General features: G+C 67.2%; 42 protein-coding genes and 1 pseudogene (1 of these 43 running past the window's edge). 14 read left to right on the forward strand and 29 right to left on the reverse strand.

All coding sequences use genetic code 11. The features are described from left to right. On the reverse strand, positions 1 to 912 hold a 912-nt coding region (locus N5J73_RS10790; protein ID WP_279940927.1), incomplete at its 3' end, for a LysR family transcriptional regulator. Between the two features lie 106 nt (positions 913 to 1,018). On the opposite strand from N5J73_RS10790, the gene N5J73_RS10795 reads away from it, so the two are divergent. Next, positions 1,019 to 1,762, forward strand: a complete 744-nt coding sequence (locus N5J73_RS10795) for an SDR family oxidoreductase (RefSeq protein WP_049448052.1) — start codon at positions 1,019 to 1,021, stop codon at positions 1,760 to 1,762. A 133-nt stretch (positions 1,763 to 1,895) separates the two neighbouring features. Here the strand turns inward: N5J73_RS10795 and N5J73_RS10800 are convergent, their stop codons facing one another. The 3 genes from N5J73_RS10800 to N5J73_RS10810 are packed head-to-tail and all read right to left on the reverse strand — an operon-like array spanning position 1,896 to position 7,386. Next, positions 1,896 to 4,973, reverse strand: a complete 3,078-nt coding sequence (locus N5J73_RS10800) for a CusA/CzcA family heavy metal efflux RND transporter (protein WP_049448051.1) — start codon at positions 4,971 to 4,973, stop codon at positions 1,896 to 1,898. Continuing rightward, entirely contained in the window at positions 4,970 to 6,142 is a 1,173-nt protein-coding gene (locus N5J73_RS10805) for an efflux RND transporter periplasmic adaptor subunit (RefSeq protein ID WP_049448050.1), read from the reverse strand. Before N5J73_RS10805 ends, N5J73_RS10800 begins: the two co-directional genes overlap by 4 nt. After that, the gene (locus N5J73_RS10810) at positions 6,139 to 7,386 is read right to left on the reverse strand and encodes a TolC family protein (RefSeq protein WP_049448049.1); all 1,248 of its coding nucleotides are present in this window, start codon (positions 7,384 to 7,386) and stop codon (positions 6,139 to 6,141) included. The genes N5J73_RS10805 and N5J73_RS10810 overlap by 4 nt, the downstream gene beginning before the upstream one ends. 62 nt (positions 7,387 to 7,448) lie before the next feature. On the opposite strand from N5J73_RS10810, the gene N5J73_RS10815 reads away from it, so the two are divergent. Both N5J73_RS10815 and N5J73_RS10820 read left to right on the forward strand, forming a co-directional pair. After that, a complete protein-coding gene (locus N5J73_RS10815) occupies positions 7,449 to 8,123 on the forward strand; it encodes a response regulator (RefSeq protein WP_049448048.1) in 675 nt (224 codons plus the stop codon). Beyond that, a complete protein-coding gene (locus N5J73_RS10820) occupies positions 8,116 to 9,489 on the forward strand; it encodes a sensor histidine kinase (protein ID WP_049448047.1) in 1,374 nt (457 codons plus the stop codon). Before N5J73_RS10815 ends, N5J73_RS10820 begins: the two co-directional genes overlap by 8 nt. A 116-nt stretch (positions 9,490 to 9,605) precedes the next feature. Here N5J73_RS10820 and N5J73_RS10825 read toward each other — a convergent pair whose 3' ends face one another. The 3 genes from N5J73_RS10825 to N5J73_RS10835 form a co-directional block, all read right to left on the reverse strand. Beyond that, the gene (locus N5J73_RS10825) at positions 9,606 to 11,957 is read right to left on the reverse strand and encodes a GH92 family glycosyl hydrolase (RefSeq protein WP_049448046.1); all 2,352 of its coding nucleotides are present in this window, start codon (positions 11,955 to 11,957) and stop codon (positions 9,606 to 9,608) included. A 96-nt stretch (positions 11,958 to 12,053) separates the two neighbouring features. Continuing rightward, positions 12,054 to 12,377, reverse strand: coding sequence for a thioredoxin family protein (locus N5J73_RS10830; protein ID WP_049448045.1), 324 nt, complete (start codon positions 12,375 to 12,377; stop codon positions 12,054 to 12,056). A 5-nt stretch (positions 12,378 to 12,382) separates the two neighbouring features. Continuing rightward, positions 12,383 to 12,799, reverse strand: coding sequence for a host attachment family protein (locus N5J73_RS10835; protein ID WP_049448044.1), 417 nt, complete (start codon positions 12,797 to 12,799; stop codon positions 12,383 to 12,385). Positions 12,800 to 12,961: 162 nt separating this feature from the next. Here N5J73_RS10835 and N5J73_RS10840 point away from each other — a divergent pair, with 162 nt between their 5' ends. From N5J73_RS10840 to proP, 3 genes and pseudogenes are all read left to right on the forward strand, one after another. Then, positions 12,962 to 13,189 (forward strand): hypothetical protein, encoded by a 228-nt coding sequence (locus N5J73_RS10840; RefSeq protein ID WP_049448043.1) that lies wholly within the window; start codon positions 12,962 to 12,964, stop codon positions 13,187 to 13,189. An 85-nt stretch (positions 13,190 to 13,274) separates the two neighbouring features. Further along, a complete protein-coding gene (locus N5J73_RS10845) occupies positions 13,275 to 13,403 on the forward strand; it encodes a hypothetical protein (protein WP_262222168.1) in 129 nt (42 codons plus the stop codon). A 259-nt stretch (positions 13,404 to 13,662) separates the two neighbouring features. Next, a pseudogene (gene proP / locus N5J73_RS10850) lies at positions 13,663 to 15,149 on the forward strand (glycine betaine/L-proline transporter ProP). A gap of 93 nt (positions 15,150 to 15,242) precedes the next feature. On the opposite strand, the gene N5J73_RS10855 reads toward proP, so the two are convergent. The 10 genes from N5J73_RS10855 to N5J73_RS10900 form a co-directional block, all read right to left on the reverse strand. Further along, the gene (locus N5J73_RS10855) at positions 15,243 to 15,872 is read right to left on the reverse strand and encodes a hypothetical protein (RefSeq protein WP_049448041.1); all 630 of its coding nucleotides are present in this window, start codon (positions 15,870 to 15,872) and stop codon (positions 15,243 to 15,245) included. Positions 15,873 to 15,875: 3 nt separating this feature from the next. Next, positions 15,876 to 16,217: a type II toxin-antitoxin system prevent-host-death family antitoxin gene (locus N5J73_RS10860; RefSeq protein ID WP_049448040.1), complete on the reverse strand. Its 342-nt coding sequence runs from the start codon at positions 16,215 to 16,217 to the stop codon at positions 15,876 to 15,878. A gap of 71 nt (positions 16,218 to 16,288) precedes the next feature. Next, entirely contained in the window at positions 16,289 to 17,875 is a 1,587-nt protein-coding gene (locus N5J73_RS10865; RefSeq protein ID WP_021202297.1) for a PAS domain-containing protein, read from the reverse strand. A gap of 9 nt (positions 17,876 to 17,884) precedes the next feature. Further along, the gene (locus N5J73_RS10870) at positions 17,885 to 18,289 is read right to left on the reverse strand and encodes a response regulator (RefSeq protein WP_019337750.1); all 405 of its coding nucleotides are present in this window, start codon (positions 18,287 to 18,289) and stop codon (positions 17,885 to 17,887) included. A gap of 136 nt (positions 18,290 to 18,425) precedes the next feature. Next, on the reverse strand, positions 18,426 to 19,880 hold the full coding sequence (locus N5J73_RS10875) for a porin family protein (protein ID WP_049448039.1): 1,455 nt from the start codon (positions 19,878 to 19,880) through the stop codon (positions 18,426 to 18,428). 90 nt (positions 19,881 to 19,970) lie between these two features. Further along, complete coding sequence (locus N5J73_RS10880) at positions 19,971 to 20,735, reverse strand: Slam-dependent surface lipoprotein (RefSeq protein ID WP_046984627.1); 765 nt, start codon at positions 20,733 to 20,735, stop codon at positions 19,971 to 19,973. Between the two features lie 54 nt (positions 20,736 to 20,789). After that, the gene (locus N5J73_RS10885; RefSeq protein ID WP_049448038.1) at positions 20,790 to 23,912 is read right to left on the reverse strand and encodes a TonB-dependent receptor; all 3,123 of its coding nucleotides are present in this window, start codon (positions 23,910 to 23,912) and stop codon (positions 20,790 to 20,792) included. A 182-nt stretch (positions 23,913 to 24,094) separates the two neighbouring features. Then, positions 24,095 to 25,051 (reverse strand): FecR domain-containing protein, encoded by a 957-nt coding sequence (locus N5J73_RS10890; RefSeq protein WP_088480758.1) that lies wholly within the window; start codon positions 25,049 to 25,051, stop codon positions 24,095 to 24,097. An 85-nt stretch (positions 25,052 to 25,136) separates the two neighbouring features. Beyond that, the gene (locus tag N5J73_RS10895; protein WP_049448037.1) at positions 25,137 to 25,637 is read right to left on the reverse strand and encodes an RNA polymerase sigma factor; all 501 of its coding nucleotides are present in this window, start codon (positions 25,635 to 25,637) and stop codon (positions 25,137 to 25,139) included. A gap of 128 nt (positions 25,638 to 25,765) precedes the next feature. Continuing rightward, positions 25,766 to 26,692: a LysR family transcriptional regulator gene (locus N5J73_RS10900; protein WP_049448036.1), complete on the reverse strand. Its 927-nt coding sequence runs from the start codon at positions 26,690 to 26,692 to the stop codon at positions 25,766 to 25,768. Between the two features lie 151 nt (positions 26,693 to 26,843). Between N5J73_RS10900 and N5J73_RS10905 the strand changes: the two genes are divergently transcribed. The 4 genes from N5J73_RS10905 to N5J73_RS10920 all read left to right on the forward strand — a co-directional run bounded on the left by N5J73_RS10905 (position 26,844) and on the right by N5J73_RS10920 (position 29,673). Next, positions 26,844 to 27,710 carry a pirin family protein gene (locus N5J73_RS10905; protein ID WP_049448035.1) on the forward strand — a complete coding sequence of 289 codons (867 nt, stop codon included), beginning with the start codon at positions 26,844 to 26,846 and terminating at the stop codon, positions 27,708 to 27,710. A 72-nt stretch (positions 27,711 to 27,782) separates the two neighbouring features. Next, on the forward strand, positions 27,783 to 28,463 hold the full coding sequence (locus tag N5J73_RS10910; protein ID WP_049448034.1) for a hydrolase: 681 nt from the start codon (positions 27,783 to 27,785) through the stop codon (positions 28,461 to 28,463). Between the two features lie 53 nt (positions 28,464 to 28,516). After that, positions 28,517 to 29,158, forward strand: coding sequence for a hydrolase (locus N5J73_RS10915; protein ID WP_049448033.1), 642 nt, complete (start codon positions 28,517 to 28,519; stop codon positions 29,156 to 29,158). Between the two features lie 116 nt (positions 29,159 to 29,274). Beyond that, a complete protein-coding gene (locus N5J73_RS10920) occupies positions 29,275 to 29,673 on the forward strand; it encodes an OsmC family protein (RefSeq protein ID WP_049448031.1) in 399 nt (132 codons plus the stop codon). A 28-nt stretch (positions 29,674 to 29,701) separates the two neighbouring features. Here N5J73_RS10920 and N5J73_RS10925 read toward each other — a convergent pair whose 3' ends face one another. From N5J73_RS10925 to N5J73_RS10950, 6 genes are all read right to left on the reverse strand, one after another. After that, entirely contained in the window at positions 29,702 to 30,031 is a 330-nt protein-coding gene (locus tag N5J73_RS10925) for a hypothetical protein (RefSeq protein WP_049448029.1), read from the reverse strand. A 97-nt stretch (positions 30,032 to 30,128) separates the two neighbouring features. Beyond that, entirely contained in the window at positions 30,129 to 31,874 is a 1,746-nt protein-coding gene (locus N5J73_RS10930) for a putative porin (RefSeq protein WP_049448028.1), read from the reverse strand. A gap of 42 nt (positions 31,875 to 31,916) precedes the next feature. Continuing rightward, positions 31,917 to 32,582 carry a cell envelope integrity protein TolA gene (locus N5J73_RS10935; RefSeq protein ID WP_049448027.1) on the reverse strand — a complete coding sequence of 222 codons (666 nt, stop codon included), beginning with the start codon at positions 32,580 to 32,582 and terminating at the stop codon, positions 31,917 to 31,919. Between the two features lie 39 nt (positions 32,583 to 32,621). Further along, positions 32,622 to 33,035 carry a biopolymer transporter ExbD gene (locus tag N5J73_RS10940; RefSeq protein ID WP_049448026.1) on the reverse strand — a complete coding sequence of 138 codons (414 nt, stop codon included), beginning with the start codon at positions 33,033 to 33,035 and terminating at the stop codon, positions 32,622 to 32,624. A 10-nt stretch (positions 33,036 to 33,045) separates the two neighbouring features. Then, positions 33,046 to 34,830, reverse strand: coding sequence for a MotA/TolQ/ExbB proton channel family protein (locus tag N5J73_RS10945; RefSeq protein WP_049448025.1), 1,785 nt, complete (start codon positions 34,828 to 34,830; stop codon positions 33,046 to 33,048). Positions 34,831 to 34,868: 38 nt separating this feature from the next. Next, positions 34,869 to 36,485: a ShlB/FhaC/HecB family hemolysin secretion/activation protein gene (locus tag N5J73_RS10950; RefSeq protein ID WP_049448024.1), complete on the reverse strand. Its 1,617-nt coding sequence runs from the start codon at positions 36,483 to 36,485 to the stop codon at positions 34,869 to 34,871. A 201-nt stretch (positions 36,486 to 36,686) separates the two neighbouring features. On the opposite strand from N5J73_RS10950, the gene N5J73_RS10955 reads away from it, so the two are divergent. After that, positions 36,687 to 37,022 (forward strand): hypothetical protein, encoded by a 336-nt coding sequence (locus N5J73_RS10955; RefSeq protein WP_049448023.1) that lies wholly within the window; start codon positions 36,687 to 36,689, stop codon positions 37,020 to 37,022. A gap of 69 nt (positions 37,023 to 37,091) precedes the next feature. On the opposite strand, the gene N5J73_RS10960 is transcribed toward N5J73_RS10955, so the two are convergent. Further along, positions 37,092 to 37,544, reverse strand: a complete 453-nt coding sequence (locus tag N5J73_RS10960) for a general secretion pathway protein (RefSeq protein ID WP_049448095.1) — start codon at positions 37,542 to 37,544, stop codon at positions 37,092 to 37,094. 115 nt (positions 37,545 to 37,659) lie between these two features. Between N5J73_RS10960 and gspH the strand changes: the two genes are divergently transcribed. The 3 genes from gspH to N5J73_RS10975 are packed head-to-tail and all read left to right on the forward strand — an operon-like array spanning position 37,660 to position 39,076. Next, positions 37,660 to 38,106 (forward strand): type II secretion system minor pseudopilin GspH, encoded by a 447-nt coding sequence (gene gspH / locus N5J73_RS10965; RefSeq protein WP_164078509.1) that lies wholly within the window; start codon positions 37,660 to 37,662, stop codon positions 38,104 to 38,106. Beyond that, complete coding sequence (gspI, locus tag N5J73_RS10970; RefSeq protein WP_043396226.1) at positions 38,103 to 38,465, forward strand: type II secretion system minor pseudopilin GspI; 363 nt, start codon at positions 38,103 to 38,105, stop codon at positions 38,463 to 38,465. The genes gspH and gspI overlap by 4 nt, the downstream gene beginning before the upstream one ends. Then, positions 38,462 to 39,076 (forward strand): prepilin-type N-terminal cleavage/methylation domain-containing protein, encoded by a 615-nt coding sequence (locus N5J73_RS10975; RefSeq protein ID WP_049448020.1) that lies wholly within the window; start codon positions 38,462 to 38,464, stop codon positions 39,074 to 39,076. Before gspI ends, N5J73_RS10975 begins: the two co-directional genes overlap by 4 nt. A gap of 474 nt (positions 39,077 to 39,550) precedes the next feature. Here N5J73_RS10975 and N5J73_RS10980 read toward each other — a convergent pair whose 3' ends face one another. The 5 genes from N5J73_RS10980 to gspD all read right to left on the reverse strand — a co-directional run. After that, entirely contained in the window at positions 39,551 to 51,943 is a 12,393-nt protein-coding gene (locus N5J73_RS10980; protein WP_049448019.1) for a filamentous haemagglutinin family protein, read from the reverse strand. A 204-nt stretch (positions 51,944 to 52,147) separates the two neighbouring features. Further along, positions 52,148 to 53,338 (reverse strand): substrate-binding domain-containing protein, encoded by a 1,191-nt coding sequence (locus N5J73_RS10985; RefSeq protein ID WP_279940936.1) that lies wholly within the window; start codon positions 53,336 to 53,338, stop codon positions 52,148 to 52,150. Positions 53,339 to 53,606: 268 nt separating this feature from the next. Continuing rightward, positions 53,607 to 54,806: a type II secretion system inner membrane protein GspF gene (gene gspF / locus N5J73_RS10990; RefSeq protein WP_049448016.1), complete on the reverse strand. Its 1,200-nt coding sequence runs from the start codon at positions 54,804 to 54,806 to the stop codon at positions 53,607 to 53,609. Positions 54,807 to 54,813: 7 nt separating this feature from the next. Beyond that, positions 54,814 to 56,247 (reverse strand): type II secretion system ATPase GspE, encoded by a 1,434-nt coding sequence (gspE, locus tag N5J73_RS10995; protein ID WP_049448015.1) that lies wholly within the window; start codon positions 56,245 to 56,247, stop codon positions 54,814 to 54,816. Next, a protein-coding gene (gspD, locus tag N5J73_RS11000; protein ID WP_049448014.1) for a type II secretion system secretin GspD crosses the window boundary here: on the reverse strand, positions 56,244 to 57,671 show its 3' portion. It continues 954 nt past the right edge of the window; 1,428 of the gene's 2,382 nt are visible here — the last part of the coding sequence; its start codon lies beyond the right edge, outside the window — the gene reads right to left on this strand; the stop codon is at positions 56,244 to 56,246. The genes gspE and gspD overlap by 4 nt, the downstream gene beginning before the upstream one ends.

Raw genomic sequence — 57,671 nt, forward strand, 5'->3', positions numbered from 1 at the left:
TGCCGGCCGCTGGCCGGCAACCCCGGTCTCCTCGAACACCCAAGCCACCCAGTCGATGAACACCCGCAAGCGTGGCGACGGCGTGCGGTTGCGCGGGTAGACCAGGCTCAACGGGCTCGGCGTCGGCGGCATCTCGGGCAACAGCTCCACCAACTGCCCACGCGCGATGTACGGGTCCATCCGGTAACGCGGCGCCTGGATGATACCGAGGCCCGCCAGCGCGGCACCAAGGAACGCGTCCGCACCGGACACTCGCACCCGCGCCGGCAGCGGCACGTAGCGCACCTGCCCGCCCTGCTGGAACTCCAGCGGAATCAGCTGGCCGGTGGCGCTGGAGCGATAGCCAACCATTTCGTGGCCGTCCAGCAGGGACTCGATGCTGCCTGGCACGCCCTTGCCCTGCAGGTAACCCGGCGCGGCCACCGTCACCTCGCGCAGCATCGCCAACCGGCGCGCCGCCAGATCGCTGTCGGCCAGCGTCCCCACCCGCAACGCCGCATCCACGCCTTCGCGCAGCAGGTCGACATAGCGGTCGCCTTCGCTGATCTCCAGTTCGATTTCCGGGTAGCGCTGCAGGAACACCGGAAGGTGCGGGAACAGCAGGTGCCGGCCCAGCGTGCCATGCACTTCGATACGCAACGGGCCGCGTGGCGGCGCGTCACGGAACGCGGCCTCGGCATCGTCCATGTCGGCGATCAGGCGCAGGCAACGGCCATAGAAGGCCTCGCCTTCCAGCGTCGGCACCACCAGCCGCGTGGTCCGGTGCAGCAGGCGCACGCCCAGCCGCTGTTCGAGCGCCTTGATCGCGTCGGTCACCGTGGCCCGCGGCAGGCCCAGGTCCTCGGAGGCCCGGGTGAAGCTGCGGCGCTCGACGATACGGACGAAGGCGCGCATGGCCGTGAAGCGGTCCATTATTCGGTTGTCCGGATGATGTTGACGGATTATGCAGGATTATCCGAAAAGACAATGTCGCGAAGATGGCCCTGCGCCACTCCGGCGTGCCCTGCTGGAACCCACCATGACCCTCTCCCCCGCCCGCTCTGTCGCCCTGGTCACCGGCGGTTCCCGTGGCATCGGCGCGGCCATCTCCCGCCGCCTGGCCGCCGATGGCCACGCGGTCGCCATCAACTATGCGGGGCGCCGCGACGACGCCGAAGCCTTGGCGGCCGAACTCAACGCGGCCGGTGTGCAGGCCATCGCGCTGCAGGCCGATGTGGCCGATTCACAGGCGGTCAGCCAGCTGTTCGACGCCATCGAGGCCCGTTTCGGCGGCATCGACGTGGTGGTCAACAGCGCCGGCGTATTGCAGCTGGCGCCGCTGGCCGACAGCGACGACGCATTGTTCGGGCGGGTGATCGGCATCAACCTCAAGGGAGCCTTCAACGTGCTGCGCGAAAGCGCGCGACGGGTGCGCGACGGTGGCCGGCTGATCACCCTGTCCACCAGCGTGGTCGGTATCAAGCTGGAGCACTACAGCGTGTACGCGGCCAGCAAGGCAGCGGTGGAGACGATGGGCGCGATCCTCAGCAAGGAGCTGCGAGGGCGCAACATCACCGTGAATGCAGTGGCTCCCGGCCCGACCGCCACCGATCTGTTCCTGGACGGCAAATCACCCGAACTGATCGAGCGGCTGGCGAAGATGAACCCCCTGGAGCGGCTGGGTACGCCGGAGGACATCGCCGGTGCGGTTGCGTTCCTGGCAGGCACCGATGGCGGGTGGATCAATGGCCAGGTGCTGCGCGCCAACGGCGGGATGGTGTAGATCGCGCGGCCGGCTTCCACGCATGGCGTGGATCGCATCTGCGCATGTCGCGGGGGTAGAGCCGAGCCCATGCTCGGCTGCTCTCCGCGCAAAGGCCAGAAGCAGCCGAGCATGGCTCGGCTCTACATTATCGTCAGCCCGCGCGGGCCTCGCGGCGCCGGTGTACCCAGTAATACAGCGTGGGCAATACCAGCAGGGTCAGCAGCATCGCCGACAGCAGGCCACCGATCACCACCACCGCCAGCGGCTTCTGGGTCTCGGCACCGATCGCATGCGAGGTGGCCATCGGCAGCAGGCCGAACATCGCCAGCAGCGCGGTCATCAGCACCGTGCGCAGGCGCTGCAGCGAGCCCTGTACCACCGACTGCAGCAGGTCCATGCCCTGCTCTCGCAGCTGCGCGAAGCGACTGAGCATGATCACCCCGTTCAGCACCGCTTGCCCGAACAATGCAATGAAACCGATCGCCGCCGACACCGACAGCGGGATGCCGGTCAACCACAGGGCGAGGATGCCGCCGATCATCGCCAGCGGCACGTTGGCCAGGATCAGCGCGGCACTGCTGATGTCCTTGAAGGCATCGAACAGCAGTACGAAGATGATCAGCACCGACAGCGGGATCACCCAGCCCAGCCGCTTCATTGCACGTTGCTGGTTCTCGAACTCGCCGGACCATTCCAGCCGGTAGCCTTCCGGCAGCTGCACGCTGGCATCCACGCGCGTGCGCATGTCGGCCACCACGCTGCCCATGTCGCGGCCGGCGATGAAGATGCTCACCGCCTTCACCCGCTGCGCGTTCTCGCGCGAGATGTTGATCGCGCCGCTGGCCATGCGGAAATCAGCCACGTCGGACAATGTCACCGTGTGGCCGTCGCCGATGCCGACCGGCACCGTGCGCAGCCGTTGCAGGTCGCGGTCGGCGTCGTCCAGGCGCAGCGTGATCGGGAACTTGCGGTCGCCCTCCCACAGCTCGCCGACCTGGCGCCCGCCCAGCGCAGTCTCGATCACCTCGTCGATGTCGCGCACGTTCAGGCCATAGCGTGCGGCACGGTCACGGTCGATCTCGATCTGCAGCTGCGGCAACGACCCGTCGCGGTCGATGAAGGCGCTCTCCACGCCCTCCACGCCACGTACCTGGCCCAGAATCGCCTGTGCCTGCTGGTTCAATACGTCCAGATCCGAGCCACTGACCTTGATCACCACCTGGCCCTTGATCTGCGAGATGCTCTCCAGGATGTTGTCGCGCACCGGCTGCGAGATCGAGAACTCCGGCCCCGGAATGCGCTGCTCCAGCGTGCGCTGCAGGTCGCTCACCAGCTGCCGCTTGTCCACACCCTTCGGCCACTCCTTCTCCGGCTTCAACGCCACCAGCGCCTCGATCTGGTTGGCGCCCTTGGCATCGGAGCCGTCTTCCGGGCGCCCCAGCTTGGCCACCACGGTCGATACCTGCGGGAAAGTGCCGACCAGCTCACGGATGCGCCGCGACTGCTGTTGCGCCTCAGCCAGGCTGGTGCTGGGATCCAACGTGGCGGTCAACCAGATCGAGCCTTCGTCCAGCTCGGGCAGGAACTCCGACCCCAGGCGGGTGCCCAGTGCCAGCGTGCCGACCAGCAGCGCAACCGCGGTCAGCACTACCGCACGCGGGCGAGCCAGTGCGCGCTCCAGGATCGGCCGATACCAGCCGGTCAGGCGGTCCATCAGGGGATTGCCGTCGCGCATGCGGTCGCGCCGCAGCCACCAGTAGCAGAACAACGGCACCACGGTCAGCGCCAGGATCAGCGCGCCGATCAATGCCGAGGTCACCGAGTACGCCATCGGCGCGAACATGCGGCCTTCCTGGCGCTGCAGGGTGAAGATCGGGATATGCGCGGCGATGATGATCAGCATCGAGAAGAACGTCGGTCGACCCACTTCCGATGCAGCTGAAAGAATGGTCGAGAACCGTGTCTTCCGGTCGGCGGTGGACGGCAGCTTCGACAGTCGCGAGACGATGTGTTCGGTCACGATCACCGCGCCATCGATGATGATGCCGAAATCCATCGCGCCCAACGACAGCAGGTTGGCCGGTACGCCCCACAGATGCAGGCCAAGGAAGGTCGACAGCAGGGCCAGAGGCATCATCGCCGCCACGATCAGCGCGGCCCGGGCGTTGTACAGGAACAGCCACAGCACCAGGAACACGAGCACTGCGCCTTCCAGCAGGTTGCGGAAGACCGTCTTCAGCGTGGTCGTGACCAGCCACGAGCGGTCGTAGAACGGTTCGATGCTGACGCCGGCCGGCAACTGGTTGGCCTCGATCTCGGCGATGCGCGCATGCAGGGCGTCGAGCACGTCGGATGGGTTCTCGCCCTTGCGCATCAGCACCATGCCGAACACTGCATCGTCGTTGTCGTCCTGGCCGACCAGGCCCTGGCGGGGCAGGCCGGTGTCGGCAATGCCGGCCAGGTCGCGCACCAGAATCGGCGTGCCCCCGCGCTGCGCCACCACCACGTTGCCGATGTCGGCCGGCGAACGCATCAGACCTACGCCACGGATCAGGAACTGCTGCTGGCCGCGTTCGACATAACCGCCACCCGCATTCGAGCTGCCCTTCTCCAACGCCTCGGCGAACTCACCCAGGCTGATGCCGCGGTCGCGGAGCTTGTCCAGGTCCGGCTTGACCTGGAAGGTGCGCGCGAAGCCGCCGAAGCTGATCACATCGGCCACGCCCGGCACGGTGCGCAGGCTGCGCTCCATCGTCCATTCCTGCACGGTGCGCAGCTGGGTCGGCGTCATGTGCGGGCCTTTCAGCACATAACGGTAGATCTCACCTACCGCCGAACTCATCGCCTCCAGTTCCGGCGATACCCCTTCCGGCAGCTCCACGCCCTGCAGGCGTTCCAGCACCTGCTGCCGTGCGAAGTAGTCATCGGCCTTGTCGTCGAAGGTCAGGATGATCATCGACAGGCCGAACTGCGTATGCGAGAACACCCGCACCGAATGCGGGATGCCGGACAACGCCACTTCCAGTGGCATCGTCACCTCGCGCTCGACCTCTTCGGCGGCACGGCCCGGGTGCAGCGACACCACTGTAACCTGGGTGTCGGACACATCCGGGAAGGCTTCAACCGGCAGCACGCGGAACGCGGCAATGCCAGCGCCGATGAACAGCAACAGTGCGAGCATCACCATCAGCGGCTGGCGCAGGCAGTAGGCAATCAGGCGATCGATCATGGGGCGGCGTGCCCCGTGCCGATGCTGGCGGTGGCGGGCGCGCTGTCCGCCAGCTGCTGCAGCAGCAGGCCGCCCTCGACCACCACCCTGGCGCCTGCGGCCAGACCCTCACGCACCCACAGGCGGCCGTCGCCCAGTTCCTCGGCATGCACGGCGTGACGCACGAAGCGGCCCTTGCCCTCCTCCACGAACACCACCTGCTTGCCGTCGATCAACAACACGGCCGCATCCGGCAGCGAGACACCGCCCTCGCCCGGCAACGCCACCTGGGCGCGCACGTACTGCCCTGCCTTGAAGCCGCGTGCGCGGTTGTCCAGCTCGGCGCGCGCCTGCACCACGCGGCGTTCGCTGTCGACGAAATCATCCACGTGCTGCAGGGTCGCCTGCAGCGGCTGTCCATCGGCGCCGGGCATGGTCACCTGCATGCCCGCCTGCAAGCGTCCAGCCAGGCTCTCGGGAACATCCAGCAGCAGCCACAAGCGGTCCGGATCGCCAATCACCGCCAACGGCTGCTCGCTGTCGGGGCTGACTGCCATGCCCGGGCTCATCCGCCGCTCCACCAGCACGCCATCGATCGGCGCGCGCAGCGGCAGGCGCTGGTCGACGTGCTGGCCATTGCCATACGCCCTGGCGAAGGCGGTTGCACGCGCATGATCGGCCTGGCTGCCGGCGAAATTGGCCTCGGCCTCGTCCAGTTCGCGGCCCGACGCCACACCCGCCGCATGCAACTCGCGGGTGCGCTCCAGCTCCTTTCGCGCCTGCTGCAGCTCGGCACGGCCGCGCACGCCGTCGGCCTGGGCCTGGCCGAATTCGGGCGAGGTGATCCAGGCGATCACCTGGCCCGCCTTCACTTTCTGCCCCGGTTGTGCCTCGATGCGCGCCACCTGCCCCGCCAGCGGCGTGCGCAGCGCGCTGGAGCGCGTCTCGTCCCAGACCACCCGGCCCGGCAGCTGCAGGCTGGCGCTGGCGCCGGCGGTCACCGCCTCGCTGCGCAGCACGTCCAGCTGGCGGCTACCGGCCGGAAACTGGATCTGGCCAGCACTGACCTTCGGCGCGTCCCCGGTATACGACGCCGGTTCGCGGCCGCAGCCGCCCAGCAGGGCCAGCGCCAGCAAGGCCGGCAGCACGGCGTGTCGCGCCTGCGGGCGACAAGCGACGGTGAACTTCATCGAGACTCTCCTTCAGCAACGGATGTGGCCGCTTCCCAGCGCGCCAGGGCAATGGCATGTTCGGCTCGCGCTTCAATCAACGCAGCCTCGAACTCGCGCCAGCTGCGGCGCGCATCCAGCAGATCGGTCAGGCTGGCGGCGCCGCGCCGGTACGCCAGTTCGATGCCCCGCACCGCCTTGCGTGCGGCGTCGGACTGCAGTCCTTCGTAGTCACTTCGACGCTGCGCGGCGGACTGCGCGCTGGCTTGCAACCGGTCCAGTTCGGCACGCGCTTCACGCTGTAGCACCTGCAGCTCCAGCGCGGCATTGTCGCGGTCGGCCTCGGCACGCTGGATCGCGCCGCGTGCACGCGACGGCCCCCCCAGCGGAACGGTTAGCGACACGCCCCAGGTGACACCGCTGATGTCGGTGGGCTCGCGTTCTGCCTCCACGCCCAACTGGATGTCGCGGTGGCGCTCGCTGCGCGCCAATGCCACACCGGCGTCGGCGGCAGCCAGGCGCGAACGGGCCGCGCGCAGATCGGCACGCTGCTGCGGATCGAACGCGCGCGCATCGGCCCTGCCCGCGGGGTCTGGCCACGGATCATCGGCGCTGAGGTCATGACTGTCGTCGCGGCCGAGCAGCAGGCCCAGCGCATGCTGCGCATCGCGCAGATCCAGCGCCGCCTCGCGCGCCGCGTCGGCTACCGCCAGGTCGTCCACCGCCAGCCGCGCGCGGTCGACCGGCGCCATCGCCCCGGTGGCAACCTGCTTGTCCGCCGCCGCCATCTGTTCGGCCGAACTCAGGCGGTTGGCATCGGCAATCTGCGCCCGCTCCTGTGCACCCTTCAGGCCGAAATAGGTTTCATGCAGTGCTACCTGCTGGCGGCGCCGCGCATCGAGCATCTCCAGCCCGGCCACCTCCAGCAGCGCATCGGCCTGGCGGATACGCAACGCGCGCTTGCCACCGCGCTCCCAGGTCCAGCCCAGGCCCACGGTGCTGTCCACCCGCTTGTCCTGCCAGCGCCCAGGACCGATGCCGTGTTTGGGGCTGATCTTGCTGGTGCCGATCGACAGCTCGGTGGCCGGGCGCAGCGCCGCCGTCTGCGCATCACCCTGCACACCGCGCAGCGCCAGTGCCGCCGCACGCAGGTCCGGGTTGCGTGCTTCCATTGCGCGCTGCGCTTCCGCCAGCGACAACGCTGAAGCCACGGGTGCCCACAGGAGGGCGGCCAGCACGGCCGCAAGACGAGGGGAGAAATTCATGCACGTCACGGTAAGGTGACGCACTTGCGCCAAACTTGCCCCAACCTTGCACGAAGCTTGCAATGCGAATCCTGCTGATCGAAGACGACGCCGCTCTGGCCGATGGACTGATCCGCGCCCTGCAGGGTGCCGGACATCTGTGCGACCACCTTTCGCGCGGGCTGCACGCACCCGCTGCACTGGCCAGCGCACCGTATGACGTGATGGTGCTCGACCTTTCATTGCCCGACGTGGATGGCCTGGACCTGCTGTCCCGCCTGCGCAACGACGGCACCACCCTGCCGGTGCTGATCCTGACCGCACGCGATGGCGTGGAAGACCGCATCCTCGGTCTCGACCGCGGTGGCGACGACTACCTGGCCAAGCCATTCGCACTCGGCGAGCTGGAAGCGCGTCTGCGGGCGCTGTCCCGGCGTCGCAGTGATGCACCCGCGCAGAAACGCATGGGCCGGTTGTGCTTCGACAGCATCCGCAATGAAGTGCAGGTGGACGGGCAGCGCATCGAACTGACCGCGCGCGAGTTGTCGCTGGTCGATGCACTGATGCAGCATCCCGGCCGAACGGTTACCAAACAGCGTCTGTTCGACGCGCTGTACAGTTGGGACCACGAGGCCAACCTGTCGGTGATCGAAGTGCATGTCAGCCGCCTGCGCCGCAAACTGGAACAGGCGCGCGCCGGCGTCGGCATCCGCATGCTGCGTGGGCTTGGATACCGGTTGGAGGCCGTGGGTGACTGAGCGCGTGCACAGCCTGCGTGGCCTGCTGCTGCGGCGCCTGTGGCTGCCGCTGCTGGTACTGCTGCTGTGCAGCGCAGTGGGTTCATTCGCCTTGGCGCGCTTCTATGCCGGCCAGGTCTACGACCGCTGGCTGCTGGATTCGGCGATGTCGTTGTCCGAGCTGGTGACGGTGCAGGATGGTCGCGCCTCAATCGAAATCACCCCGGCAGTCTCGCGCATGTTCACCTGGGACACCGCCGACGAAGTGCATGGCGAAGTGGTCGACGCTGCAGGCGGGCGCCTGTATGGCGACCTGCCCGAAGCATTGCCGCGCCCGGCGATGCCCGCCAGCAGCGACGACGCGGTGTACTACGATGCGCGACTGCGTGGCCAGGCCGTGCGCATGGTCGAAGTGGTGGTCAGCGCCGGACCTGGCCATGACATCCGGCTGCGCGTGGCCGAGACACTGCGCAAGCGCCACCGGCTGGAGCGCAAGCTGCTGCTGACCAGCGTTCCGTTCCAGGCTGCGATCCTGACACTGGCGGCGTGGCTGGCCTGGTCCGGTACAGGCGCTGCCGCACGCCATGCCAACCTGGTCGCACGGCGCCTGGCCAGCCCCCGCCCAGACCCGCTGGCGCCGCTGGATCCTACACAGGAGGCGCCGCGCGAGCTGTGGCCGGCAGTGGAGGCATACAACGCACTACTGCAGCGGCTGGACGCCATGCAGGCCGCGCAACGCCGCTTTGTCAGCAATGCCGCGCACCAGCTGCGCACGCCCTTGGCAGCAATGCAGGTGGAGCTGGAGAGTTCATTGCGCCAGCACGATCCGCAGGCCCAGCAACTGGCGTTGTCCGGCACGCTGGCCGGGCTGGCGCGGCTGCAGCACCTGGTCAACCAGCTGCTGATGCTCAGCCGATCGGAAGATCCGCATGGCAGTGGACTGCCACTGCAACCGGTGGACCTGGCTGCGTTGGCACGCGACGTGGTGGAGCGCTACGCCGACCGTTCGTTGGCGGCGGGCGTGGACCTGGGCTACGAGGGGCCCGACGACGGCGTGTCGATACAGGGCGACCCGCAGCTGCTGCGCGAAGCGTTGGGCAATCTGCTGGACAACGCGCTGCGCTACGGTGCCTCGCGCGGGGTGATCACCCTCGGCGTTCGGCAGGAGGTCGAAGACGTATTGGTGTGGGTGGACGATAACGGCGCCGGCATTGCCGAAGCCGAGCGCTCGCGCGTCACGGAACGCTTCTACCGGGCCAGCAGCGAGGGCGATGGCTGCGGCCTGGGACTGGCGATCGTGGCCGAGATCGCGCAGCGGCATGGCGCGACCCTGATGATTGATACCGCCCCGATCGGCGGCGCGCGGGTGGGGTTGCGGTTTCGCTGACCTTTGTCGAATTGCCCTTGTAGAGCCGAGCCTATGCTCGGCTCAGGCACCGTGCCAAAAGCAGCCGAGCATGGGCTCGGCTCTACAGGTTCAAGGTCAGCCGTGAAACGTGCGCATCACCGGCTCATCGAGTACGGCGCCTGCGCGCCCTGCCCCGGCCAATCCTTGTTCGGCTCGGCCTGCATGGTGAAACGCAGCTCGCCACCTGCCAGGATCTCGTCATGGCGCAGGAAGGTGCGCTGCAGCGGCTTGCCGTTGAGGCTCACGCTGCCAACGTACGTGTGCTTGTCATCCAGGCCCTCGGCCACGATGGTGAACGTCTTGCCGTTCGGCAGGCGCATCGCGGTCTTCGGCAGGAACGGGCGGCCGAGGATGTACTCGCCCGAGCCCGGCGCTACCGGGTAGAAGCCCAGCGCGGTGAACACATACCACGCCGACATCTGGCCAACGTCATCATTGCCGGCCAGGCCATCAGGCCGATCGGCATACTGGGTGTCCATGATCTGCTTCAGGCGCGCCTGGGTGCGCCACGGCTGGCCGGCGTACGAGTACAGGTAGGCCACATGGTGACTGGGTTCGTTGCCATGTGCATACCAGCCGATCAGGCCGGTGATGTCTTCCATGTGCTCGAAGACGGACGGATCCACCTTGGCGTTGAACACCTCGTCCAGGCGCGCGAGCAGCTTGTCACTGCCACCATGTGCTGCCGCCAGGCCGGCGACGTCCTGCGGCACGTACCACGAATACTGCCAGGCGTTGCCCTCGGTGTAGTCGGTGCCATAGCCGCTGGCGCTGGGGTCGAACGGAGTGCGGAAGCTGCCATCGCGCTTGCGTGCGCGCATGAAGCCGGTGTCCTTGTCGAAGGCGTTGCGCCAGTTACCCGCGCGCTTGTCGAAGGTCGCCGCGATATCGCCCTTGCCCATCGCCTGCGCCATGCGTGCGATGGTCCAATCATCGAAGGCGTATTCCAGCGTCTTGCTGGCCGCTTCACCTTCCTCGTCGATCGGCACATAGCCCAGCTCGCGGTACTGCGCGATGCCGTCATAGGGGCCGTAGTTGGCGGTCTCGACCATCGCCTTCAATGCCTTGTCGGCGTCGAAACCGCGGATGCCCTTCACGTAGGCGTCGGCAATCACCGGCACGGCGTGGTAGCCGATCATGCACCAGTCTTCCAGGCCATGGAACGACCACACCGGCAGCATGCCGTAGGGACTATGCTCATGGTGCGCCAGCATCGAATTGACGAAGTCGCTGTTGCGCTTCTCCGGCTGCACCAGCGTCAGCAACGGATGCAGCGCGCGGTACGTGTCCCACAGCGAGAACGTGGAATAGTTCGTGAAGCCATCAGCCTTGTGCACGGCATTGTCCGAGCCGCGGTACTGGCCATCGGCATCCATGAACAGCGTCGGCCCCAGCATCGTGTGGTACAGCGCGGTATAGGCACTGCGCCGCGCGTGTTCCGGTGCATCGATATCGAGCACCGACAGCGCCTGCGTCCATTCCTGCTTCGCCTGCGCACGCACGCGATCGAAATCGAAGTCGGCCACTTCCGCATCGAGGTTGGCGATGGCGCCGGCCTCGCTGACGGGTGAGATTGCGACCTTGACCACCAGCGGTGCGTCCAGCTTGCCGAATGCGAAGGTACCCACCAGCTGCCGGCCTTCGATCTGTGCGCGCTGTGACGGATCCTTCTCGCCCGGGGGCGGGAAACCCTTGTAGACGACATCCTGCTCGGTGTTGTGCAGCTCATGCCCGGCCAGCGGGCGCGAGAAACGCATCGCGAAGTACAGCTGGCGGCCCAGCGCCCAACCGCGGGTCTCGCGGAAGCCGGTCACCGTGCCGTCGGCACGCACCCGTACCCGCGACCACAGCACCTTGCCCGGGTAGTCGTACATGCTGGTGCGCATGTCCAGCAGCACCTTGGCGTCGGCGCCCTTCGGGAAGGCGTAGCGATGCACGCCCACGCGCGTACTGGTGGTCAGCTCGGCGCGCACCTTGTAGTCGTCCAGGGTGACCGCGTAATAGCCCGGCTCGGCCTTCTCGTCAGCGTGGCGGAACCGTGAGGCATAACCGCTGCGCGGCTTCTCCGGATCGCCCCGCTCCAGGCCGGGATTGCCGGTGAACGGCATCAGCAGGATGTCGCCCAGATCGGAATGGCCGGTGCCGGAAAAATGCGTGTGCGAGAAGCCGACGATGCTGCTGTCGTCGTAGCGGTAGCCGGCCGCCCAACCGTAGGCTTTCTCGCGTGGCTGGATACGCGTATCCGGGCTCAGCTGGACCATGCCGAACGGCACCGTTGCACCCGGATAGGTGTGGCCTTCCCCACCGGTGCCGATGAACGGGTCGACCGAGGCATAGGCCCTGTCGGCGGCAGTTCTGGCAGGCGCGGCCGACGCCAGGCCGGAAGCGAGCATCGCCGTGGCGGCGACAGCGATCAGGAGACGACGGTCCAGCGTGGGCATCGGCATTTGGATCGATTCAGGTGATAGTCAGATCCTAGCACCGGGCCTGTCACGCCGCATGCTGCAGTGCGACTGCCCGGCTTCCCATGCCCGGTTCAATCTTCAATCGGGAAGCGCGCTCTGCAACGACGTCAGGTCCGCAGGATCCAGCGGCCTTACCACCCGCGCAACCTCTTCTCCATCGTGCAGCAGCACCACCGTCGGCCACAGCTTTACCTTGAATGCTCGCCCCAACGGCCTTCCCTTGCCATCCTCGATCTTCCAGTGCGGCAGATCGTTCGCTTCGACAAAGGCCTGCAATGCAGCCTGCGCGGCCTGGCAATGGCCGCACCAGGGTGCACCGAACTCGAGAAGCTGCCAGCCGACCTGCGCCTCCACATCCGAGCGGTCGGGCTCCGCCGACAAGTAATCGCGCATGAAAGGCATCCGCGCTACGCCGCCAGCGCCTTCTGGATGTCCGCCAGCGGTGCGTTGGTCAGGTCCTTGGCGATGTCGCCCAGCAGGCGGGCCTGGACCTCCTTGTGCAGCAGCGGCCGGATGCGCCCCAGCGTGGTCGGATCCGCAATCAACACCAGATGTGCATAGCGGTTCTTCAACGCGTCCTCGTTGAGCTGTTCTGCCACCTGCTTGGCGAACGTGGCCTCGTTGAGCTGCGAGACCGACATATCCTTCGGCACTGCACCCGCAGGCCCCTGCCCGGATACACCCTGCTCGCTGATGTCCTGCAGGCGCAGTTCGCCTTCCTGCTTCAAGGTCAACTGGTGGTTGCTGCCCACGTTGGTGAACACCCGTGCCGAACCACCGTCGGCTACCACGATCAGGGTTCCTTCGGGAATCGTCCGCGCCATTGCATCCTCCATCAATCCGAAAAGTGGGTGTGCGCTCCACCTTATGCACGCCGATGTCACCAGCGCGCGCACAGGATGTGATCCCGTCATCGCAATCTGCAATCAGCGCTAAATTTGTCCGGATGCCTGCCGCTATGGCCTCCATCATCGCGAGGAACCTCTGTGTACGCTGGCTCACTGTTCCACGTCTGCTTTGCCACCAGCCTGGCGATCGCCGGCTGCGCAGGCTGCATCCATCAGTTCCTGCTGGGCAGACCGCTGTTCGCATTGGCCATCATGTTCTCCGTACTGACGATGATCGGCGCTGCTCTGGTCTCGCGTCGGCTGGCGCTGCCCGGCGCACTGGCGATGGCCTGCACCGTATTCGGGTTGATGGCGAAATCGGCCTGAGGCATCTGAACGGGCAGCGTGGAACACAGCGTGCAGATCAGCCCGCTTCGCTGCACGCTCACGCCGATGCCGTTATGATGAATCAATGATCGACACTACCCACTACGTGACGGGCGAACCTGTTACGTGGGAAGCACTGCCGACCGGCGCTTCGCTTGCCACGAATGCTCCCGCCCTGCATTTCCATCGCATTGCGCTGGATCCCGGCGGATGACGCCCGCGGGCCTTCTGCCTGCCCCCCACGCTGATCTGATACCCGGCTGCTGACTGCGCGGCCGCGGTGATCCCGTTGCTGCGTTTCCGCCCCTGCGGCGGTGCATTACCGTGCGCGTGGCGCTCCGCCTGCACACATTCCCCGGCCCTCACGCCACCCATCGATGCCGCTGCGCCACTTGCGCCCGCATCGCCGTTTCCGATTTCCGGGACACACCACACCGCCCATTCCCCTATTCCATACCTACAAGGGAGCCCCCATGCAGGACACGCCCGAGGCACATGCCCATTTCGGCTGGTTCAAACGCCGCCGCCACCTGAAGGTCGATGAGATCACCGTCGTCGACAAGCCCATGCTGAAGCGCGCCGTAGGCGCCGCCGCACTCGGCAATGCCATGGAGTGGTTCGACTTCGGTGTATACGGCTATCTCGCCGTCACCATCGGCCAGGTGTTCTTCCCGTCCAGCAACCCTACGGCACAGGTAATCGCGGCCTTCGCCACCTTCACCGTGGCGTTCCTGGTGCGGCCGCTCGGCGGCCTTGTGTTCGGCCCACTCGGCGACCGCTATGGGCGCCAGAAAGTACTGGCGTTCACCATGATCCTGATGGCACTGGGTACGTTCTCGATCGGCCTGATTCCCTCCTACGAGCGCATAGGCATCTGGGCACCGGTGCTGTTGCTGCTGGCGCGCGTGGTGCAGGGCTTCTCCACCGGTGGCGAGTACGGCGGCGCGGCAACCTTCATCGCCGAGTATTCCACCGACCGCAACCGCGGCCTGATGGGCAGCTGGCTGGAGTTCGGCACGCTGGGCGGCTACATCGCCGGCGCGGGCACGGTCACCGCACTGCACATGCTGTTGAGCAACGCGCAGATGCTGGACTGGGGCTGGCGCATTCCGTTCCTGGTGGCCGGCCACTCGGCCTGCTCGGCCTGTACATGCGCATGAAACTGGAAGAGACGCCGGCGTTCCGCGCCTTTGCCGAGGAAGCCGAGAAGCGCGAGCATGATCGCCCCGGGCTGGGCGCACTGTTCCAGGTACACGGCCGCCAGCTGCTGGTGTGCATGGGCCTGGTGCTGGTGTTCAACGTCACCGATTACATGCTGCTGACCTACATGCCCAGCTACCTCAGCGTCACCATGGGCTACGCCGAAAGCAAGGGCCTGCTGCTGATCATCATCGTGATGCTGGTGATGATGCCGCTGAACATCGTCGGCGGGTTGTTCAGTGACAAACTGGGGCGCCGCCCGATGATCATCGGTGCCTGCATCGCGCTGCTGGTGCTGGCGGTGCCTTGCCTGCTGCTGGTCGGCAGCGGCAACGACTGGATGATCTTCCTGGGCCTGATGCTGCTGGGCCTGGCACTGGTGTGCTTCACCAGTTCGATGCCATCCACACTGCCAGCCCTGTTCTATACCCCGGTGCGCTACAGCGCACTGTCGATCGCCTTCAATGTGTCGGTGTCGCTGTTCGGTGGCACCACGCCGCTGCTGACCGCATGGCTGGTGGAACGTACCGGCGATCCGCTGGTGCCGGCCTACTACCTGATGGGCGCGGCGGTGATCGGCCTGGTGACCATGCTGTTCGTGAAGGAGACCGCGGGCCTGCCGCTGCGCGGTTCACCGCCGGCGGTCGGCAGCGACAGGGAAGCTGCCGCGCTGTTGAAGAGCGATGTACCCGTGACGGTGGACCCGATCTTGCCGCCGCTGCCGGACGTTGCGGAGCCCGAGCAGGTGAAGCCGGCCTGAGGCCGGGTGGAACCAGCGTTGTAGAGCCGAGCCCGGGCTCGGCGCCTTTCGGGGATCAGCCGAGCATGGGCTCGGCTCTACACCCCTGCGCCCTCAATCATGCGGGGTGTCCAACGCCATCGCACGCATTACGATGGGTTTGGCCCAGTCCGGCGTATGCAGCAGCTCGGCCACCGAGACCGGGTACTGCAGCTGGCCATGCGCCATCGCCAGCACCGGCAGCGGCTCGACGCAGCCGTCGGCGTCGGCGGGAGCGCTGTTGTCGTAGACATGCAGCTCGGCCAGGTGTGGCAGCAGGTCCAGCAGGTTCTCGCGCGCCGAATCGAAGCGGGCGTGGATCTTCTCCACTGGAATGTCATGGCCGCCGGCGGCCACACGCCCTGCAACGCGGGCAATATGCAGCTCCACCGTGGCCAGGCCGCAGAACCAGATCGCAACGTGATGGTGTTCGCAGGCCTCGCGCAGCAGGCGCGGGATGGTATTGCCGCCCAGCGTGGTCTCGAAGGCGAAATCCGTGCCATCGGCCATTGCCTGGCGCAGACGGCGAGTGCCTTCCTGCCAGGCCTCGGCATTCGCATCGGGCAGCGGCCAACCGGCCTCCACCAGGCGGCGGGTGAACGAATCGGGGTTGAACCAGCCCAGGCCTTCGGCTTCCAGCCAGGTTCCCAGCAACGAACTCTTGCCGGCGCCGTTGACGCCGGCCAGCACCAGGATCCGCCCCATCGGTCAGAGCGGACGGCCGAGGGTGACCTTGCGGCCGCGCCGAATCGGCTGGCCCAGCACTTTGCCCAGCCCCTCACCGCGCTGCAGGCCGGCCAGAGTCTGGTCGAATTCGCTGCGCAGGCGCAGCAGTTCTTCACTGCGCTCACCGGCATCGCTGCCGGCGGCCTTGGCCAACAGCTCCTGGTAGGTGCGGATATCCACGATCACCGCTTCGGGGTGGTTGTGGTTGGTGATGACCAGCGCCTGCTTCTCACGCACGGTACGCATCAGGCTCGGCCAGCCCCTCGTCTTCACAGACGAGGCCGGGGCCTTTTCGAGGCCAGGCAGATCCAGCGGCAGGGTCATGGCACGGCTCCAGGCAGAAGTGGATAATGGCCACTATACCCAATTTGGCCAAATTGGATATAAATGCCGTTTCACGCGCCGGAGCCGGTCTGTGGCGCATCGGTCTGCAGCAGGCTGTCACGCTCGCGCAGTGGGAAGCGGATCCAAGCATCCAGCCCCTGCGGATCGAAGTGCAGTTCACCACTGCCGGCCAGCTCATAGGGCACGCGCTGCTCGATCAGCGCACGGCCCAGGCCGCGCTGGCGCGGCAGCTCCCAGTCTTCCACGGCGGCATGGCGTTCACACCAGTGCAGGCCCAGCCATGGCTGTCCGTCCTGCACCTGCAGGTGCCAGGACACGTCGATCCGGCCATCCTCATGGGTCAGCGCACCATGCCGCAGGGCATTGGTCGCCAATTCGTGGATTGCCAGGGACAGCACTTCGGCCGCCTTCGGTGGCAGCAGCACATCCTCGCCCTGCAGGCGATAGGCGGCGGTGACCGGCGTCTGCGCTGCGATCTCCTCATCGAGCATGCCACGCAGGCAGACCCCGGCGTTGGCGCCACGGGTAAGCAGGCTCTGCGTGCGCGCCAGCGACATCAATCGTCCGCACAACCGTTCAGCGTAATCATCCACACTGCTGACCGACTCACGGGTCCGCCAGGCAATGGCATGGATGGTCGACATGATGTTGCGCACCCGGTGCTGCAGTTCGGCCAGCAGCACCGATTGGCGCTCGGTGGCACGCTTGAGATCGTCGATGTCCACAGCGATGGCGAATACGCCCGTCACCTCCCCGTCTGCATCGCGCAGCGGCGCGGCGGCCACACGGGTCCAGCGCGCGCGCCCGTCGTCATGCTTGAACTGGAACTCCAGCCCGGGCACTACCGTCTCACCACGCAAGGCCCTGGCTATGGCGAAATCCCTGGGTTCGATGCGCGAGCCGTCGGGGTGCCATCCCTGCCAGCGGTGGTGGTTGGGCAGATCCGTGGAGGGCACCTTGCCGGTGGGAAGGTAGGTGCGCATCTGGTCGTTGGAGAGCTGCAGGCACCCCTCGGCATCGACGATGCAGACGCCCACCGGCAGTACCTTGAAGGCCAATGCCAGGCGGCGGTCCGCCTCCCGCCGCTTCTGCTCTTCGCGTTCGCGGGCCGACTGGGCCACATGCGCCGCCGTCGTCTCGAACATGGTAACCAGCACGCCGCTGACGCGCCCCTCCTCGCCACGGATGGGGCTGTAGGTAATGGTGAACCACACATCCTCCAACCGCCCGCGGCGCGCGAGGGGATAGAGTTTGTCCTCGTAAGTGATGGTTTCGCCCTGCCAGACGCGCTGGTAGATCGGCCCGTTGATATGCCACACCTCGGGCCAGCATTCACGGGTCGGCTGGCCGAGTCCGCCGGGATGCTTGTCGGCCAGGATCTCGGCATAGCCATCGTTGTAGAGCTGCACCAGCTGCTCGCCCCACAGCACGATCATCGGGAAACCATGGGCCAGCATCAGGTCGACGGTGGCGCGCAGGTGTGGCGGCCACCGCTCATACGCTCCCAGCGGCGTGGATGACCAGTCATGGCGGGCGATGCGCGCAGCCATGCCATCGTGGCGCCCGTGCGGGTGCGCTGCAGGTGGCATGCCGCCACGAAGCTCGGTGGCGCGGATGCCTTCAGGACGGCGCGACATGCCGCGCAATCAGGCGATGCCCGCAGAGACCTGCGGCGCCGCCACCAGCCCGGCCAGCTGCTGCACCAGGGTTTCGATGTGATAAGGCTTGGTACAGCGCGGCGCGCTGGCGAAGCGGCTGGGCAGGTTGTCGTCGTAACCGGAGGTCAGCAGGAAGGGGGTACCCGCCTCGGCCAGCCGATCGGCCAGCGGATAGACCTGCTCACCGCCCAGGTTGATGTCCAGCAACGCCACATCGATGGGATGGGTATCGACCAGCTGCCCCAACGCCTGCAGGTCACCGGCAGGCCCCACCACCTGTGCGCCTTTCAGCTCCAGATAGTCGACCAGGAACATCGCGATGGCGAATTCATCCTCCGCCACCAGTACACGCAGCCCTTTCAGGCCCTCTGGTTTGTTGCCCGCTTCCAGCACGACCGGCGCTCCTCGATACACGCGGCCCACCTCTGCCGCAACGCCCGCAGGATGCGCGAACCGGGCTACAAGAGCGCGTGATGATGGATGAAGGTCGCGGCCACGGCGCGTTCACCGCGGCATTGCAACGCCGCGTTCAGAAGGCCCGTTCCCACTTCAGGCTGAGCAGGCTGCGGTCGTGGCTGTACAGCCAGCCGACGTTGCTGTCGATGCGCGCGTAGCGCAGGCTCAGGCTGGGTACCAGCCCGGCCACGGCCAAGCGCTCGCTGCGCACGATGGCGATCAGGTTCTGTTCGTCGTCCTGCCTGCGCGCCTCCAGCAACGGACTCCAGGTGTCGTAGTCGCGCTGGCGCAGCGACACAAATACGGTGGCCGTGGTGCCGATCCACTGCCGTGCCGCGCCCAGCCGCAGGCCGCGCTGGCGGTAGCCGTTGGCCGGGTCGGCTGCGCTGCTGTCGGTGAGATCCAGCCCGGCGAAAACCGTCCAGCGCGGGTTGAGCGCACGGAACCAGGTGGCATACAACGATGCCAGCTCGCCGTCGTAGTTGCTGGCCAGGCCCTGCTGTCGATACCGCTGGCGCTTCCAGTCGGCCTCCAGCTTGAGCAGGCTGCGTGCATCCAGGGCATACTGCCATTCCCCGTGCACGCCACTGCCGCCCTGCAGCGCATGGTTGCCCAGGCCCTGGTAGTCATAGCTGGGGGCAAGCAGCACGGTCTGCCGTGCACTACGCCAGCTGTAACCCGCCTGCACGTTTGCATTGAGCTCGTTGTACGCACTTTGCCCGCGCCATGTCTGACCGAAGGCGAGACCGCGCACGTACAGCCCATGATGCCCGCCGAGCACCCAGCGCCGTTCCAGGCTGGCGTCGTAGTCGAGGCCCGCCGCGCGCTGGGCGTCGGGCAGTTTCCGTTCGATGATGCAGGCGTCGCCCACGCCGAACAGGCAGGTGCGACTGGCCGAGCTGCGGTTGATGTTGTCACTCCATGCCGGGCCGGCGGACAGCGCGCCTTTCCAGCGCTGGCGCGCCTGCAGGGCACTCAGGTACCCGTCCACGCGAGCGCGGACGCCGGCCGTGGCCGGATCATCGGCATTGATGCCCGCAGCGATGGCCCTGAACAACACGACCGCATCGCGATCGCGCTGGTCTTCTGCGTAGACACGCGCCAGTTCAAGGCGCGCCGGCAGGAAATCCGGCTGCGCCACCAGCAGTGCTTCGTACTCCTTTGCCGCGCGGCGATGGTCGCCCGCCACCCGCGCCAGCGCCCCCTGCGCATAGTGGCGCAGCATTGGGTCATGGCCGGGCAGTTCGATGTACTCATCGAGGAACGCAGCGGCGGCCTGCCATTGCTGATGCTGCAGTGACAGGTAGAGAGCCTGGCCAAGATCATCGACGGTGCGCTCCACGCGCAGCGTCTGGCCGTCGATGGTGATGGTCGGCCGCTCCGACTCGGCCTGCTGCAGGCGCTGCTGGTCCTGCTGCTGGTGACGCAGGTCGGTGCCCTGCTCGAGCACGCGGCGAAGATCGTCCTGCTGGGCGCGCACATCGGCGGCCGCCAGCAGCAGAACGACAAGGAAGATGGAGTGGCGCATGGTCGATCCGTGGTGGTGCATGCAGCGGGCCGAAGCAGGGACTGGCGGATCGCGGCTTGCCCCTGCCCTGCCCCGTCAGGGGCGTGGCAATCAGTTCTTGCTGCCGCCGAAGGCGGTGTCGTACTGGCTGTTGCCGCTGAAGGTGGCGATACCGGCCAGGGCGGCCGCGTTGGCGCCGAAGAACTGCCCCTGGGTGGTGCCGGCAACGCTGCCGTTGGCGGTGGCCGAACCGGCGAACGATGCATTGGCGCTGTTGATGTTGGCGTTGACGTTGATCGCCAGGCCACCACCGGTCAGGCCGCCGAGCAGCTTGCCGCTGCCGAAGTCCGCACGGAAGGTGCCCGACAGCAGGTTGCTGCCGTTGAACTTGTTCAGGCCCGCAACGCTGTAGGTGGCCACACCGGCCGGAAGCGTGGTGCCGGCACGGTCACCGACGAAGTAGACCTGGCGGTTGTTGAAGCCACCAGCGGCGCCATCCTTGGACCACTCGCCAAACCACACATCGCCGCTGCCAACCTTGACGAAGTTGAAGTGGCCCATGCCGGCATGGCTGCCCGGTGCGCCGGTGATCGGCATGGCCAGCGTGCGCACAGCGGTACCATTGACGGTGGTGGTGCCCGAGTACAGGCTCAGGCCCTGGAAATCGACCGGCTTGGCGTTGGAGACGGTGCCGACGCCGATACCGGCCTTGCCTGCCTTGTGCGGGCCACCGTTGACCTGCGATTCGCCGACGGCGACGTACAGTTCGGCGTCGGTCACCGGGCTGGCCGCACCGACGATGTCAGCGGCATGCGCGGCGCCGGCCAGGGCAAAGGTGGCAGCAACGGCGAGAACCGAACGGGAGATCATCTTCATGGTATTGCTCCTTGGGTTGTGGGAACTACGGGTACAACGCTTGAAAGCGGGAGGTCAGAAGCGCGCGGTGAAGCCGAGCTTGAGGGTGCGGCCCGGCGCCGGCAGCGTGGAGCGCGTGGCCGGGTCGACGTAGTAGCGATTGCCGAGGTTGCTGCCCACCAGCTCGACGCTGGCGTGCTCGTTGAAGCGCCAGCGCGCGTATGCATCGACGGTGGTGATGTTGCCCCAGGTGAACGGCACGTTCTGCCACAGCAGGCTGCTGCCACCGGCCAGCAACCGGTCGCGATAGGCCTGTAGATCGGGGTTCTCGTGGCGCTGGTAGTGCACGATGCGGCTGCCCAGTTCCAACCGCTCATCGAACAGGCGCGTACCGAGCGACAGGTTCACCGACAACTTCGGAATCGCCTGGGTCAGCAGGTAGCCACTGACGAAACCGTCCTGCACGCAGTTCGGCACCAGGCCACGGTTGGCATCCAGCAGCACGGCCGTGCTTTCGTCGCACACCTCGTTTTCGAGGATGCGGCTGATGCCCAGATCGGTGAAGAAGCGCCGGTTGTCGAAGCGTGCCTGCAGCTCGATGCCGCGGATGGTCTGCTTGTCGATATTGTCGAACAGGAAGTAGGCGTCGCGCTCGATCACGTTGCGGGTCTTGTGCACGTAATAGGCCAGCTTGACGTCGGCATCGGCCGTGTTGCCGAACAGGCCCGACAGGTTGTGCACGTAGCCCAGCTCGTAGTTGTAGGCATGCTCGGGCTTGAGCGTGTACAGCGGGTTGAGGCTGCTGGAGAAAGCGATGGTGCTTTCGAACATGCTGGGGAAGCGCACTGCTTCGCTGTAGCGCAGGTAGACGCGCGCGGCCTTGGACAGGTTCACGGTGGCCGAGAAAGTAGGCAACCACGCGTGATCGCGGCGGCGGTCATTGCGCCCGTCCACCGGCCGCGACTGCATGGTGTTGCCGATATTGCAGACCAGGTCGCTGCCGGGGTAGATCGGCAGCACGCCGGGTATGACCGCCACCTGGCCGTTGAGACAGGGGTTGGTCGCACGGGCATAGTTGCCGTTGCCATCGGGCAACCACGGAAGCCGATGTTCCACCGCCTGCGGCGTCTCGTAGTACGCCAGCAGACCATGCAGTGCATCGTCAACCACCGAACCCATGCCGATGCTCTCCCAGAACTCGCGTTCGGCCTCCAGTGCATCGATCTGCGCTTGCAGGCTGGCCGGCCGCTCGGGCAGCTCATTCGTCCGGTAGGTCGCCTCCTTGCTGCCCACGCCCTTGGTCAGCAGCTCCGGATGCGCCTGCAGGAAATCATCGAAGGCCCAGTAGCGGCTGTAGCGCACGCCGGCGTTGAAAGCAAGGAAGTCGACCGGACGCCATTCCAGATTGAGGTAACCCTCGCCTTCCTGGCGACGGCCAGCGCGCGGGTACATGCGCCAGCCATCGGACGGGCCGAAATACGGGTCACGCGAACCCAGCTTCTCGTACTGCCAGTTGCCGCCCACGGTCAGGTCCAGCGTGGAATGCAGGGCGAAGCGGTTGCTCAGGGTCAGGCCGGTTCGGTCGTTGCTCGCATTCGCCAGCGCGGTGTTGCGCAGGATCGGGCTGGCCCCGGCATTCCAGTCCGGATTGCCGGGAGCGAAGTTCGGGAAGCCGCCTGCGGTGTAGGTATCGCTGTCCGTCTCAGTGCGCCACAGGTTGGCGTAGAGGTCCAGCCAGCGGCTGCCGGCCGGCTGGAAGCGGTACTCCAGGTTCCAGGCATCGGACGCAACCCGACTTAGCGGCCACTGGATTCGTCCGTAGTCCGGCGCGGACAGTATCCGCGACGGCATGATCTCGCCATAGTGCGACAGCGTGCGCCGCCAGGTGGCCTTCAGCTGCTGCTCGTCATTGATCTGCCAAGTTCCCTTGACCAGCCACGACTCCTGTTCGCTGGAGGTGTTGGGCACCTCATCGCCGGGCTTGAAATAGCGCGCCAGCGTGGTGATGTAGTCGATGCCCTGGTACTCGTACTGCTCGCGGCGGTCCTGGTCGTAGTAGGCGCTGCCCTTGGTCCCGGAGAAGTAGTTGCCGCGCTTGCGCCAGGCGTAGGCGGCCATCAGGTCGACGTTGTCGCCACGCACGCCCAGCGCCAGGCGCCAGGCCTGGTCCTCGCCATCGAAGGGGGTGTTGCCACTGCGCGACTTCACCGGCACCACCAGGGTGCGGTCGTCATAGGGCGAGTTCGGCGAGCCCTGCGGGAAGCCCGCTACGGTTCGGTAGTCCTCGCCGGTGTGCAGGCGAGGCAGGCGTGGCGCCACCGCATTGCTGCTGCCTTCGATCTTCAGCTCCCCGCCGAAGCGTTCGCCGGCAGCAACAATGTCGTCAACGTCGATTGTCTTGATCACCAGCGCGCCACCGATCCCGCTGTGCACATCGCGCACCAGCCCTGGCCCCTTGATGACCTGGATGCCACCAATCAGGTTGGGATCGATGTAGTTGCGGTTGCTGACGCCGTTGTAGCCGCGCCAGACCGTGAGCGCCTGTTCGCCACCGTCGATGCTGACCGGCACCCGCCCCGGTCCCTGGATGCCGCGGATGTTGATGTCCAGCGCACCGCTGTTGCGCGCATCGCCACTGAACACACCGACCAGATCCTTGACCACGTCGGCCGGGTTGGAGCCGCGGTAGCGCTCCACCCGGTCGCGCCCCGAATACGCCGTGGTCAGGTCCAGCGCGAACACATCATCGTAGCCGCGCCGATCACGCGCCTCGCCCCCTTCCGACTGCAGGCGACCGGCCACGTCCAGTGTTTCGGTTACCCGCACCCCTTCCCCTTCACCCGCCTCCGCTGCGGCCCGCAGGCTCCAGGTGCCGTCCATGCCGCGCTGTGCGCGCACGCCACTCCCACGCAACAGCTGCTGCAGCGCCTGCATCTGGCTGTACTCGCCTTTCACCGCACTGGAGCGGCGGCCCTCCACCAGGTCACTGCGGAACACCACCTGCACATCGGCCTGGCGGCCAAAGGCACGCACAGCGTCGGCCAGGGGCTGTTCCGGAATCGTGTACTGGCGCAACGGCGCAACGACCGCCGGTTGCGCCTGCACGCCCGGCGCCCAGGCCAGCGGCAGCAATGCAGTGGAGATGGCCAGGGCCAGGGCGGTGACGCGACGATGACAGGCGGATGCCGTGGACGGCATGGACAGGAACTCCTCAAGCGTGGCGGAACCACGGGCACATCCGGTGCCGGTGGCATGTCTGGCTTGAGGAAAAACGGTGTTTCGCTCTGGCTATACCTCTATAGACAGCGCGATGTGGCGATTGCCCACGGTTTTTTCATGTCTTTTTCATGCGACCGGTTCATCCGGGCATTGCGCGAGCCTCACCACACCACCAGCGCGCCGCCGGGCAAGCGCTGCACACGCAGCCCTGCCTGCGCGGCCACCGCATCGATGGCGGCCTCCGGTTGCTGCAGATGGAACAGACCACTGACCCGTACGTCCGCGCCCTGCCCGCCCAGTACCCAGACCGGTGCACGACGGTAGCGCGCGAGATCAGCGATGGCCTGCGCGGCCGGCTGATCGTCGATCACTACCTCGCCACGCCGCCACGGCGCCATCGTCTCGAGATCTTCCAGCTGCACCGGCCGCAGCCAGCGACCGTCACGGAACACCCGTGCCTGCCCGGCATGCAGGCGCTGCACGCTGCCATCGCCTGGGCGCACATCGACCACGCCCTCGCTGACCTGAGTCACGACCGTGGTGTCCCGCATCGACACGCTGAAGGCGGTGCCGATGTCACGGATCTGGCCACCGCCGGCCTCGACCTGGAACGGTCGCTGTTCATGCACAACCTGGAACCAGGCTTGGCCGCGCAGCAGGCGCAGGTGCCGCCGCTGGCCATCGAACTCAACCGCCAATGCGGTGCCCGCATCGAGTACGGCGGTGCTGCCGTCCTCCAGCTGCACCACGCGCGGTGCATCGCTGCTGCGCAGGTCACTGCGTGCCAGCAGCAGCGCGTGCGGTGCGGCCGCGACCACCAGTACCACGGCAGCGGCACTGGCCAACAGCCACGGCAGGCGGCGGCGCGGTGCGATCGGACGCAGCCCTTGGCGATCAGCCGTCAGCCCGGGCAGTGCGGCCAGCACCTCCGGCCCAGCGGCATCCAGCCCCTGCCAGAAGGCCCGCTGCTGGCGCCATGCCAGCGCATGGCGGGGATCGGCCTGCAGCCAGCGCTGCAGGGTTCGTTGCTGGCGTTCCGGCAGCGGGCCTGCACTGCCCCGGATCACCCAGCGCAACGCCTGCCTGGCCTGACGCGGCGAGGGTTCGGACGTGTTCATGGTTGTGGCCTGCCGCACCACGAACGGGTGCGCCTTCCTGTTGTGACAACGGCGGGCGCGATCTGCCCACGGCAATCGCAGCTCATCAATGCACTCCCTGCTGATGCTGCTGGATCAACAGCGCCGCGCGCAGCACATGCTTGCCGACCAGGCTCTTGGAAATACCCAGCCGGGCGGCGATCTCGCGCTCGCTCAGGCCCAGGTAGCGGTTGAGCACGAAGCACTCACGCACCTGGGCCGGCAGCGCGAGGATGGTCTGAGTGATCTCGCGCAGCTGCGCCTGGTCCAGCGCCTGCGCCTCGCCATCGCGGCTGGCCTCGGCCATGTCGAGGGCGTACTCGGCCATCGCACGCCGCTCGCGGGCGTCGGACTGGCTGCGGTTGAGCGCGTGGTGGTAGGCCATCCGGTACAGATAGCCGCGCGGCTCGAGGATGGGCGGGTCGCCGGGCACGCTGCTGGCCTTCAGGTACAGGTTCTGCAGGGTGTCCTCGGTACTGGCCGGGTCGAGATAGCGCGCAATGAAGCGAGACAACACACGGCGCTCGCGGATCAGCAGCTCGACCAGCGCCAGGGCATTGGGAGACATAGGTGCCAAGGCCGGACCGGGGAATGATGGGCGTGATGGCGACGGTCCGGACGTGGATTGTGGGCTGCGCGGCCGCAGGCGGCAAGCAGAAGCCCCGACAGCATCCACGCATGGTGTGGATGGAAGACCTAGGGTTCCTCCAGCGCCTCGAAGCGCTCGGCGAGGTAATCGATCAGCGCACGCACCGCGGGCAGCAAGCCACGTCGCGACGGGAACACCGCGTGCACGATGCCATGCTTTGGCACCCACTCCGGCAGTACCGGCACCAGCGCACCGCTGGCCAGTTCGTCGCTGATCATCATCCGCGGCAGCATCAGCAGACCCACCCCGGCCACCGCGGCGGTTCGCAGCGCGATCATGTCATCGCTGACCAGCCGCGGGCGATGGTGCACGCTGGCCAGCACATCGTCCGGCCCGGTGTATTCCCAGACATGCTGCTGGCTGGGCAATGCCAGATCGACGGTCGGCATCATCGCCAGATCGGCCGGCACCTGCGGCGCGCCCAGCCGCTGCAGCAGCGCCGGACTGGCACTGGTGCACCAGACCCGGCGCGCCAGCACGCGTACCACCAGGTCACTGTCCTCCAGCGGCGGCGGTCGCACGCGGATCGCCACGTCCACACCCTCGCCCACCACGTCGACGCGCCGGTTGGTGGCATCCAGCTGCACCGTCACCTGCGGGTGCAGGGCGAGGAAATCGGCCAGCATCGTGCCGATGCGTGCATGCAGGATCGCGATCGGGCACGCCAGGCGGATCGTGCCGCGCGGCTCGGCGCGTGACATCGCAATCGCTTCTTCGGCCGCTTCGGCCTCGACCAGCATGGCCTTGCAATGGCGGTAGTAGTCCTGGCCGACCTCGGTGACCGAGAAGCGCCGGGTCGAACGCTGGATCAGGCGCACGCCCAACCGTTCCTCCAGCAGCGCGATACGCCGGCTCAGTTTCGACTTCGGCATGGCCAGCGCCCGACCGGCCTGCGAGAAGCCGCCGTGCTCGACCACCATGGCGAAGTAGAACAGGTCGTTGAGGTCACAACGGCGGATATCTGCAATGAACACGGGGGCGGTCTCCTGCGGCCCACGGCCTGCGACCATTGTTCACCAGATAGGACTATGACGGCAAATATTGGCGTCTACCGGCTCCATTGTCGCGGCGATATCGTCTTCGCAACGAAGAACAGCGGCCGGCAGCCCCGGCCAGGAGATCGCCATGAAGCGTGTCACCGGTACCTACAGCGCCCCCCGCCCGCACTGGGTGGGCGATGGATTCCCCGCCCGCTCGATGTTTTCCTACAACACCCACGGCCAGCACCTCAGCCCGTTCCTGCTGCTGGACTATGCCGGCCCCTACAGCTTCGCGCCCAGCGATACGCCGCGTGGCGTCGGCCAGCATCCGCACCGCGGTTTCGAGACGGTCACCATCGTCTATGAGGGCGAGGTCGCCCACCGCGATTCGACCGGGGCCGGCGGCACCATCGGCCCGGGTGACGTGCAGTGGATGACCGCTGCCTCCGGCATCCTCCACGAGGAATTCCACACGCCGGAGTTCAGCAAGCGCGGCGGCACCCTGGACATGGTCCAGCTGTGGGTGAACCTGCCGGCGCGGGACAAGATGGGCGCGCCGGGCTACCAGACCCTGCTCGACGCCGACATTCCCTCGTTGGATCTGCCTGAGGGCGCCGGCCGCGTGCGGGTCATCGCCGGCCGTTTCGACGGCCACACCGGTCCGGCCCGCACCCATACGCCGATGGATGTCTGGGACATCCGCCTGCGGCAGGGGCACCACGCCGAACTGCCGGTGGCCGATGGCCGCACGCTGGCGCTGGTGGTGCTGAAGGGCACGGTGCGGATCAACGGTGGCCAGCCGGTCGGCGAGGCACAACTGGTCACCTTCGATCGCAGCGGCGAGGACGTGTTCGTCGACGCCGACAGTGACGCCACCCTGCTGCTGCTCAGCGGTGAGCCGATCGACGAGCCGGTGGTGGGCTATGGCCCGTTCGTGATGAACAGCCAGGCCGAGATCGCGCAGGCGGTCAACGACTTCAACAGCGGCCGCTTCGGCCAGATCGCGCACTGATCGTTTCAATGCGGCGGGCACCGGCCCGCCGCACCTTCCGGGCCATCGCCCACCTTCTCCAGGAGACTGACCATGAGTACCCCCGCCAACTTCAACGGTGCCCGCCCGGTGATCGATCCGGACAACGCCGCGATGCTGCTGATCGACCATCAGAGCGGCCTGTTCCAGACCATCGGTGACATGCCGTTCACCAGTGTGCGCGCCCACGCCACCGCGCTGGCGAAGATGGCCACGCTGGCAAAGATGCCGGTGATCACCACCGCCTCTGTGCCGCAGGGCCCGAATGGCCCGCTGATCCCGGAGATCCACGACGCGGCCCCGCACGCCCAGTACGTGGCGCGCAAGGGTGAGATCAACGCCTGGGACAACCCGGAATTCGTTGCCGCGGTGAAGGCCACCGGCCGCAGGCAGCTGATCATTGCCGGCACCATCACCAGCGTGTGCATGGCCTTCCCGTCGATCGCCGCCGTCGCCGATGGCTACCAGGTATTCGCAGTCATCGACGCGTCGGGCACCTACTCGAAGATGGCCGAGGAAATCACCCTGGCCCGCGTGGTGCAGGCCGGCGTGGTGCCGATGGACACCGCCGCGGTGGCCTCGGAGATCCAGCGCACCTGGAACCGCGACGATGCACAGCAATGGGCCGAGGTCTACACGAAGATCTTCCCGAACTACCAGCTGCTGATCGAAAGCTACCTGAAGGCGCAGGACGTGCAGAAGAACCACGAACAGCTGGATTCGCAGCGCAGCTGAGCTGCCCCGGTTGACAGCCGATCCTTGGCACTCCCCCGTACAGGAGACCCACCATGTCCAGTGAACCGATCCGCGACCCGGCCAGCGATCATCTGCTGACCCCGCAGAATTCCGCCTTCATCATCATCGACTACCAGCCGGTGCAGGTGAACTCCATCGCCTCGATGGACCGCCAGCTGCTGGTCAACAACATCGTCGGCACGGCCAAAGCCGCCGTCGCCTACGGCCTGCCGATCGTGCATTCGACGGTGAACGTCAAGACCGGCCTGAACAAGCCGCCGATCCCGCAGCTGCGCAAGGTGCTGGGTGACTACCCCACCTACGACCGCACCACCATCAACTCCTGGGAGGACGTCGAGTTCCGCAGGGCGGTGGAAGCCACCGGCCGCCGCAAGCTGATCATGACCGCGCTGTGGACCGAGGCGTGCCTGACTTTCCCGGCCCTGGATGCGTTGAAGGAAGGCTATGAGGTGTATGTGGTGGTCGACGCCGTCGGCGGCACCTCGCTGGCCGCGCACGATGCCGCGCTGCGCCGCATCGAACAGGCCGGTGGCCAGCTGATCAGCGTGCCGCAGCTGTTCTGCGAGCTGCAGCGCGACTGGGCTCGCTCGGCAACGGTTCCGGATTTCATGAACCTTTTCATTGAAACCGGTGGTACGGCGGGCATCCAGTTCTCGTACGATCGTACCGAGTGATTGGGTGGCGGCGCCGGTCCTGGCTGGCGCCGCCTTTTGCAGCAGTCGAGCATGGCTCGACTCTACAGTGGGTTGGGTCGAGCATGGCTCGACGCTACCGACAGATGGAGAACGTGATGGCCTACGCACGCATTGTTTCAAGCGCCGACAACTACCTGCACCACATCAGCAATGGCAGCTTCGATGTGGACGCGGACGAGCCCACCTCGTTGGGTGGCCAGGGCAAGGGCTTCGCACCGTTCGACCTGTACCTGGCCTCGCTGGCGGCCTGCACCGCCATCACCCTGCGCATGTATGCGCAGCGCAAGGGCTGGGACCTGGGCGAGTTCCATGCCGAGCTGCGCTCGGAACGTGACGCGGATGGTCGCTTCCATGTGCACCGCGTACTGCATGCCAGCGCCGAGCTGAGCGATGCGCAGTGGCAGCGGTTGCTGGAGGTGGTGGAAAAGACCCCGGTGACCCTGGTGATGCGCGAAGGTGCACGCATCACCAGTGAGCGTGGGAGCGCAGCGTAACCCCATCCACGCGTGGCGTGGATCTGCTTCAGCGCCGTGAATGCAGCACGGTACGCTGGCGCATCGCGTTGAATTCCTGCTCCACCTGCTGGATGTCTTCGGCCTGGAACCCGGCCGCGTCCAACAGCTGGTCTGCGGCAGCCGCTGCCAGCGGATCATCGTCACGCTGGCGCCAGCAGCGCGCCGGCAGGAAATAGCCCACTTCGCTGCGCCCGCGCATGATCACCACCGGCCGGCCCGCATACAGCAGGAACTCGGCCAGGTGCTGGCGCAGGCCCTCGACGGAAACATAGGCCGGTCCAACACCCAGCATCTGGCTGGACGGTTCGGAACTCTCGAACAGCTTGCGACGGCTCATCCACTCCTCCTTTTGAACAACGCGTGGTCTCCTTTCCTTAGACGGGCGCATCGCTGCGCCCCCGCCACGCACTACGTGATCCGCATCACGCCGCCACTCAGAAGCCGGTATTGAACTCCAGCTGGAACACGTCGATCGACAGCGGCGCGCCGGACACTTCCTTGGCCGCCATCCACTTGCCACTGATCCAGCTGCGTGCATCCAGCGCGTAGGCACCGCCCACGTAGTAGCCGCGGGCGTTGGTGCCGCCGAGGTGGAAGTTCGGATCGTTGTAGGCGTCGGGCAGCGCATCGGCCTCGATGTGCTTGTAGCCCAGCAACGCCTGCCACTGGCCCTTCTCCTTCAGCTCGGTGGCACCGAAGGTGGCCTGCACCATCCACGCCGTGTCACCGCTGCGGAAGGTATCGATGCTGGCGGTGCCGCCGGCGCCGTAGTTGTTGACGATGCCGTTGTTGGCGCGGCTGAACATGGCCTGCTTGTCGTAGGCCAGGTTGCGGATGTAGTCGCCGTCCAGGCGCAGGCCGATGCCCTGTGCCAGCTGCGTATCCCAGCGCAGGTTCAGCGTGGCCAGGCGGAAGGCCGAGGCCAGGCCGACGTACTGCGGGGTGGGCGTATTGGCCGGATCCAGCGGGTTGCGCGCGATGTCGCGGATCAGCATCAGGGTGTTGCCCTTCTGCATGAACGCCGGGCGCGACCAGTCGGTGTCGCAGCCCACCGCGCCCGCATACAGCGCGCACGGCGAGGACAGGCGGCCGCTGATGTTCTTGAAGTCGTAGTAGCCCAATGCAGCGCGCAACGCATTGTCGTCGTTGAAGCGCCAGTTCACGCCCACCTGGGCACCGGACAGCCACTTGTTCTCGTTCGGAGTCTTGACCTTGCTCTGGCTCGGCGAGCTGTCGGAGGTGTACTCCAGCGGCACCACCGCAAGGTTGCCGAACAGGTCGAGATCTCCCCCGTTGAAGTCGTATTTCAGGTTGGCGGCCAGGCCGTCGAAGTTCAGGTCATTGGAGAACAGCGTATCGCTGGTCCAGAACGGATTGCCGAAGCGGCCGCCACGCACCGTCACCCAGTCGGCCGGGCTGTAGGCCAGCCAGGCCTGGTCCAGCCACACGTCCTTCTTGCTCAGGCCGCCACCCAGCTGCTCGGTGGTCGACACCGGGCCATTGCTGCTGCCGCTGGCCAGGCGCACGCCGGCCGTGGTGTGCTGGCCGATGGTGGCCTCGATACCCAGGCGCGCGCGGATGCGCCACAGGTTGCGGCGGTCCTGGCGGGTGTTCAGCAGCGGCGGCAGCTGCAGGTTGGTGTTGGTGTTGGTGTCGAAGCCGTTGCCGGAATTGATCGACGACCAGTTGCTCACGATGTCGCTGTTGCGCTCGGAGAAGAAGCGCGACTCGCTGCGCACGCGCATGTCACCGGTGACCTTGATGCGCTTGGTCCACTCAGCCACTTCGTTCGGTGCCGCCCAGCCCTCGGACTTGGCCTGCGCCATCACATCCTGGCGCACTTCGTCACGAATGCCATCGCGCACGCTCTGCGGCACGTAGGGCACGCGCACGTCGCCGGCTTCCAGGGCCACGCCACCACTGGCGGCCGAAGGTGCGGTGGTCGCGGTGCGCGATGCGGCCGCTGCTTCAGCCTCGGCCTGCACCAGCAATGCCTGGCCGTCTTCGGGCTTCAGCGCGCCACTGGCGATCAGGCCCTTGATCAGCTTGACCATGGTGGTTTCTGCGGCCATCGCACCGGCCGGGGCGGCCAGGCTGAGCAGCACAGCGCAGCACAGCAGCGCCCGTCGGGCCGGCCGCGGGCGGCGGGAGTCGGTTCGTGCGCGGACGTGGTCGTTCATCACGGTTCTCATCGAAAGAAGGGAAATCACGGAGGTCGGGAATCAGGCCCCGGGCCGGCGGCCCTGGATCAGCACGCGGGCGGGGAAATCGAGCGACGGCGGCGGTGCCTGGTCGACCTTGCCGATGCGTCGCAGCGCATCGAGCACGGCCGCGTCGGCCTCCTCGTTGCCACTGCCGCGCACCAGCTCGACCTTTTCCAGGCGGCCATCGTTGGACAGCCACACGTTCACCTGCAGCTGGAACGCCAGGCGCTTGATCTTGTCGTCGCGCGAGATCGCCTGCTGCATCAGATAGCCGAGGTAGCGCCCATAGGTGGCATTGCCGGCGCCGCCACGGCCGACGCCGGACGAACCGCCACCACTGCCGGACTGGATGCCGAAGTTGTCACCACCGGCCTGCGCATCGGCGTTCATCGTTACCGGGTCGGCGTTGTCCGGGGTCGGCGTCGGCTCTTCTGCCGGCGTCGGCTGATCCAGCGGCTCCGGCTCGGGAATGGTCTCTTCCGGCGGCGTTTCCGGTTCCGGCGGCTTTTCCGGTGGCGGCGGGGGCGGCGGAGGGGGCGGTGGCAGCGCCAGCATCGGCGGCTGCACCACCGGCCGGCGGGTGCTGGCGGTGTCCTTGAACAGCATCCACCACACGGCGACGCCGAGCACCAGCAACGCGGCCACCACCAGCGCGACGGTCACCAGCAACGGGCGACCGCGCATGCCGGGCTCCGGCCGAGGGGGTTGATGGGCCGTCATGCCTCAGCCCTGCACCTTGCCGGTGACCAGGCCGACCTGGGCCAGCTCCAGCCGCCGCAGCAGGTCCAGCACCTCGACCACGCGGGCGTACTGCACCTGCGCATCACCGCGCACGATCACCGGGAAATCCGGCGTGGTCGCGCGTTCGGTGCGCAGGCGGTCTTCCAGTTCAGCCATCGTCACCGGGTAGGCATCCAGGAACACCTGGCCGCTGGGGTCGATGGTGATCGCCTTGGTCTTCGGCTTCTCCAGCGCGACGCTGTTGCTGGCCTTCGGCAGGTTGACCTCGATGCCGGGAATGGAGGCGTTGCTGGTCAGGATGAAGATCACCAGCACCACCAGCAGCACGTCGACGAAAGGCGTCACGTTGATGCCCTTCTCGCGCTTCTTGATGCCGAACTTCGCCTTCTGGCCCATGGCGCGCCCCTCAGCCCTGGACCGCGGCCGGGCCGCGCCCGTCCTGCTCTTCGGCCAGGCGTGCGGCGAACTCGTCGATGAACACCGCCATGTCCGCGCCGATCGCCTCGGCACGTGCGCCCAGGTAGTTGTAGCCGAACAGCGCCGGGATCGCGACACCAAGGCCGGCGGCGGTACACAGCAGCGCCGCGGCCATTCCCGGTGCCACCGAATTGATGTCCACCGCGCCGGCCATCGCCGCCACCACGAACACCAGCATGATGCCGATCACGGTACCGAACAGGCCCACGTACGGCGCGCCTTCGATGGTGGTCGACAGCCAGTTCATGCGCCGCGCCATCGCCTCCTGCTCGCGCACCATCACCGCGTCCATCGAGGCGCGGATCGCCGCAATGGTGGCGCCACTGAGGTAACCACTGTTGCCGTCGCGCTGGTGGCGCTGCTGCATTTCATCGATGGCCACCTGGTAGATGCGCCACAACGAGCCGTCATGCATCGCGGTCGGTGCCTTGCCCTGGCGATCCATGTCGGACAGGGTGCGCAGCGGCACGCCGGACAGCTTGCCGAAGCTCTCGGTGAACACCGCATTGGCCTTGCTGGTACGACCGAAGTGGCGCCCCTTGGCAATCATGATCGCCCACGACAGCAGCATCATCAGGCCGAGGATGGCGACCACCACCCAGGCGTCGAACGGCATCGCCTTGAGGATGAAGGCGAAGTGGCTCTGGCCGGCCGACTGCTCGTCGGCGCCGTAGCTGATCAGGCGCGAATCGGCGCCCTGTGCGGTGGCATCGGCCAGCAGCAGTACCGCCGGCCGTGCCACGCGCGAGATACGCAGCTCATCCAGTGCGCCCTCGAAATTGGCCAGCGGCTGCACCGCGCCCGGCGCATCGGCGCCCACCACCGGCGCGGTGGTCAGCGCCGGCAGCTCGCCGCTCAGCTGGGCGACCACGCGCCCATTGAGGTACAGCTGCAGAGCGCCCTTCTCCGCAGTCAGCGCAACGTGGGCCCACTGCCCTTCCGGAATCGGCTGCGCCGGCGTGCTGCGCTGGCCATTGAGCTGCACGAACGGCACACGGTTCTCGATGCCCAGCACCAGCTCGGACGCGCCGTCGCGACGCGCGTAGATCGCCTGAGCCGCATTGTTGCTGCCCGGCTTGATCCAGGCCGAAACGGTGAGCGGCGCGCCCCCCTCCTGTGCGAGCGATGCGCTGGCCGGCAGCGGCAGCGGGCCTGCGCCCAGCTGAACGCCGCGGCCGATCACCGAGCCTTCGGACGGCGGCGCCACGGCACCGGCGTTGTTGCCATAGGCGGTGGTGTCGCGTGCCGGCGCGTTGGCCTCGGCAAAGTGGTAGACCAGCGTGTAGTCCGGGTCGAACACCTGCTGGCCATTGCCGCTGGCCGGGGCCTTCTCGTTGCCGTAGTACATCCAGATCGTCTGCGGTGCGGCGGAGCTGACTGCCGGCACGTCCACCCAGACCAGGGCCAGCCCCAGCTTGGGATCGAACTGTTCGATCTGGTGGGCCAGCACGGTACGCCCATCACCCGAGACAAAGCGCAGGTCGTTGCCCGCGTCCTGGGTGCCGTCAAAACCGAAGTTGCCGGTATGCAGGCGCAGCAGCAGCGGCGTGCGACCCGGGTCACCGGCAAGGCCCGCGCCCTGCGGGCCGGCGTCGACGGTGATCGGCTTGCGGTACTTCCATTCGGCCTGCCACCAATTGGCATCGGCCGCAGCAGCAGGCAACGCAACCAGCGCGGCCAGCAGCAGCAACACTCGGGTAAGCAAACGGTCCATGCGAAGGGTCTCCGGAGAACGCATGTTCAAGGGAAGGGTCAGTAACTGGTGCTGATGTTGAAATGCAGGCGCGGGTCGTCCTTGCGCGTGACCGGGCCGTCGGCATAGGGCCAGGCGTAGTCCAGGCGCAGTTGCAGGTGTTCGCCCAGGCGCAGCTGCGCGCCCAGGCCGACCGAGGCCAGGTTGTACTTGTCACGCTGCTCGGGCAGCGGCTGGCGCAGACGCAGGTAGGCCGCGTCGGCAAAGCTGTAGACGCGCAGATCGGTACGGCTCCACAGCGACCATGCCGGGGTACGCCATTCCAGGCTGGCCAGGCCGCCGTAATCACCAATCGCCTCGGCCGACAGGTAGCCACGCACGGTGTACATGCCACCGGCGGCGAACTGCTCGGCCGACACCAGCGGCGCATCGGTCACCTGCAACGAGCCGCGTGCATACCACTGCCAGTCGCTGCCGAAGGTATGCGTGTTGGCGACGTCCGCCTTGAACGCGACGAAGCTGGGGTCCGCCCAGTAGCGCTTCTGCCCGAACCCGATGGCATCGCTGCCATAGCCGAACAGGCGGCGGGTACCGGCCACCAGCTGGGTGTTGATGCTCAACTGATCCTGCTCGCCCTGGCGCACGCCGACAAACCCCAATGTGATCGGCGCGTACTTCAGCGGTGTCTTCAGGCTGTCCTGGCCCATCTGCGTGTCTTCCTCGGTGTCCTTGAAATCCACACCGAGGCTGAGCTGGCGCCACCACTGGCTGCTGCCGGCAAGGCGGTAGTTGAGCTTGAGGCCGATCGAATGGCCGTTCCCGATCACATTGGTACCGGTGCCGGTACCGACCTGCCCGCCGGCATTCAACACGCGGCTGTCGGACTTGTAGCCCGAGGCTTCCAGGCTCCACGGCGTGCCTTCGAACGGCATCGTGTACGAGGCCGAGAACACCTTGGCCTGCTTTGTATCTTCCGGCGCAAGGTACGCGCTGAGGGTGGCGCTGTGCCCGCGCTTCCACAGGTTGTCGTAGGCCAGCGACGCACTCAGGCGCAGCTTCTCGGTGTCGGCGCTGTGGTCGTTGTTGAGTGACGCACTGGCACGCCACGGCGACTTCTCTTCGACCTGCAGGTCCACATCCATCGTGCCCGGCACCTGGCCCTCGCGCACCAGCGGCATCACCTGGCGGCGCCCGCCCTCGTTCAGCGCAGTCAGTTCCTTCTGCGCCTGGTCGAAGTCCGGCACCTTGCCTTCCGCCAGCGCCGGCACGCGTTCGCGGATGCGCTCGGGCGATTCGTGCTTCGTCCCCACGACCCGCAGCTGGCCGATCGGCGTCTGCTGCACTTTCAGCAGCACCACGCCGCCACTGACCTGCTGCTCAGGCAGCTCCACGTAGACCGACTGGTAGCCCGCCTGCTGGTACAGCGTATTGACAGCATCGCGTGCTTTCTCGACATCGGCCAGGGTCTTTGCCGGGCCGAGGAAGGGTTCCACCGCGCGTTCAATGTCCCGGGGGTCGAGCACGGTATTGCCGCGCACGATGTATTCATTGATGTTCACGCTGGGCGCAGGCGCTGCCTCCTGGGCGAACAGCGGCAGCGGCAGCGCCACCAGGGCCAGCATCAACGGATGCAGGGGTAGCGGAAGGCGGACGGCTCGGCACGGAACAGGATTCATCGAAGGCATCGCGTCGTATCGAAGGGAGTGGCCAGGGAGCGGCGCGTGGGTCTACCAACAGGACGTGTACGTCGCGTCAAAGCCGCCAACAGTTTTGTGACAGCACTGTCATCTTTTGAAAGCGCCAGGACGCTCGCTGGCGGACCCCGCCTTCGCCACACGTCTTCATTGCAGAACGTCGATTGCTGCGGGAGATCCGAGATGCGTGAATCGTTGATGGCGGGCCTGCGCGCTACCCTCACCCTTGCGCTGCTGCTGGTGTTGCCCCCGGTGCGCGCTGACGAGACGAAGAAGCAGGAAGACGCCGCGCCCTGCATCGAAGTACAGGTCAATGGCGAGCGCATTCCGGCGTGGGACTGCCTGCAGCGCAAACTTGCGCCGGCATCGAAAGCGGCGAAATCACCGGCGCTCCCCGAGGCCGAACGGCTGATGCGGCAGCCCGGCAACCAGCTGATGCAGTACAACCTGGAAGGCACACGACAGCGCATGGGCGATGCCTTTGGTCGTTCGGTGGTACCGCAGCGTCCGGCGCGCTGAGCCCATGCCTCTGTAGAGTCGAGCCATGCTCGACTGTTCTTCCAGAGGCAGCCGAGCGTGGGCTCGGCTCTACAGGGAACTGGCCGGCACGATGCCATCGCCTGGCAACGGCGGCAGCTCAGGCACCGGCAGGCTGCGCGATTGCCCGGCCTGGTTCAATTCGACCGCGGTGGCACTGATGCTGGTCAGCACCGTGCAGGGTCCGAGTCGTTGGCCGGGCGCATACGCTTCCGCCGGGCGTCCATCTACCGAAAGCAGGGCCAAAGGCGCGTGGTCACCGGCCAGCACGCCCAGCACCACCACCTCGGTCTGCACCGCACCGGGGGACAGCAACCGCACCAGCGGCAGGCTGGCCACCGCATCGAACATCGGCCGTATCGGCACCTCGGCTTTCGCTTCGCTGGCTGTAGCCGCTGGCGCCACCGCAGACAGGGTGACGCTCCAATAGGCCACCACGGCCAGCAGCAGCGTCGCCGCCAGCAGGGTCAACATTCGATTGCGATCCCAGCGCCTGCCATCCATGTTCCGCACCACCGCCACGTTCGTGTCCGCCCACGCTAGCAGCTGTGGCTGACGCTTTTGTTTCATCATGCCGGCCTACGCTGGCAGGTATCGACCCGGACAAGAGGCAACGTCGATGCAGCGCGTGCAGCGTGGTTTCACCCTGCTGGAACTGATGGTGGTGCTGGTGATCATCGGCATCTGCACGGCCGGAATCGGGCTGGGCCTGGGCAGCCTGCTCGACCCGGGCCGGCAGCTGCGACAGGAAGCCGAGCGGTTGGCGCAGCGCCTGCAGGTGGCGCGCGATGAGGCGCGCATCGATGGCCGCCCCCTGCGTTGGCAGGCCGACGCCAACGGCTATCGTTTCAGCCGCCGCGAAGGCAGCGGTTGGGTGACCGTTGAACACGATGATCTGCTGCGTCCGCAGAAGTGGCAGGCAACGGGCATTGCGGTGCAGCCCGCCAACCCCATTGAGCTGAGCCCGGAGTGGATCGGTATCGCCTGGGAGCTTGGATTGTCGCTGAATGGTCGCAAACTGCGTCTTCGTGATGATGGCAGCGGACAGTTGCAGGTCGTGCAATGAAGCAGGCGGCGCGCGGATTCACCCTGATCGAAGTGCTGATCGCATTGGCGATCGTATCGATTGCACTGGCGGCGGTGATGCGCTCGGTGGCAGTGGCGACTGACGATCAGTCACGGCTGCGTGACCGTCGCCTGGCACTGATGTGTGCGCAGGATCGCTGGCAGGAACTGCGCCTGAGCGGACAGGCACCGCAGGATGCCCGGCAGCGCTGTGTGCAGGGGCGCAGCAGCTTCCTGGTGCTTCAGCATCTGGGCACGGGCAACGATGGCCAGCCGCAGCTGGAACTGAGTGTGGTTGCCGAGGAAGCTCCTCGGCAGTCGCTGGCGCGGATGCAGTTGCCATGGACGGCGGCGCAATGAGGCGCGCCGTCCGCGGCTTCACCCTGATCGAGGTGATGATTGCGATCACCATCATGGGCGTACTGGCACTGATCTGCTGGCGGGCGCTCGACAGCGTGGCCAACAGCGCCCAGCGCCTGCGCCAGGCCGATGCCGAGACCACGACGGCGCTGCGCGTGCTGCAGCAGTTCCAGCGTGATATCGAAATGCGCGCAGACGATGCGTTGATGAATGGTGCAGTGCGGCCGGCCGATCAACCGCAGCGGCTGCTGCCGCCTTCGCTGGTGAGCGAGCGGCATCCGGATGGGAGCTTCGCGCTGGAGATCACCCGCAGTGTCGGCAGCGATGGGCTGCGCTGGCAGCGGGTGCGCTGGTGGCGGCAGGGAAGTACGCTTTGGCGGGCCAGCGGCGCAGCGACGGATCGGTATCCCCTGCCGGCGCCGGATCTGTCGAAGGGCATTGCCGTGGCGCGCGAGGTACAGCGGTTCGAGGTGCGGGCATGGCAGCCCGGTGCCGGCTGGGCGCCGTTGCCGAGCGAAGGCGAAGTGCTGCCGGCCACCGGGCTGGAACTGCGGTTGGGCCTGCGCGATGGGCGTGGGCCGTTGAGTTACCGGCGGGTGCTGGAGCTTTAGGATTCCTCCCAGGCAAAGCATCCACGCATGGCGTGGATCTACTGCCAAGCCCGCTCTGGTGGGTGCCGACCTTGGTCGGCACTGAAGCTGGCCCAGCCATCCACGCATGGCGTGGATCTACTGCCGAGCGGCGCCTGCTGCCACGCCTTCTCTGGTGGGTGCCGACCGTTGGTCGGCACTGAAGCTGACCAAGCCATCGACGCATGCCGTGGATCTACTGACCAAGGTCGGAATCCACCGTGACACATTCGCGCGTCGTTCCTGCCGCCGGGCGCTCTCCTGCACCCGGCGGCGCCGTGTCGGTGATCCTCACCGCTGATGGCCGCTCCCTGCCCTCCGTGCCGTCCTGGCTGGGGCCGCCACCGTTCCGTGGCAGCTGGCCCGATGCTGTCTGTTCCTGCAGTCCAGCGGCATCCACACACGGCGTGGATCTACTGCCGATCAAGGTCGGCACTCGCCGGGATCGTGCGATGCCTAGCGGCGCTGCGTGCCCTCGTCGCGACTTGCCTGCGGGAACTGGAAGGCACTGTTGGCGTCATAACCGCTGTTGGCAGTGTTGCCACGCGCCGGCGGGTTGATGCTGCTGGTGCCACTGCCGAAGCCGAGGATCTGCACGCTGATCACCGACGGCTGGTTGCGCCGTGCATCATCCTGGCTCTTGCGCATCACATCCTGTGCGGCCTGGCTGGCGCTGTTCGCTGCCGCACTGGCCGAAGCCAGCGCATTCACGTTCACCGTGGCCAGCACCGGCAGGCCCTTGCTCTCACCCTGCACCTGGATGTTGGCTGCATTGAGTACCTGCAACGCCGCCAGGTTGATGTTGCCCGAGACACGGATACCCGCTTCGCCCGCGTCGATGGTGCCCAGCGGCGCGATCAGGTCGACGTCGCCCGGTCGTACTTCGGCAATGGGGTTCAACGTTGCGATGCCTGCACCACTGGCCGGGGCCTGCGGCGACAGGATCACATTGCCCCAGCCGTCATAGACGCGGCGCGGTGGCGTGTACAACAACGTCGTCCGCGAACCACGACCGGCGTTGATGTCGCCCTGCTCCGACCACGCCAGGATGTCACCACCGAACGTCGTCATCACCCGCGACAGACCCAGCAGCACGCTGTCCTGGCTGAACAGCCGGATGTCACCCTGCCCCTGGGTCACCAGCCCGGCACTGGCCGGCGGCACCACGCCCTGCACACCGATCACGATCTGCCCACCCGGCGCCATCAGCTCGATGTTGCCGCCGGCTTCGGTACGCACGCCGGAGCCGCCGTACATCACGATGTCGCCGGTGCGGTCGATGGCCGTTCCGGCAGCATTCCTGTCCGGCATCAGCGTGGCGATCGCCTCGCGGCCGCGCAGGTAAGAACCGAAACGCGGACCTTCGGCATCGGTGTACTCGCGGCCACCTTCACGCAGTTCGGCGTAGTAGACCTGGCGCAGGAAGATGCGCTGCTGTTCCTTCGGCAGCCGGTCGAATGCTGCCAGGGCCTCGGCGCCATCAACCGCCAAACCGAAGCGCTGCTGCAGCCACTCCCTCAACTCCTTGTCGTAGATCTTCACCGCCTTGCCCGGCTGCGCAGCCAACGACTGCGAGGGATCGGCGAGGTTGGCCGGATCCAGGTAGTGCGTGCGCAGTGCATCGAAATCAATGCCCTGGTTGCCGGCAGTCACTGCGATGCTGGCGCCGGGACGGGCATCGCCTTGCACGACGCCGCCCAGGCTCACGATGCTTCCGGCCTCTTCCTGGCGCAGCTGCCGGCCCGCACTCACTTCGACGTTGCCGGGGCCGGCAACCGTCAGGTTGCTGCGGATGATGTCCCGGCCCGCTTCGATCCCGCTGATATCGGTACCGCTGGTGTTGAGCGCGGTGACATCCGCGCCGATCACATCGCGACCGGCGCGCAGCTGTACCGCCGAGCCCGCTTCGTACCAGTCGAATACGGTACGCGCGCCGTTCTCGGCATTGCGCGACAGTTGCCGCCTGTCGCCGCTTCCCAGCCCGATGATATCGCCGGCCACTGCATAGAACCGGCTGGCCACGGTCGGTGTGGTTGGCAACAGCACGCCGAGCGCGGTATTGGGACCGAAGGCAAAGTACGGCAGCGTAGTGCCAGGACTGGCGCCGTTCCCGTCCGCGGGTACATTGCTGCGCACGGTTCCTGCGTTTCCGGGGCCTTGCGCGATGAAGCCGGGATTGAATGGGCCGGGGACACGGGCATCACTGCTTGAGCGCACAATCTGAGTGGCCCGGTCGGTAGCCAGGATCGATCCTCCCGCCAATACCTCCAGCCGACCCGACGCCGAGGGCGCCAGCACGATGACGTCCTGCGCATCGGGCACGCTGCCACTGCGCAGACTGGCGAGATTGATGTTCCCGGAGGCCGCGATAGCCGTGAACCGGGAGGGATACAACCAGTAGTTGAGATAGGCATCGCCATTGCTGGGGTTGATCCTGATCACCTCCCTACCCTGGTTGCTGCCGGTCGTGTGCTGCGTGCCAACCAGGCCCGGCGAGAGATTTCCGCCTGCGGAGAACAGGTCGAGTGCGGTGCGCGGCGTCCACAGCGAGAACCAGCTTGTGCCCGACGCGTGGCCGCCCCCTTCCAGCAGGATATCGTTGAAATTGGCCACGGGAACCCGGCCGGGATCGGCGGCACTACCCAGTACCACATCGCCGCGCGCCTGCACCTGGGCGGTGGAATCGCCCAGCACCAGCACCGGCCCGGCCATCGCAACGGGTGCGTCGGCCACGAACGGATTGTGCAGGCCCAACGTGCCGTAGCTGCTTTGTATCGCGCTGAGACCGCCGATGCGCGCCGCCTGCAGCAGCGTGCTGCCGCGTAGATTGGTCACGGTGCCGTTGAGATCCAGATCCTGCTGGAAACCTTCGGGCTGCTGCGCGCTTGCGCGCAGGCCGGGGTTGACCGCTCCGCCGCTTCGCAGCGTCAGGTCTCCGCCCCCCGTCAGATGCAATTCACCGTTGCTGACCCGTCCGGTCGACCCGACCGCCGCGACGATCGCGCTGGAATGGGGCGCCGTCAACAATCCCAGAGCATTGCCCATCGGCGCGATCACGCCCGAGTGGCGGCCTGCTTCCAGGGACAGATTACCGCCGCCCAGCGTGCCGAAACCGGTAAAGCCGACCAGGCGAGGCGTCGCATCCAGCTCAGGGCCCACCGTGCTGTAGGTACCGAAATTGATCCACCAGCTGGTTGCGCTCTGCACTACACCAGCAGTCGTGCCCGATCCCTGGCGCCACAACCAGTTGCCCACCGCGGCGCTGGAATGCCCGGCCTGGTCGCGCTGCGGCGTGCCCGCCTCTGCGCGCGCGCTCCAGGTATCACCGGTGATATCGCGGCCCGCTTGCACGTGCAGATTGCCACCCTGGTCGGGGTACCACGCCTGGTAAGTGGCGATGGCGGCATCGTAGCGGCCGGACGCCTGGACCGGGCCCAGCAGCGCGGTGTTCCTGGGCACTGGGGCCCGCCCCGGGGTGAACTGCGTGTCACGGCCATCACCCAGCGCCGTCGGCGCACCTGCGGTGTACACACCGAAACCGGACTTCATGCGCACATCCTGCGCGGCCAGCAGCGCCAGGTCACCCTTGCCGGTGCGCAGGACGCTCCAGGCCGGTGCACCCAGGCGCTTGCCATAGGTCGTGACTTCAGTCAACGTGCCGCCGCCATAGCAGTAGCCCATCGCCGCGCAGATTTCTTCCTCCGACATGCCCATCTCGGCCCCGAGCTCCGTAGCCGGGCGGCCGACCCACGATTCATCGCCCCACCATGCCAGCGAGCCTTCCTTGTCGACCAGGCGCGGGGCCGGACCGCAGTAGGGTCCGGAATCACAGACATCGCTCTCGGTCATGCCAAGCTCCCGAGCGAGATCCGCTACGGGTTTTCCGACCCACGACTCATCGCCCCATAGATCCAGCGAGCCATCCACGGTGATCACGCGGTCGCCCTTCCATTCCGTCGTCGTGGTCACCGTACCGATGGTGCTGTAGTGGCTGTCGGCCAGCACGATGCTGCCGTCACTCCCCCAGCGCCGGGTACGCGGATCGGCGGCGGTCGTATCAGCACCGGCCACCGCGGTCAGGTCCCACGAGGTGGTGCCTTCGGGCAGCATGGCCGCCAGCGCCCAGTTGCGGCCCTGGCGTCCGCTGGCATCGGCCGCCCGCAGCTTCACCGGTGCATCGCCTGGCAGCTCCACCTTGGTCATCGACGGGATGATCGCACCGGCATGCAGGTTCAGCGCGCCTGAAAGCTTCATCGCCATGGGCAGGGCGACGCCGGCCGGCCACACCTGTGCGGCCAACGGCGCCGGCGTGCGCAGGCGGAAACCGGCACCCAGTCGGGCACCGGACTGCAACGCCAGCGCCTGTGCCAGCACGGTGCCGGCCACCATCACCTGTCCGCTGTCTGTGGTCACTACCGCGCCCAGCACGGTACCGGCCGGCAGCAGCAGCGGCCCGGACAACACCATCTCCGCCGGTAGCACGGTTCCGGCCGGCAGGGTTACCGCCTCGAAGGGCAGCGCATAATTCAGCGTGGCACCGGCGCGGAACTCGGTGCCGCCCTGGAGCTGGACACCCTCGCCCGGCACGATCAGGTCACCGCCAAACGCGGTGTTCGGTGAACCCGTACTGCGTCCTTCCAGCAACACCCAGCCGTCTTCATCGGGATTGGCAGGCGGTGGCGCGAACCCATCGTTGATGCTGCCGTAGACATTGACGTCGCCCTCGGCACGCAGTACCAGCGCGGCCGACTCACCGAAGCCACGGCGCGCAGGATCGGCCCGGTTCGACTGCGGTCCGTAGCGGTAGCCGGACAGATCGATATCACCGGCCACGACCAGATCACCGCGCGGGTTGTCACTGCTGGTTCGCGCCATGATCTGCACACCGGGGCGCAGGCGATAGCTGCCCAGTGCGGAGATGCGCTGCTGCAACCCGGTATTGGCCAGCGCGGCGTTCATCCACTGGCTGTTGTCCGGATCCACCACCGTATCCAACCATTGCTGGTTGATCACCTGCGGACGATGGCCATGCACGTCCGGAGCGCTGGCCAAAGGCGCCGAATCATAGCTGCGGAAGGCGTTGACCTGCACGTCGCCGGCACCGGCGATGCGGATGCCGCTGGCCACCTCGATCGCTGCATCGTTGCTGCCCACGCGGGGCACGTTGAGCTTGACGCTGCCGCGTGCGCGGCCGTCGTTCTGGCCCGGCCCGCTACCGGTGGCCACCGACGTGCCGGCGCGCAGGTCCATCGAGGCAGCCGCACCCAGCTGCAGGCTGCCGTTGGCCGAGGTCAGTTCGATCATGGCCCGGTTCGGGCTGTCGATGATCTTGCCGTAGCTGTCCACGCGCAAGGCGCTGCCATGCGCGTCCAATGTGCCATCGATACGCAGCACGTCGCGGGCGGACAGGCGGATGCTGCCGACCTGTTCGCCACTGGCATCAACGCGGCCATTGACCTGCAGGCTGCCGCCATCGACGCTGATATCAACGTTGCGGGCCTTCACCTCATCGCCGATCACCAGGTCGCCTTCGCTCAACTGGAAGGTCCGGCCACCGGTAATACCACCGCCGGTAAGCCGTGTATTGAGCCCGGAGAAGTCCTGCAACTGGCGTGCGCGCACCACCACTTCGCCACCGTCATAGGGCACTTCGGTGCCACCGGCGTCGTAGCGGCCGCTGGCACCGCCAAGCAACGTACCTGCCAGATCGACACGGCCGCCCTGCGGGCCCAGCGCAGCAACGGTCAAGCGGCCGCCGCGGTTGTTGCGGGCGGAAAGATCGATCCGCGACGCCGCGTCGGCAACGATGTCACCTTCGCGGCTCGACAGCGCCACGTCACCGCCCCAGCTGTACTTGTCCACGTCGAACAGACTGACCTTGCGCCCTGCCATGTCCAGCACTGCATTGCTGCCAAGCACCACGCCCTGGCGTGCGTTGGCCTCGAACCTGCCGGACGCCAACGCCACCCTGCTGTCGATCACAACGCGTTCGGCCGTGATGGACAACTCGGCACCCAACGCATCGCTGCCCGCGGTCGCCGCGGCGCCGCGCAGCTGCACCGTACCGCCATTGCGGATTGCCAGCTGCGCACCGGCATCACCGGTCAGCAGGGGAGTGACGATGTCCAGCGCGCCGCCACTGAACTGCCAGCCGCTGCCTGGCAGGTAGTCGCCCTGCTGCTGGAACACATCGAGGCTGCCCTTGCCCGAGAACAGCATGCGGTCCGACGCTGCCAGGGTAACGCCGGCAAAGCCGAGCACCTGGCGACCGGCCGCCACAGACGAGTTGGGGCGGGTGAACGGCGCACGCCCCAGTTCCAGCACCCGTGTATTGATCTCCAGCTGCCCTTGGCCGAGCCGGCCCACCATCGCCTCGCCGGGCGGTTGTGCCAGCTCGCCGCCGGGCAGGTCGGTGCCGGCCAATGTCCCATCCCAGACCAGCGTGTCGGCGAAGATGCGCGCGCGGTCGGTGGCGGCAGCATAGCCGTGGATGGCCGGCGCACCCAGCACCAGATTGCGCAGGCTGCTGCGACCGGTCGCGCCATCGCGCGTATCCAGGTCGACACTGCCGAACACGTTGATGGCATCACGCGCGGTCAGGCTGAGCGCCTCCAGTGCGGGAGCGCCGATGGCGGTGTTTCCGCGCAGCAACCGCTGCAGCACCTCCTGGTTCATGGTCATGCCCGTGGGCAGGCCGCCGGCCGCCGACGCCATCGCAATGGCCTCGGTGCTGCCCAGGTTGAGTGCGGACATGCCCAGGCCGAGCTGGCGCGTGCCATAGCTCAGCGAGTCACCCATGTTCAAGGCGCCGTCGGTGACCACGTTGATGCTGCCCGCCGACAGCAAGCGGGTCTGCCCACTGCAGTCCGCCTCGCAACCGCCGATGTCGATCGCTACCGGCCCGCCGGCACTTCCGCCCTGTGCACTGAGCGCCGTCAAGCGCTGGTTGGACACGGCAAGCAGGCCGCCCGCGACCAGGTAGGGCGCCGTGGGCTGCGCCACGCTCGACGGGCCCGACTGGGACAGGGTGTCGATCGAAACGCCCTGCTCGACCAGGATACCCCTGCCTCCGAACGCGGCCGACAGCAGCACTTCCTGCGCCGTCAGGTTGACGCCGTTGCGCACCACGATGTGCTGTGCGCCGCCCTCCAGCGCATAGGTGGTTGCATCGCGCCGCAGCGTGCCGCCGATCAGCATCGTTACCGGACGGAATGCATTGAGCGTGGTATCGGAGACGGTAGCGCCGCGCCCGCTGGCGGCATCGGCGCCCTCGCTGGCGATCTCCAGCGCTGCACCATTGGAGACACGCAGATTGACCGAGAGCGTGCCGCCGAGCCCGTCACTGCTGCCGGCGCCAAAGCGGGACAGGCCGAGGAAGGTTGCCGCCGGGGTACCCGACCGTCCTGCGCCTTCACCGAACACCAGGTTGAGGCTCCCGGCATCCACCGTCCGCCAGCGCAGCGCTTCGCCACGCCGCTCGGCCACGCCGTGCACGAACGCGTTGTAGGAGGTTTCGTTGTAGCCGGCGTGGCGGCGAACCGCCTCCGCTGGTGTCAGCACCAGGTCGGTGAGCAACGGCGACACCGCCCCGCCCAGGCCCTGCGCGCGGTGCCCGCTGACGCGCCAAGAGCCGGTGCCGGTCGCCACCGGCGAGACGTTGCCCAGCGCGCTCTCGGCGCCGATCTCGACGCGGAATGCGCCCTTCTGCAATGCGTAGTTCGCCGGCAGCAACGTGTAGGCTCCCGCCGGGAGTCCAGGCACGCCGTCCGGAATGACGATCTCCTGGCCGACACGGGGATCGACGCTGCCGTCACCGGTCGCCAGCGGTGCCTGCACGTCCGCTCGGCCCGGCACGATTGCGTAGACCGCATTGCCCGCACGACTGAAGCCATAGCGTGGATTGGCATCCGCCAACGAATGCCGCAGGACATCGACCGAGCCACCGCGCCCGGCGACGAACGCAGCGCCGGTCAACTCACCTCCGCCGGAGACATCCACGATGCTGCCTGCGGCACCGTTGAAGGCGTTGGCGACGATATCCACACCGATCGGGGCATCGATCGATCCAGGAACCAGCACATCGAACTCGGCGCCGTTCCGGCGCCATGTCACACCGTCCACGGTACCGCCAAACGGAAGCGCCAGGCCGGCGCCACTGATCGAGGTCACGCTGCCACCCAGCAGGTCGACGCGGCTGGCGCGATTGGTGTTTCTTTCACCGCCACCCAGTTGGACGCGGCCCCACGGCGCCTGCACGTTGCCGCCCTGCACCACCGTCGCCGCGACCAGTTCCAGGCGGCCGAATGCCGAATCCGGTGCCGGTTGCGTGGCACTGCCAACGCCGTGGATGCGCAATACAGCCTCCGGGTTCTGCCAGGCAGGCTGTCCCGACGGACCGATGTCCGCAACGCCAGCGACGATGCGCCCACGCGCCCGGGCCGCCGGGTACAGACGGGCTGCACTGATATCGATCGAACCCGGGGACGACAACGAAGTTTCCTGGGCGCTGCTGGCTCCCGGTGCCAGCAGGCGGATGTCGCCACGGCTGTCCAGGTTGACATGGTCGAAGCCCGCCAGCCAGCTAACGTCGCGCAGGTCGATCAGGTTCGCCTTCACATCGAAACGATGTTGCTTCCCTTCGTCGAACCGCGCCTCGACCGGCCGCAGCGTGCCCTCCCCCGCCGGCTGCCACCAGCGTCCCTGCGCAAGGCGCACGTAGGGCGCGCTCAGCAACAGGCGGCTGCCCTCGCTGTTGCCTTCCGCAAACCCCAGGGCGCGCTCATTCATGCCATGGATGCGCAGGCTTTGGTCCATGCCCAGATTGACATCTCCCTGGGCGCGGATGTCGCCGAACAGGGCCAGATGATCGAAACCACCGGCCTCGATCTGCTCCGCCGACAGTGCCGCATGGCCGTACTCAAGGCGTGCAGGCAGGTCCGCCGTCTGCGCGGCGTGCTGGGTCAGCGAGATCACCCGTGGCGCCAGCACGTCCTTGCCCACTGCCGTTCTGCCGTAGGTGCCGCCCCCAAAGGCAACACCGAGGGTACCGCCGCGCGCGCCGTCGCCGCCCGCTGCTGCGTCCAGTTCGCCCTGCAGGTACAGCGCATTGCCCGCGCGCAGCACGATGCTGCCGCCATCGCTGTCCACCCGGGTGCGCCCGCTGCCATCAATGTCCAGCAGCGCCGAAGCACCGGACGCGTCCAGCCGCGCACCGCGCTCCACCACCACGAAGGTATCGGGCGGCAGGTGGCGTACGTTGTCCTGGTCTTCCCAGTCCAGCGCCCCCCCGATCTCGATCGTTCCACCCTTGCGCACCTGTCCGCGCAATGTCCGGCGCGCGTCGGGCAGGGAAACGCTATCGCCACTCACGTCAAGCAGTGCGCCTTCAGCGATTGTCCACTGGCGCTCGCGGCGTGCATCGCCGCGTACGCCCGACGGATCGAATGCCTCATCCAGGCGGATGCGGCCGCCGGCCGCCTTCAGACCGCCAGCCACGTCCAGGTTGCCGGCGCTGAACAGTTCGATCGACTGGCCGGCATCGACCTCGATCCTTGCACCCTTGCCAACGCGCAGATCGGCCGTGGACAGCAGATGCCCTGCGCGCAGTGCCAAGCTCGCGCCGCCGCGCTGCGATACACGCCCGCTGGCCGGATCCGCCTCATACAGCGACGGCGTCCAGGCCTGAACGCCCTGCTCGCGGGCCAGTGCCTGCTGTGCGCCCTCGGCCAGGCGCAGCGCCGGTCGTTCGACCTGCAGCTGGGTACCTTCTTCAACCGTCAAGCCGTTGTGACCGGCGATGTCATAGCCGGCGAAGCCACTCCTGAACAGTGCTGGCTGCAATCGCAACGACGCCGCCGATGCATCCGTGCCAGGCGCGCCGATGGACACCACACCGCCGGTTGCCAACGTGAAGTTGCCGCTGCCATTGCCGAGCGCGCTGAAGCGTGCGTCCTCGCCGATACGGATCCGTCCGCTGCCGTCAGTGCCAACCTCGGTGCTGGCCGCGAGCAGGCTGACACTGCCACCCTTGCCTACGCGCCCCTTGCCACTGGCATCGATCGCGCCGCCGGCATCGACCAGAATCTCGGCCCGCTCGCCCACATGGATGTCGTGGCTGCTGTTGAAGCGCACCTGTCCGCCGTCGATCCACGCCTGTGCGGGACCGCCATCCGGCGCAGCAAGCGCGTTGCCCCAACCGCCGCCAAGATCGATCCGTGCGCCGGCCGCAACATCCACCGCACCATGTCCGGACGTCAGCAATGCCGTGGGCCCGCCAAGCGCCGCAAGCAGATTCCCGGCTTCCACCTGCCCGCCGGCAATCTGCACCGTTCCACCAAAGTTGACGCGGCTTGCGGTGAGTCCAAGCCGGCCGCCCTCCTGCAACCTGAGCGTGCCGTCGAGGTCGATACGACCGGCCGATGCGAGGTCCACCTGCCCCCATCGCTGGGCGCTCAGCACCTCACTGTCCAACCACACGGTATCGCGCTGTGCTTCCCCGACTGGCGCCTGCAGCGTCCACGGCCGGGTGTCGGCCTGGAGCGCTCCAATGCGGACATTCGAGTCAAACACCGCGCTGCGCCCACTGTTGTCGAAACGTCCGAGCCAGAGCTGGGCGTTGCGGGCCGCCGCCGTCTGTGCCTGCGCGTAGCCCTCCTGCTCCTGATCGGGCCGGCGCGTCTGCTGTGCGCCCTGGAAGGCCACCGTATCCACCTGGCCCTGCAGAACGGCCGTGGGCGCCGAGATCAACAGGCGGCCAGCATCGCGTCCCACGGTATAGCCATTGTCGAAACGCTGGGTGGGTGCCACCAGCGGATTGCGGAACGATTCGGTCATCCCCCACCGTTCCTGCTTCACTTCATAGCCCTGGTACAGACCGTCGTACAGCATCTCGGCCGGTGCATCATCAAGCCGGTACAACTGCCCGTCGCGGCCCCGCAGCCAGCTCTGCTGCACCACGCCGGACTGCACATCCAGGCTGCCACCGGCCAGATTGATGCGCGAACCGGCGTGGCTGACGACTTCCTTGCCTGCCAGCTGGACGGTGCCGCCCTGCGCCGCCCATTCGCTGATCGAATGCCCCTGATTGTCCAGGTAGCCACCCACTTCCAGCAGGCCGCCGCCGGCATACCAGCGCGTGCCTTCATAACCGCCGGTACCGGCGGCAACTTCGGTCAACTGGCGGCGGTCGATCCACACCTCGCTGCTGATCAGCTTGCCGCTGTCACGGTTGTCCGGCGAATCGCGCAACTCATTGCCCTGCACCTTCACCTTGACGTTGTTGCTTTCCATCGCCACCTGCACACCCACCGCACCGGAGACGTCCACGCGCGCGCCATCATCCAGATAGCTGCGCCGGCTGGCGTCGGCGATCACCTGGCCGCCGGTGGCCACCGCCAGCGAACCGGCCTGGAAGTTCACATCGCCGCCGGAGACGACTTCGATGCGGGATTGCTCACGGCGGTCCTGCAGGCGCGAGAGATTGTCGAAGGTGCCACTGTTGCTGGAACCGCGAAGCTTGTCCTGCTCGGCCGATTCCTTGATGAGCGCGTTGCGCTGGCTGTCCAGCGCCGTGCTCTTGCCATCGTCTTCCAGCAGTACTGCCGTGGTCGAGCCGGCGGCCAGGGTCACGCTGCCGGCCGCATCGGACGCCGAGTTCAACAGGTGCACCGTACCGCGCTGGTTCAACGTGGTGGTCGCAACCGCAACGCCGGCCTGCTCGACGGTGCGGCCGGCCAGCGTGACATCGCCTTCGCGCGCCTGGATCAGACCACTGTTGCGAACACTGCCCGCCGTGCTGTCAGCGACGAAGCGCGGGGCAATTTCATTGCCGCGGGTGGTGGACGCGGTGTTCTGGGCGGTTCCCACGCCGCGACGGATCACGAAACTGTCACCGGCGGCCAGCTGGGTCTGTCCCTTGCGCGTTTCGATCTGGCCCGCGTTTTCCACGCTGTGCCCAGCCAGCAGCACATAACCGCCGCCCCGTGTAGCCGTGGTCGGTTCGTGCGTGGTGATGCGCGCACCGCGTTCGACCATGACCTTGCCCACGGCGTCGGTCAGCGCCGAGGTGTTCGCGTCGGCACTGTACAGGCCCTGCTCGCGGAACTGCGCATCGCTGATGCGTGCGGCCGCTGCCACCAGATTGCGGACATTGACCTGGCTGTTGTTGCCGAACACCACACCGTTGCGGTTGGCCACGAACACCGTGCCATTGGCCTTCAGCTGGCCAAGGATCTGGCTGGGCCTTGCGGCGGGATCATTGACCCGGTTCAACACGGCCCAGTCGGGGTTCTGCAGGAAATTCAGTGTGGTGTTGCCACCAATGTTGAAGGTTTCCCAGTTCAGGATCGCCTGGTCGGCGGTCTGCTCGATGTTGACCAGCACCCGCCCGTCGGCCGCCTGCGACTGGATCGCGTCGCGCGCATTGATCCAGCCACGCGTCAACGGATTCTCGTCAACCTTCAGGCCATCCTTGCCCAGGCCATCGGCCACTACGAATCCCGCCTCGCGGCGCGCCTGCCGTGCCTGTTCCTGCAGGCGCTGCTGCAGGGCGATGGCCTGCGCGGCCGTACCAAGGTTGTCGATCGACTGCTGCAGCTTCTGCCGTGCCGCATCCTGCTGCTGCGCGGGTAGCTGGAACTGGATCGGCACACCATTGGGCATGCGCCCGCTCTGTGCGGCCGCGCCCTGCGCCGCACCGCGCTCGGCGAACCAGCCGGGGCTGAACGCCTGTTGGGCCTGAGTGGCCGGAGCCACCACGCTGCCCAGGGCCACTGCGACGGCCCAGGCCATCGGGTGGCTGCGCCACAGGGCAGCAGGGAAACGGGCGGTGGGCGAATGCGGGTGCGACATCGGGGACCTCGTCAACCTGATGGGCCGCGCTGGCGGCGGCGTGTATGGATGGGCCTGCGCCAGGCACGCCCTGCACCTCATAGACGGTGGCGGCGGCGTGAAGGCGACAGGCGCATCACTGTCATGCAGCGGACATACGCAGAAGGCGCCGGCATTGCTGCCGGCGCCCTTGTGCGTTTCCTGCAACTACCAAAGCAATCGCAGTTACAGCGGACGGCCGATGCCCGAGCAGGTGCTGGGGTTGTTCACGGCCCCGGCGTTGGTGGCGGTCGCAAAGCGGGTGCGGATCGCATCACGCCAGGCCTTGGTCAGCGGGATGAACTTGTGCGCGCGGATGGCGGCGTCGTTCGGGCCCTGCTCCACGCCGTTGATCACCGTGCTGCCGTAGTGGCGGGTCAGGAAGCCGCGGATGTTGGCGCCCACGGTGCCGTTCTTGTAGCACTGGCCGAACACGAAGTTGGTGTAGCCCGCGATCGGGTAGCCCGCGTTCGGGTTGCCGAACACCGGCACCCAGTTGGCCGGGTTCTCAGCGGCGGCATCGGTCGGTGGAGCGACGGTTTCCAAGGTCGCCTGCACGCTCACTTCGTCCGGCGAGAAACCCTTGACCTTGGCGACCTTGGTGGCGTCGGTCAGGCTCGGGATCACGTCCGGGCCGACGTAGCCGATGCGGCCATCGGCAGCGTACACGGCGTTGTACACCGAGGTGCCGCCGGTGGCCGGGGCAGCGACGAAGTTCGACGGAACCGTGGTGAACAGGTTGGCGAAGGTCGACTGCACCGAGAAAGCCGGCACGCCATTGGTCAGCTTCAGCGCGGTACCGGAGACGTCGGCCGGCTTGCAGGCGCTGGTCAGGAAGCGGGCCAGCAGCTCGGTGGTACCGCTGCTCTCGCCACGGTAGACCACCTGGATGGCACCGCTGCGGGCGCTGTCGATGCTCGACCAGCTGGTGATCTTGCCGGAGAAGATGCCGCAGATCTGGGTCACCGACAGGTCAACGGCCGAACCGGCCTTGTTGAACGGAATCGTGACCGAGGTGGCTACCGACGGGATCTGCACCAGGGCGCCGTAGCGGTTGGCATCGCCGGACACGTTGTAGGTGCTGTTGTAGGTGTTCAGCTCGGTGCTGCTCAGCACCGAATCGCTACCGGCGAAGTGCACGGTACCGGTGGTGGAGAACAGCGCCGAGTTGTTTTCCAGGAAGGCCTTCTTGCCGGTACCCGAGCCGGTCACGGCGTAGCTGAAGTTGGCCGGCAGGATGCTGTCAGCCGAACCCTTATAGAGGTCGGCCGGCAGCGAGGCGCCGCCGCCGGTGACGGTGGTCCGGGCCGAAGCGGCACCGGCAGTGGCCAGCAGCGCGGTGGCAACCAGCGCGGCCAGGGTCTTGTACTTGTTCATGATCTTCTCCTGAAGGGTTTACTGCGAAGGGAAACACCAAGGGAGGAACGGTCACTACACGCCTGCTGCCGCCGAGGGCCTCCCAGCCCACTCTGCGGCGACGTGTCCATGCTGGTCCGCGCCGATGACAGGCCGCTTAAGAAACCTGTGGAAGATCGGAAAAAGGTGTGGAGGATTGTGTGGAGAATCGATGTCAGTAGATCCACGCCATGCGTGGATGTGCCGCCCATGGCGCGCGTCTGGTGATCCATCCACGCATGGCGTGGATCTACTGCACCAGTTGGTTCATTTCCATGATCGGCATCAGCACCGCCAGCACGATCGTCAGCACCACGCCCCCCATCACCAGGATCATGGTCGGCTCCAGCAGCGCGGTCAGCGCCATCGCGCGACGCTCGATCTCCCGCGAGATCGTCTGCGCAGCGCGATCCAGCAACGGCGCCAGCGAACCGGTTTTTTCGCCACTGGCCACCAGGTGCACCAGGATCGGCGGATACACCTTCTGCACCTTCAGCGCAGAGCCAAGCGCCGCACCTTCGCGCACGCGTGCGGACACATCATCGGCACAGCGCGCCAGCAGTGCATTGCTCAGCGTCTGCCGGGCAGCTTCGAGCGCGCGCAGCAGCGGCACGCCCGCATCCAGCAGGATCGCCAGCGTCGAGGCAAAACGCGCACTGTTCACGCCCAACACGAAGCGCCCGATCATCGGCACCCTCAGCAACAGCGCATCCCAGCGCAGGCGCAGCTCGGGCCGGCGCAGGGCCAGCCGCCACGCCACCACCAGCGCAGCGATGCCCAGCCCCACCCACACGCCCCAGCTGCGCACGAAGGCGCTGGCCGCCAGCATCACCTGGGTCAGCATCGGCAGCGTCTGCCGCGCCTGCACGAACGCGGTCACCACCTGCGGCACCACGTAGCTGAGCAGGAAAATCACGATCGCCACCGATACCAGGCTGATCGCCGCCGGATAGATGAAGGCAGTCAGCACCTTGGCCTGCAGCGCATTGCGTTCTTCGATGTAGTCGGCCAGGCGCTCCATCACTCGCGCCAGGTCGCCGGAGTCTTCACCCGCCCCCACCAGTGCCCGATAGATCGGCGGGAAATCGCGAGGCCGCGCGGCGAGTGCCACGGTCAGGCGCTGGCCGGCACGCACGTCGGCGCGTACCGCGGTGAGTGCCTGGGCCACGTGCGGGCGTTCGGCCTGCTCGATCACCGCACTCAATGCGCCTTCCAACGGCAGGCTGGCCGCCAACAGGCTGGCCAGCTGGCGCGTAGCCCAGGCCAGCTCGCTGGCGGACAACCGGCGAGCCCCCCAACCACTGCCGGCACTGCGAGCCGCACTCACTTGCACGGGGGTCAGCCCGCGCCCGCGCAGCAGCTGGCGCGCTCCGCGCGGGCTGTCGGCGTCCAGCTGGCCCTTCTCGATGCGGCCCTGCGCGTTGGCGGCCTGGTAATCGAACAGTGCCATCGTCGCCTCAGTCGTCACCGGTGACGCGCAGGATCTCTTCCAGCGTGGTCACCCCGCTGTCGACCCAACGCTGGCCGTCCTGGCGCAAGGTCCGCATGCCGGCACGCCCCGCCGCCTCGCGCAGGGCGGGCTCGCCCTGCCCTTCATGGATCAGCGCACGCACGCGATCGTCCACCACGAACAGCTCGTGGATGCCGGTTCGCCCCCGATAGCCGCTGTTGGCGCAGGCCGCGCAGCCCACCGCGCGCCACACGGTACGGCCGTCGCCATCCACCTCGGCACGCCGGCATTGCGTGCACAGCCGCCGCACCAGCCGCTGCGCCAGCACGCCGCGCAGCGACGAAGCCAGCAGGAACGGCTCCACGCCCATGTCGGCCAGGCGGGTCACCGCCGAGATCGCGTCGTTGGTGTGCAGGGACGCCAGCACGCCATGGCCGGTCAGCGATGACTGCACCGCAATCTGTGCGGTCTCCAGGTCGCGGATCTCACCGATCATGATGGTGTCCGGATCCTGACGCAGAATCGCGCGCAGCGCGGTGCCAAAGCTCATGCCGATGCGCGCGTTGACCTGGATCTGGCCGATGCCGGCGAAGTCGTACTCCACCGGGTCTTCCACGGTGAGGATGTTGCTGGTGCTGCTGTCGAGCTGGCCCAGTGCGGCGTACAGCGACGTGGTCTTGCCGCTGCCGGTCGGCCCGGTGACCAGCACGATGCCGTGCGGCTGCCGGATCAACCCGGTAAACGTGGCCAGGGTGTCATCGGCCATGCCGAGTCGCTGCAGCTGCAGCCGGCCGGCATCCTTCTCCAGCAGGCGCAGCACAGCACGCTCACCATGCCCCGTCGGCACCGTGGAGACACGGATATCCAGTGGCCGGCCGCCCACACGGATCGCGATGCGCCCGTCCTGCGGCAGGCGCTTCTCGGCGATGTCCAGGTGGGCCATGATCTTGATGCGCGACACCAGCGCCGCATGCAGTGCGCGCCGGGGCTGCACCATGTCGCGCAGCGTGCCGTCCACCCGGTAGCGCACCACCGAATGGGTCTCGAACGGCTCGATGTGCAGATCGCTGGCGCCATCGCGTGCAGCCTGTGCCAGCAGCGCATTGATCATGCGGATCACCGGCGCATCGTCCTGCGCATCCAGCAGATCGGTGACCTCCGGCATGTCCTGCATCAGCCGGTCCAGGTCGACTTCGCTTTCGGCGGCACCGACCACGGCAGCGGCATCACCGCCGTCACGGTACTGCTCACCCAGCCGCTGCTGCCAGGTCGCCGCATCCAGCGCATGGAACGGCAGCGGGCCATGCCGGCGGCGCAGCTCGGCCACGGCCCACGCCGCGGTGTCGGCGGTGCCAAGCAGCACCGGTTCGCCACCGGCCTCGGACAGCATCACGCCATGGCTGCGCACCCAGGCGTACGGCAGCGGCGCGGCGGCGCTCACGGCCCGATCACCAGTTCCGGCGTGTAGCCCAGCCCGCGCAGCTGCTGCAATGCCGGGTCCAGCGTCGCCGGATCGCGCGGCAGTCGCACGCGCAGGCGCTGCCCGCTCTCGCCCGGCGTCGCTTCGGCATAGGCCTGCAGGCCCAGTGCCCGCACCTGCGCCACGCCCTGGCTGGCACGTGCCGGGTCGAGCCCCTGCGCGAACTGCACCAGCTGCGCATTGCCGTCATCGGCCGGATACAACGCTGCCAGGCTGGTGTTCTGCAGCGGCTGGCCCTGCCCGTCGCGCGCATTGCCCTGGCCGAGTACAGACAGGTCCTGCGGCGGCAGCTGTGGTGCCGACAGCGCCGGCAATGCCCAGCTCTGTACCGGCTGCGCACCGGCCTGCGCATTGCGCATGTAGTCGTAGCGGTCGCGGGTCAAACGCTGGCCGGCGGCGGGGTCACGCACCACGTGCGGGCGCAGGAACACCATCAGGTTGGTCTTGGAGCGCTTGCGCGTATCACTGCGGAACAGCGCCCCCAGCACCGGGATCCTACCCAGGCCCGGCACCGCATCACGGCCATGGCTGACGTTGTCCTCCAGCAGGCCACCGAGCACCATGATCTGGCCATCATCCAGCAGCACACTGGTATCCAGCGCACGCTTGTTGGTGATGATGCCGGCGGCACTGTTGGCACTCTGCGCATCGATGCTGCTGACTTCCTGGTAGATGTCCAGCTTCACCGTGCCGCCCTCGGAAATCTGCGGGCGTACGCGCAGCTTCAGGCCCACGTCCTCGCGCACGATGGTCTGGAACGGGTTGTTGCTGCCGCCACCGCCGTCGGTGACGTAGCGGCCGCTGACGAACGGCACGGTCTGGCCGACCATGATACTGGCCGCCTCGTTGTCCAGCGTCATCAGGTTCGGCGTGGACAGGATGTTGGCACCGCCCTTGCTCTGCAGCGCAGTGGCCAGCGCTTTCATGTTGAGGATCTGGCCGACACCGGGCAGGTTGATGGTGCCGTCGATCACGCCGATCTTCAGGCCATCCTTGGGCAGCACGTCCAGCGTGGTACGCGCGCCGGTATTGAGCCCGCTGCCGCCGGTGGCACCACCGAAGTGGGTGCCACCAAAGGTACGGCCATTGCCCAGCATCCACTGCACGCCCAGCTCAGCCGCGTCGGTCTGGTTGACCTCCACGATCAGGCTCTCGACCAGCACCTGTGCACGGCGCTGGTCGAGCTGATCAATCACCCGCCGCAGGTTGCGGTACACCGGCTCCGGCGCCGAGATCAGCAGCGTATTGGTGGCCACGTCCGCCTGCACCGAGATGCCGTTCTGGCTGAAGCCGGTGCTTCCCGCATCGATCGGGTCACGGCGGCTCGGGTCCAGGCGCTGCGATTCCAGCGCATTGCCTCCGGTCTTGGCCTGCTGCGGCTGCGA

The organism is Stenotrophomonas sp. GD03654 (genome assembly GCF_029845105.1).
Taxonomy (GTDB): Bacteria; Pseudomonadota; Gammaproteobacteria; order Xanthomonadales; family Xanthomonadaceae; genus Stenotrophomonas; species Stenotrophomonas africana.

Excerpts from the sequence above, each read along its gene's own strand:
- N5J73_RS10865 (WP_021202297.1), bottom strand. The coding sequence starts at position 17,875 with ATGTCGCGCCGTCCTGAAGGCATCCGCGCCACCGAGCTTCGTGGCGGC.
- N5J73_RS10960 (WP_049448095.1), bottom strand. The coding sequence starts at position 37,544 with ATGGATGGCAGGCGCTGGGATCGCAATCGAATGTTGACCCTGCTGGCG.
- N5J73_RS10835 (WP_049448044.1), bottom strand. The coding sequence starts at position 12,799 with ATGGCGCGGACGATTCCCGAAGGAACCCTGATCGTGGTAGCCGACGGT.
- N5J73_RS10895 (WP_049448037.1), bottom strand. The coding sequence starts at position 25,637 with ATGTCTCCCAATGCCCTGGCGCTGGTCGAGCTGCTGATCCGCGAGCGC.
- N5J73_RS10855 (WP_049448041.1), bottom strand. The coding sequence starts at position 15,872 with ATGGGGCGGATCCTGGTGCTGGCCGGCGTCAACGGCGCCGGCAAGAGT.
- N5J73_RS10935 (WP_049448027.1), bottom strand. The coding sequence starts at position 32,582 with ATGCGCGGTCGCCCGTTGCTGGTGACCGTCGCGCTGGTGGTGGCCGCG.
- N5J73_RS10915 (WP_049448033.1), top strand. The coding sequence starts at position 28,517 with ATGTCCAGTGAACCGATCCGCGACCCGGCCAGCGATCATCTGCTGACC.
- N5J73_RS10920 (WP_049448031.1), top strand. The coding sequence starts at position 29,275 with ATGGCCTACGCACGCATTGTTTCAAGCGCCGACAACTACCTGCACCAC.
- N5J73_RS10975 (WP_049448020.1), top strand. The coding sequence starts at position 38,462 with ATGAGGCGCGCCGTCCGCGGCTTCACCCTGATCGAGGTGATGATTGCG.
- N5J73_RS10945 (WP_049448025.1), bottom strand. The coding sequence starts at position 34,830 with ATGGACCGTTTGCTTACCCGAGTGTTGCTGCTGCTGGCCGCGCTGGTT.
- N5J73_RS10955 (WP_049448023.1), top strand. The coding sequence starts at position 36,687 with ATGCGTGAATCGTTGATGGCGGGCCTGCGCGCTACCCTCACCCTTGCG.
- N5J73_RS10875 (WP_049448039.1), bottom strand. The coding sequence starts at position 19,880 with ATGCGCCACTCCATCTTCCTTGTCGTTCTGCTGCTGGCGGCCGCCGAT.
- N5J73_RS10800 (WP_049448051.1), bottom strand. The coding sequence starts at position 4,973 with ATGATCGATCGCCTGATTGCCTACTGCCTGCGCCAGCCGCTGATGGTG.
- N5J73_RS10815 (WP_049448048.1), top strand. The coding sequence starts at position 7,449 with ATGCGAATCCTGCTGATCGAAGACGACGCCGCTCTGGCCGATGGACTG.
- N5J73_RS10885 (WP_049448038.1), bottom strand. The coding sequence starts at position 23,912 with ATGCCGTCCACGGCATCCGCCTGTCATCGTCGCGTCACCGCCCTGGCC.
- N5J73_RS10805 (WP_049448050.1), bottom strand. The coding sequence starts at position 6,142 with ATGAAGTTCACCGTCGCTTGTCGCCCGCAGGCGCGACACGCCGTGCTG.
- N5J73_RS10810 (WP_049448049.1), bottom strand. The coding sequence starts at position 7,386 with ATGAATTTCTCCCCTCGTCTTGCGGCCGTGCTGGCCGCCCTCCTGTGG.
- N5J73_RS10930 (WP_049448028.1), bottom strand. The coding sequence starts at position 31,874 with ATGAACGACCACGTCCGCGCACGAACCGACTCCCGCCGCCCGCGGCCG.
- gspH (WP_164078509.1), top strand. The coding sequence starts at position 37,660 with ATGCAGCGCGTGCAGCGTGGTTTCACCCTGCTGGAACTGATGGTGGTG.
- gspI (WP_043396226.1), top strand. The coding sequence starts at position 38,103 with ATGAAGCAGGCGGCGCGCGGATTCACCCTGATCGAAGTGCTGATCGCA.
- N5J73_RS10795 (WP_049448052.1), top strand. The coding sequence starts at position 1,019 with ATGACCCTCTCCCCCGCCCGCTCTGTCGCCCTGGTCACCGGCGGTTCC.
- N5J73_RS10940 (WP_049448026.1), bottom strand. The coding sequence starts at position 33,035 with ATGGGCCAGAAGGCGAAGTTCGGCATCAAGAAGCGCGAGAAGGGCATC.
- N5J73_RS10905 (WP_049448035.1), top strand. The coding sequence starts at position 26,844 with ATGAAGCGTGTCACCGGTACCTACAGCGCCCCCCGCCCGCACTGGGTG.
- N5J73_RS10890 (WP_088480758.1), bottom strand. The coding sequence starts at position 25,051 with ATGAACACGTCCGAACCCTCGCCGCGTCAGGCCAGGCAGGCGTTGCGC.
- N5J73_RS10825 (WP_049448046.1), bottom strand. The coding sequence starts at position 11,957 with ATGCCGATGCCCACGCTGGACCGTCGTCTCCTGATCGCTGTCGCCGCC.
- gspF (WP_049448016.1), bottom strand. The coding sequence starts at position 54,806 with ATGGCACTGTTCGATTACCAGGCCGCCAACGCGCAGGGCCGCATCGAG.
- N5J73_RS10910 (WP_049448034.1), top strand. The coding sequence starts at position 27,783 with ATGAGTACCCCCGCCAACTTCAACGGTGCCCGCCCGGTGATCGATCCG.
- N5J73_RS10950 (WP_049448024.1), bottom strand. The coding sequence starts at position 36,485 with ATGAATCCTGTTCCGTGCCGAGCCGTCCGCCTTCCGCTACCCCTGCAT.
- N5J73_RS10830 (WP_049448045.1), bottom strand. The coding sequence starts at position 12,377 with ATGCCTTTCATGCGCGATTACTTGTCGGCGGAGCCCGACCGCTCGGAT.
- N5J73_RS10880 (WP_046984627.1), bottom strand. The coding sequence starts at position 20,735 with ATGAAGATGATCTCCCGTTCGGTTCTCGCCGTTGCTGCCACCTTTGCC.
- N5J73_RS10845 (WP_262222168.1), top strand. The coding sequence starts at position 13,275 with ATGATCGACACTACCCACTACGTGACGGGCGAACCTGTTACGTGGGAA.
- N5J73_RS10985 (WP_279940936.1), bottom strand. The coding sequence starts at position 53,338 with ATGAACAAGTACAAGACCCTGGCCGCGCTGGTTGCCACCGCGCTGCTG.
- N5J73_RS10980 (WP_049448019.1), bottom strand. The coding sequence starts at position 51,943 with ATGTCGCACCCGCATTCGCCCACCGCCCGTTTCCCTGCTGCCCTGTGG.
- N5J73_RS10925 (WP_049448029.1), bottom strand. The coding sequence starts at position 30,031 with ATGAGCCGTCGCAAGCTGTTCGAGAGTTCCGAACCGTCCAGCCAGATG.
- N5J73_RS10860 (WP_049448040.1), bottom strand. The coding sequence starts at position 16,217 with ATGACCCTGCCGCTGGATCTGCCTGGCCTCGAAAAGGCCCCGGCCTCG.